Annotated in this window: 48 protein-coding genes (2 of these 48 only partly in view); 36 read left to right on the top strand and 12 right to left on the bottom strand. The window is 46.0% G+C overall.

What is annotated here, in order from left to right:
- Window positions 1–473, top strand: partial view of a bifunctional cytochrome P450/NADPH--P450 reductase gene (locus J2X75_RS04915; RefSeq protein ID WP_310334653.1) — the 3' portion only. Its footprint begins 2,701 nt before the window's first position; only the last 473 of its 3,174 coding nucleotides appear in the window; its start codon lies beyond the left edge, outside the window; its stop codon occupies window positions 471–473.
- A gap of 199 nt (window positions 474–672) precedes the next feature.
- On the opposite strand, the gene J2X75_RS04920 is transcribed toward J2X75_RS04915, so the two are convergent.
- Window positions 673–1,095 (bottom strand): hypothetical protein, encoded by a 423-nt coding sequence (locus J2X75_RS04920; protein WP_310334654.1) that lies wholly within the window; start codon window positions 1,093–1,095, stop codon window positions 673–675.
- A gap of 124 nt (window positions 1,096–1,219) precedes the next feature.
- On the opposite strand from J2X75_RS04920, the gene J2X75_RS04925 reads away from it, so the two are divergent.
- Window positions 1,220–1,564, top strand: a complete 345-nt coding sequence (locus J2X75_RS04925) for a hypothetical protein (protein WP_310334655.1) — start codon at window positions 1,220–1,222, stop codon at window positions 1,562–1,564.
- 173 nt (window positions 1,565–1,737) lie between these two features.
- On the opposite strand, the gene J2X75_RS04930 is transcribed toward J2X75_RS04925, so the two are convergent.
- The 7 genes from J2X75_RS04930 to J2X75_RS04960 form a co-directional block, all read right to left on the bottom strand.
- Window positions 1,738–3,393, bottom strand: a complete 1,656-nt coding sequence (locus J2X75_RS04930) for an MGH1-like glycoside hydrolase domain-containing protein (protein WP_310334656.1) — start codon at window positions 3,391–3,393, stop codon at window positions 1,738–1,740.
- A 29-nt stretch (window positions 3,394–3,422) separates the two neighbouring features.
- The gene (locus J2X75_RS04935; protein WP_310334657.1) at window positions 3,423–4,751 is read right to left on the bottom strand and encodes an ABC transporter substrate-binding protein; all 1,329 of its coding nucleotides are present in this window, start codon (window positions 4,749–4,751) and stop codon (window positions 3,423–3,425) included.
- A 38-nt stretch (window positions 4,752–4,789) separates the two neighbouring features.
- Window positions 4,790–5,629, bottom strand: coding sequence for a carbohydrate ABC transporter permease (locus tag J2X75_RS04940; protein WP_091017729.1), 840 nt, complete (start codon window positions 5,627–5,629; stop codon window positions 4,790–4,792).
- Between the two features lie 5 nt (window positions 5,630–5,634).
- Complete coding sequence (locus J2X75_RS04945) at window positions 5,635–6,549, bottom strand: carbohydrate ABC transporter permease (protein WP_310336651.1); 915 nt, start codon at window positions 6,547–6,549, stop codon at window positions 5,635–5,637.
- Window positions 6,550–6,665: 116 nt separating this feature from the next.
- Window positions 6,666–8,222 (bottom strand): response regulator, encoded by a 1,557-nt coding sequence (locus J2X75_RS04950; protein ID WP_310334658.1) that lies wholly within the window; start codon window positions 8,220–8,222, stop codon window positions 6,666–6,668.
- Complete coding sequence (locus J2X75_RS04955) at window positions 8,197–10,014, bottom strand: sensor histidine kinase (RefSeq protein ID WP_310334659.1); 1,818 nt, start codon at window positions 10,012–10,014, stop codon at window positions 8,197–8,199. The genes J2X75_RS04950 and J2X75_RS04955 overlap by 26 nt, the downstream gene beginning before the upstream one ends.
- 119 nt (window positions 10,015–10,133) lie before the next feature.
- Entirely contained in the window at window positions 10,134–11,423 is a 1,290-nt protein-coding gene (locus tag J2X75_RS04960; protein ID WP_310334661.1) for a Gfo/Idh/MocA family oxidoreductase, read from the bottom strand.
- A 127-nt stretch (window positions 11,424–11,550) separates the two neighbouring features.
- Here J2X75_RS04960 and J2X75_RS04965 point away from each other — a divergent pair, with 127 nt between their 5' ends.
- From J2X75_RS04965 to infC, 18 genes are all read left to right on the top strand, one after another.
- Window positions 11,551–12,453 carry an AraC family transcriptional regulator gene (locus J2X75_RS04965; protein ID WP_310334663.1) on the top strand — a complete coding sequence of 301 codons (903 nt, stop codon included), beginning with the start codon at window positions 11,551–11,553 and terminating at the stop codon, window positions 12,451–12,453.
- Complete coding sequence (locus J2X75_RS04970; RefSeq protein ID WP_310334664.1) at window positions 12,450–12,896, top strand: RidA family protein; 447 nt, start codon at window positions 12,450–12,452, stop codon at window positions 12,894–12,896. The genes J2X75_RS04965 and J2X75_RS04970 overlap by 4 nt, the downstream gene beginning before the upstream one ends.
- 8 nt (window positions 12,897–12,904) lie before the next feature.
- Window positions 12,905–13,312 (top strand): GNAT family N-acetyltransferase, encoded by a 408-nt coding sequence (locus tag J2X75_RS04975; RefSeq protein WP_310334665.1) that lies wholly within the window; start codon window positions 12,905–12,907, stop codon window positions 13,310–13,312.
- A gap of 159 nt (window positions 13,313–13,471) precedes the next feature.
- Window positions 13,472–13,702 carry an aminoglycoside phosphotransferase family protein gene (locus J2X75_RS30290; protein WP_366345285.1) on the top strand — a complete coding sequence of 77 codons (231 nt, stop codon included), beginning with the start codon at window positions 13,472–13,474 and terminating at the stop codon, window positions 13,700–13,702.
- A gap of 42 nt (window positions 13,703–13,744) precedes the next feature.
- A complete protein-coding gene (locus J2X75_RS04980; protein WP_310334666.1) occupies window positions 13,745–15,967 on the top strand; it encodes a class I SAM-dependent methyltransferase in 2,223 nt (740 codons plus the stop codon).
- Window positions 15,964–16,542: a histidine phosphatase family protein gene (locus J2X75_RS04985; protein ID WP_310334667.1), complete on the top strand. Its 579-nt coding sequence runs from the start codon at window positions 15,964–15,966 to the stop codon at window positions 16,540–16,542. The genes J2X75_RS04980 and J2X75_RS04985 overlap by 4 nt, the downstream gene beginning before the upstream one ends.
- Window positions 16,543–16,602: 60 nt before the next feature.
- Window positions 16,603–17,265: a 3'-5' exonuclease gene (locus J2X75_RS04990; protein ID WP_310334669.1), complete on the top strand. Its 663-nt coding sequence runs from the start codon at window positions 16,603–16,605 to the stop codon at window positions 17,263–17,265.
- A gap of 22 nt (window positions 17,266–17,287) precedes the next feature.
- The gene (locus J2X75_RS04995) at window positions 17,288–17,662 is read left to right on the top strand and encodes a hypothetical protein (protein ID WP_310334670.1); all 375 of its coding nucleotides are present in this window, start codon (window positions 17,288–17,290) and stop codon (window positions 17,660–17,662) included.
- Between the two features lie 179 nt (window positions 17,663–17,841).
- The gene (locus J2X75_RS05000; protein ID WP_310334672.1) at window positions 17,842–18,846 is read left to right on the top strand and encodes an ABC transporter substrate-binding protein; all 1,005 of its coding nucleotides are present in this window, start codon (window positions 17,842–17,844) and stop codon (window positions 18,844–18,846) included.
- 162 nt (window positions 18,847–19,008) lie between these two features.
- Complete coding sequence (locus J2X75_RS05005; RefSeq protein ID WP_310336653.1) at window positions 19,009–20,616, top strand: helix-turn-helix domain-containing protein; 1,608 nt, start codon at window positions 19,009–19,011, stop codon at window positions 20,614–20,616.
- Between the two features lie 131 nt (window positions 20,617–20,747).
- A complete protein-coding gene (locus tag J2X75_RS05010) occupies window positions 20,748–21,065 on the top strand; it encodes a hypothetical protein (RefSeq protein WP_310334674.1) in 318 nt (105 codons plus the stop codon).
- Between the two features lie 189 nt (window positions 21,066–21,254).
- The gene (locus J2X75_RS05015) at window positions 21,255–22,322 is read left to right on the top strand and encodes a fibronectin type III domain-containing protein (RefSeq protein ID WP_310334676.1); all 1,068 of its coding nucleotides are present in this window, start codon (window positions 21,255–21,257) and stop codon (window positions 22,320–22,322) included.
- Window positions 22,323–22,589: 267 nt separating this feature from the next.
- On the top strand, window positions 22,590–24,962 hold the full coding sequence (locus J2X75_RS05020) for a putative PEP-binding protein (RefSeq protein WP_310334677.1): 2,373 nt from the start codon (window positions 22,590–22,592) through the stop codon (window positions 24,960–24,962).
- A 115-nt stretch (window positions 24,963–25,077) separates the two neighbouring features.
- Complete coding sequence (locus tag J2X75_RS05025; protein ID WP_310334679.1) at window positions 25,078–27,015, top strand: LTA synthase family protein; 1,938 nt, start codon at window positions 25,078–25,080, stop codon at window positions 27,013–27,015.
- A 234-nt stretch (window positions 27,016–27,249) separates the two neighbouring features.
- Window positions 27,250–28,257 carry an LLM class flavin-dependent oxidoreductase gene (locus J2X75_RS05030; protein WP_036670607.1) on the top strand — a complete coding sequence of 336 codons (1,008 nt, stop codon included), beginning with the start codon at window positions 27,250–27,252 and terminating at the stop codon, window positions 28,255–28,257.
- 99 nt (window positions 28,258–28,356) lie between these two features.
- On the top strand, window positions 28,357–29,109 hold the full coding sequence (locus J2X75_RS05035; protein WP_310334681.1) for a metallophosphoesterase family protein: 753 nt from the start codon (window positions 28,357–28,359) through the stop codon (window positions 29,107–29,109).
- Between the two features lie 445 nt (window positions 29,110–29,554).
- On the top strand, window positions 29,555–30,487 hold the full coding sequence (locus tag J2X75_RS05040) for a manganese-dependent inorganic pyrophosphatase (protein WP_076330830.1): 933 nt from the start codon (window positions 29,555–29,557) through the stop codon (window positions 30,485–30,487).
- A 120-nt stretch (window positions 30,488–30,607) separates the two neighbouring features.
- A complete protein-coding gene (gene infC / locus J2X75_RS05045) occupies window positions 30,608–31,099 on the top strand; it encodes a translation initiation factor IF-3 (protein WP_091031425.1) in 492 nt (163 codons plus the stop codon).
- A gap of 183 nt (window positions 31,100–31,282) precedes the next feature.
- Here the strand turns inward: infC and J2X75_RS05050 are convergent, their stop codons facing one another.
- Window positions 31,283–32,107 (bottom strand): protein-glutamine gamma-glutamyltransferase, encoded by an 825-nt coding sequence (locus J2X75_RS05050; RefSeq protein WP_091016920.1) that lies wholly within the window; start codon window positions 32,105–32,107, stop codon window positions 31,283–31,285.
- 272 nt (window positions 32,108–32,379) lie between these two features.
- Here J2X75_RS05050 and J2X75_RS05055 point away from each other — a divergent pair, with 272 nt between their 5' ends.
- Complete coding sequence (locus J2X75_RS05055) at window positions 32,380–35,127, top strand: PAS domain-containing hybrid sensor histidine kinase/response regulator (RefSeq protein WP_310334687.1); 2,748 nt, start codon at window positions 32,380–32,382, stop codon at window positions 35,125–35,127.
- A gap of 48 nt (window positions 35,128–35,175) precedes the next feature.
- On the opposite strand, the gene J2X75_RS05060 is transcribed toward J2X75_RS05055, so the two are convergent.
- Window positions 35,176–35,388 (bottom strand): cation:proton antiporter regulatory subunit, encoded by a 213-nt coding sequence (locus tag J2X75_RS05060; RefSeq protein WP_017688899.1) that lies wholly within the window; start codon window positions 35,386–35,388, stop codon window positions 35,176–35,178.
- 118 nt (window positions 35,389–35,506) lie between these two features.
- Window positions 35,507–36,262, bottom strand: coding sequence for a hypothetical protein (locus J2X75_RS05065; protein ID WP_310334691.1), 756 nt, complete (start codon window positions 36,260–36,262; stop codon window positions 35,507–35,509).
- 606 nt (window positions 36,263–36,868) lie between these two features.
- On the opposite strand from J2X75_RS05065, the gene J2X75_RS05070 reads away from it, so the two are divergent.
- The 15 genes from J2X75_RS05070 (at window position 36,869) to J2X75_RS05140 (ending at window position 57,345) form a co-directional block, all read left to right on the top strand.
- Window positions 36,869–38,563 carry a M3 family oligoendopeptidase gene (locus J2X75_RS05070; protein WP_310334693.1) on the top strand — a complete coding sequence of 565 codons (1,695 nt, stop codon included), beginning with the start codon at window positions 36,869–36,871 and terminating at the stop codon, window positions 38,561–38,563.
- 246 nt (window positions 38,564–38,809) lie between these two features.
- The gene (locus J2X75_RS05075; protein WP_310334695.1) at window positions 38,810–39,961 is read left to right on the top strand and encodes an iron-containing alcohol dehydrogenase; all 1,152 of its coding nucleotides are present in this window, start codon (window positions 38,810–38,812) and stop codon (window positions 39,959–39,961) included.
- 567 nt (window positions 39,962–40,528) lie between these two features.
- Complete coding sequence (locus J2X75_RS05080; protein WP_274599260.1) at window positions 40,529–41,698, top strand: glucose-1-phosphate adenylyltransferase; 1,170 nt, start codon at window positions 40,529–40,531, stop codon at window positions 41,696–41,698.
- 26 nt (window positions 41,699–41,724) lie between these two features.
- Window positions 41,725–42,828 (top strand): glucose-1-phosphate adenylyltransferase subunit GlgD, encoded by a 1,104-nt coding sequence (gene glgD / locus J2X75_RS05085; RefSeq protein WP_091031408.1) that lies wholly within the window; start codon window positions 41,725–41,727, stop codon window positions 42,826–42,828.
- A gap of 363 nt (window positions 42,829–43,191) precedes the next feature.
- A complete protein-coding gene (locus J2X75_RS05090; protein ID WP_310334698.1) occupies window positions 43,192–45,624 on the top strand; it encodes a glycogen/starch/alpha-glucan phosphorylase in 2,433 nt (810 codons plus the stop codon).
- Between the two features lie 264 nt (window positions 45,625–45,888).
- Window positions 45,889–46,758: an effector binding domain-containing protein gene (locus tag J2X75_RS05095; protein ID WP_310334699.1), complete on the top strand. Its 870-nt coding sequence runs from the start codon at window positions 45,889–45,891 to the stop codon at window positions 46,756–46,758.
- A gap of 42 nt (window positions 46,759–46,800) precedes the next feature.
- On the top strand, window positions 46,801–47,259 hold the full coding sequence (locus tag J2X75_RS05100; protein WP_310334702.1) for a VanZ family protein: 459 nt from the start codon (window positions 46,801–46,803) through the stop codon (window positions 47,257–47,259).
- Between the two features lie 143 nt (window positions 47,260–47,402).
- The gene (locus J2X75_RS05105) at window positions 47,403–49,094 is read left to right on the top strand and encodes a glycoside hydrolase family 13 protein (protein WP_310334704.1); all 1,692 of its coding nucleotides are present in this window, start codon (window positions 47,403–47,405) and stop codon (window positions 49,092–49,094) included.
- A 97-nt stretch (window positions 49,095–49,191) separates the two neighbouring features.
- Window positions 49,192–49,884: a metal-dependent hydrolase gene (locus J2X75_RS05110; RefSeq protein ID WP_124114258.1), complete on the top strand. Its 693-nt coding sequence runs from the start codon at window positions 49,192–49,194 to the stop codon at window positions 49,882–49,884.
- A gap of 238 nt (window positions 49,885–50,122) precedes the next feature.
- A complete protein-coding gene (gene dctA / locus J2X75_RS05115; RefSeq protein ID WP_124114259.1) occupies window positions 50,123–51,478 on the top strand; it encodes a C4-dicarboxylate transporter DctA in 1,356 nt (451 codons plus the stop codon).
- Window positions 51,479–51,854: 376 nt separating this feature from the next.
- Window positions 51,855–53,576 (top strand): alpha,alpha-phosphotrehalase, encoded by a 1,722-nt coding sequence (gene treC, locus J2X75_RS05120; RefSeq protein ID WP_310334707.1) that lies wholly within the window; start codon window positions 51,855–51,857, stop codon window positions 53,574–53,576.
- A 28-nt stretch (window positions 53,577–53,604) separates the two neighbouring features.
- Window positions 53,605–55,623: a PTS system trehalose-specific EIIBC component gene (gene treP, locus J2X75_RS05125; RefSeq protein WP_310334709.1), complete on the top strand. Its 2,019-nt coding sequence runs from the start codon at window positions 53,605–53,607 to the stop codon at window positions 55,621–55,623.
- Between the two features lie 226 nt (window positions 55,624–55,849).
- On the top strand, window positions 55,850–56,698 hold the full coding sequence (locus J2X75_RS05130) for a chemotaxis protein (protein ID WP_310334712.1): 849 nt from the start codon (window positions 55,850–55,852) through the stop codon (window positions 56,696–56,698).
- A gap of 102 nt (window positions 56,699–56,800) precedes the next feature.
- Window positions 56,801–57,064 (top strand): YkgJ family cysteine cluster protein, encoded by a 264-nt coding sequence (locus J2X75_RS05135; protein ID WP_310334713.1) that lies wholly within the window; start codon window positions 56,801–56,803, stop codon window positions 57,062–57,064.
- Between the two features lie 77 nt (window positions 57,065–57,141).
- Complete coding sequence (locus tag J2X75_RS05140; protein ID WP_017688872.1) at window positions 57,142–57,345, top strand: hypothetical protein; 204 nt, start codon at window positions 57,142–57,144, stop codon at window positions 57,343–57,345.
- Here the strand turns inward: J2X75_RS05140 and J2X75_RS30295 are convergent.
- On the bottom strand, window positions 57,336–57,671 hold the 3' portion of the coding sequence (locus J2X75_RS30295) for an AbrB family transcriptional regulator (protein WP_397383489.1). The gene runs 54 nt beyond the window's last position; only the last 336 of its 390 coding nucleotides appear in the window; the start codon falls outside the window, past its right edge; it ends in the stop codon at window positions 57,336–57,338. The genes J2X75_RS05140 and J2X75_RS30295 overlap by 10 nt on opposite strands.

Here is a 57,671-nt window from a genome sequence, read left to right on the forward strand (position 1 = left end):
ATACACAGGTTCCCGTCATCATGGTAGGCCCGGGTACAGGTGTTGCTCCATTCCGAGGTTTCTTGCAGGCAAGGCATGTATTGAAGGAACAAGGTCAAGAGGTTGGCGAAGCCCACCTGTACTTTGGGTGCCGGAATCCCGAGCATGATTATCTGTACAAAAATGAATTGGAAGCAGCCCAGCAAGAAGGTCTTGTGAAGCTTCATACGGCCTTCTCCCGTGTAGACGGGGAGGAGAAATGTTATGTACAGCATCTGATGAGAGACGATGCTCAGCATCTGATTCCTTTGTTTGAAGAGGGTGCGCATCTGTATATCTGCGGTGATGGCAGCAAGATGGCACCAGATGTGGAAGCTACACTCCAGCAGGCATACGCTGATATTCATGGCAAGTCCGCGAAGGAAGCAGAAGATTGGCTCAATCAGCTTCAGCAGGAAGGTCGTTATGCCAAGGATGTATGGACAGGCATCTGATATACACATGTAAAGGGGCAGCTTGATCCGTAACTGGCTGAGCGGTGAGATACAGAAGCAGTTCTGTTCTCACCGCTTTTTGACATAAAATGATTCTTCAGCAGATGAGTGGTTGCATGGGTTATAATTATATATTGGAAGGGAGCACCCGTATGCAGACATTTGGGAACCATTGTATGGCTTGCGAAAAGAACCAGCTTTACTTCCGGGTACACGGCCGTTTCAGTTTTTTTCTTCCGGCGGTTGGCCGATAGATCGACTCGATGCTGGAAAGAGGAAATAAAATACGGGAAGGGACTCTGCCTTTTCCCTGAAGTTCAAGATAATCCAGTCCCACGCCCACAAGTCTGATATTGTTAAATGCATTCCTGGAAGGGAAAGTCGTGCGGATTCCCACTCTGACGCCTCGCCGCGTTCGAGGAATATCAAATACCCGAATGGAGTTCAGACTGAGAGGAATGAATAACTGACGGTTTACTTTGATAAACTGCCTTGGATAGACACGACGAATACGTCCCGGTTCCAACCCGGAGAGTGGAGTATTCAGTTCTGCAAGGTGCCCCTGGAGTTCTGCCAGGCGATGCTGAAGTGTTTTTCCAGTATGGAGATGCTGCCAGCTCATAAGTATTCCTCCGTTCGCCATTTGTACCTAGTATATGAAGGAACGGGGTAGGAAGGTGTACGTTTGATAGCCCATGTTCGTTACGGCTAACGGGGTTTCATTTTATAATAGAGGAGTGATTCAAATGATCGTAGAGATGTATAAAGACCTCATTCAGGATGAGCGTGGCAATTATTATCTGGCAGTACAGATGGATGGCAATGAGCTTACGCTCGTTAATGCATTCGTTGAAGCGGCATTCACACCTGAACTGATCTACAATGAAGAGTTCCGTGCCAAGCATAAGGAGATGGAGGGCGGGTTTGTAGGCAAAATAGCGATGGACCTGCTTCGCCATGATGTGGTTATGGGTATGAAGCTAATCGACCGCAAACTGTTGAACCTGTCAGATGTTGAGCAGCAGTTCACGGTAAATTATATTGATACGATTGAATTTTATCGTCACCCGGCGTGGAACCGGAAGGTGTAAGGCGAAACTCATCTCCTCTGTAACCAGAGAGAGAATGATTTCCGCAGTGGCAGTCAATTTCTATCTTGTGTCCTTATGAATAAGAAATAAAGAGATGTAAACGCGCAAAAGGGAAAAGCGCAAGTGCAGGGGAAGTAAACCTCTGCAACTTGCGCTTTTTTGCATACAAACAATTAACGATAGGTAGGATGGATGATGCCAATATCGCGTTCAGTTTTCAAACTTCCATCAGCGTAACGCTGCATTTCATTTCCTTTGATTCGAATTGGGATGCACTCTCCTTGATAGAAGATCTCCCCCTCGACAGTGCGAACGGTCATTCCGATGACTGCCTCCAGATGTCCACTATGATCCGTTACAAGCCGAATCCCTGATGGGCCGTCCAGATGAACATTGCCCTCCATATATACCGTCATTCGATCCGGGGTGTTCACCAATTCATATCCTATTCCGTTGACTTTTCGGCTATAAGCCGTGTTGCCAGATACGACCTCGCCATGATCCATATCGATAGGGAGCAGACCGGTAAACCAGAGCTGATTCGATCCAACAGGCATAATTCCACATAATCGCTCCACATAATCGAGCAGACAAAGGATAGTAGGGGAGTAAGTCTCGGTAAAACCTTGTTCTCCGGTCCATGGGCTTAGTACCTGACCAAATCGCTTATCTTTGGATAGAGCGGACAAGATTGGCTGCATTACCCAGGTTAGCTCCACATATCGATGATGATACTCGAATGCGTGTGGTGCCCGGATTAGACTCAGGAAATTGGATGCCCCTCCCCAGCTGTTATAGGAGGAAAAGGGATCAAATCTGGGATCATCCATTGAAATCGATGTAAACGGGTATTTAGCGAAAAACTTACTTGTATTCAACAGGTACCGCCGTAGTAGGTTATCGAACAATTCACGGTCGCCCACCTCGCAGGCCATTACGCGGAGCAACACATCAGATTGGACTCTGACCAATTCGTCATTGCGATCCCGATCATAGAAGAACATATCCTGTTCGTTGTAACAATAACGAAATAGACTTTCCAGGCTGGACTCGGCTTTGCCTTTCCAATCCGTTCCCGACTCCCCCAACTCCTCAGCCATGCGGGACAGATACATGCGCTGACAATAGATATTGGCAGTCAGATCCGGTGCCAGAAAAGGCAGAATCGGAGAATCCGGGTGGTAGGCAGAAGCATCATTCATATAAGGTGTATCCGGAACATGCCAGAATCGGGGGGATAAGTCATGTCCAGTGTCAAACGTACTGAAAGCTTCTACACAGCCGGTCCCTCGGGTATTACGGTTTCGTGCAATCCATTCATCGTAACGAACCATAGCCTTGTACATGGTGCTCAGGAAAGGTGACTGCTTGCCATGATTGTCATGAAGCTGATAGTGGTTCCATACACTGCGTGCCAGTGGAGTGACCAACTGGATTTGCCGGAAAGAGGGTCCGTTTGCCGTGAGTTTATACGGGAGCAATCCATCTTCTCTTTGCTGCTTGGCAAATGCGAGGTACGTTGTTTCGGACACGGAAGGAAGCAGGCGAGACAGCAGCTCCGCATTGATGGTCCCTGTACTCTCTAACCAACATCCCAGATAGATGCCACCTTCTTGTAAAATAGGATCGCTGTCTCCCATGGGCAGGATGCAAGCAAGCAATTTTTCCACTGCCGCACAATACGTAGCTTCCATTCGTCCGCCCGATGCTGCAAACCGGACACCCGACGCATGCCATTCCTGTAATAACTGCTGATCTTCCAGTTTAACTGGCTGAACTTGATCCATAATCGAAATGTTGCGCAGCCGATTTAATATCTCTTCTGTCATATGTTCCTCCTCACAGTGTTTGTTTCTGGTTATTGATTCGATTCAAAAATACGAACGGTCCCGTTATAGAAGTCGGAGACAGCTTGCTCTACACTTTTTCGTCCAAATCCGATCTCTTGATTTGTCGTCTGAGCTAACTTGGAGAACTCTGCAAATCCCGGAGGATTGTAACTCACCTCAAAAGGTTCAGTCTTCGTAGCTTCAGAGACAAGATTTGTATAGTTATAGACAATCTCCTCCACAGGACCAGCGCCTTCCTGAAGAAGATTTCGGTTGGCTTCCGTAACGGGCACGCCACGGTCATTACCGAGGATTTTGGCTGCTTCAGGATCATGAATCCAGAAATTCATTAATGTTGCCACTTCCTTCGGATGTTTGGTATTTGCGTAACCTGATAATCCCTGACTGGATTCAAATACAACACCCGTTCCTTTAGGCCCCCGTGGTACAGGGAGTAACACCAGAGGATCTTCCGTCAAGCTCTGGAATGCAGCAAGTTGGTTGGATGGTAGTAGAGTCATGGCTGCTTTGCCTGTGATCAACAGGGATTTACTGGTATCATCATGCGGGTTGGATACCTGCAATTCCGGTGTGACTACACCGCCGGATGCCGAAGTCTTTTCCCAATACTGGAACCATTCCAGAATGTCTTCCTTGGCGAATCCGAGTGTGCCATTTTTCATGTCATACAGTTGTTTACCCCGTTGTTTTAAATAAATATCCATCCCATCGACGGTGAAATTGTACGTCCCATAGAAGCCGTCTCCGAGCTTGTCGGACAACTCTTTGCTGATGGCGGCATAGTCCGCCCAGTCCCAATTGGAAGCTGGCAAAGGCACGCCGGCTTTCTCAAAGAGTGCCTTGTTAACAATAATTCCTCGTGCGTTTGCACCGGCAGAAATATGTTGCAGCTTCCCGTCGAGACGTCCGTATTCGATCATGGTTTCATCCATACCATCCAGATTCAGTTCGTTTCCGACATACGGGTCCAGGTTAAGGAGGACATCTTTTTTGGCATAATCAACGACATTTCCACCGAGGAAAAAGATATCCGGTGCTGTACCTGATGCCAGCTGGGTATTCAGCTTGTCGAAATATCCGGAGGAAGGTGCAAATTCTCCTGAAATTTTAATATCCGGATGTTTCGCCTGAAAGATCTTCAGGGCTTCATTCGTAATATCTGCCCGTTTCTGGTCACCCCACCACATGATGCGAAGTTCGACCTGTCCGCCCTCGGTAGTTCCATTATCATTACCATTGCCTGCATTATCATTAGCCCCTGTATGGTCTGTTCCAGAGCAAGCTGTTACGAATAACAAAAGTGTAGTGATCATACCAATCATGAAACGTTTGAACATGATAAATCCCCCTGTCTAATGATATGAGAAGTGTGTTGTTACTTCAGACCTGTTGTTGCAATGCCCTCAAGGAAATATCGTTGAAACAGTAAAAAGATGATGGTCACGGGAAGCAGTGACAGGGTGGACATGGCGAGTAATGCGCCCCAATCGGATTGTCCTGACGGATCGAAGAGAGAGCGAATGCCCAGCTGCACGGTGAACAGATCAATTTTGCTCAGATAGATCATCTGGCTGAAAAAGTCATCCCAGCTCCACAGGAAGGTGAAGATCGCTGTTGTAATCAGTGCTGGAACGAGCAGAGGCACTACGATTCGGAAAAAGATCTGTGATTGCCCGCAACCGTCAATGGTTGCACTCTCGTCCAGTTCCCGCGGTATACCGCGTATGAATTGAACCATGAGCAAAATGAAGAAGGAATCCTGCGCGAGCCACTTGGGCAGAATCAGCGGGAAATACGTATTAATCCATTGAAGCTCATTATAGAGAATGTACTGGGGCACCAGAGTAACATGGTAAGGCAACATAATCGTGATCAACATCATGCTGAACCACAGGCCTTTGAATCTGAACTTCAATCTGGAGAAGGCAAAGGCTGCAAGGGAACAGGAGATCACATTACCCAGCACACTCATGACCGAGATCAGAACGGAGTTGCCGAAGAAACGGCCAAAGGAGATGCCCTGCAGACCTTTCCAGCCATTAATATAGTGCTCCAGCGTGAAACTGGTTGGAAATAGACTACCGCTGGTGAAAATGAGATGGTTCGGTTTAAACGAACTGAGAATCAACCATAGTACTGGATATAACATCAGCAGACCGAAGAGTATAATGGCGGCATGCCTCCCGGCCTGAACCAGTTGTCGTTTGATTGGCATATGCATTACCTCCCCTCCTGATTGTCCCCGTAGAACACCCAAAATCGGGATGTAACAAAGACGATTGCGGTGAATACCCCGATAATGACCAACATGATCCAAGCCAGAGCCGAAGCATAACCCATATCAAAGAACGAGAAACCTTTCAGATACAGATACAAGGTATAGAACATTGTTGCGTCGAGTGGACCCCCGCGGCCATCTCCGATCACGTAAGCGGGTGTAAACGCCTGGAATGAATTGATCATGCTCATGATCAGGTTAAAAAAGATAACGGGGGAGAGCATGGGCAGTGTAATTCCGAAAAATTGACGTATCTTTCCCGCTCCATCGACATCGGACGCTTCATATAAGTCTGCCGGGATCTGTTTCAGGCCCGCAAGAAAGATGACCATGGCAGACCCGAATTGCCACACGGATAGTGTGATGATGGTATAGACCACATAATCCGGATGCGCAATCCAGGATGGACCTGAGATACCAAACCAGCTTAAAAACTGGTTGACCAGTCCATTCCCCTCAAAAAGTTGCCGCCAGACGATTGCAATCGCGACGCTGCCGCCCAAGAGGGAAGGGATGTAATATACAGTCCGGTAGATGCCAAGGGCTCGAACTCCTTTGTTCAGCGCCATTGCCACCAGTAGAGCAAAGGCAAGCCTTAGAGGAACGGATAAAAAGACATAATAAAATGTCAGCCCCAGGGACCTGCGAAAGGTATCGTCCTCGGTAAAGATGTGAACATAGTTGCTAAGTCCGGTCCAAGTCGGTGATGACAGCAGATTGAATTTGGTCATGGATAAGTATAGGGACGCAATCATCGGTCCCAGTGTCAGACAGAAGAGTCCGATCAGCCAGGGCAGAAGAAACAAGTAGGCTGTGGTATTCTGCTGACCGTATAAGGGTTTGGTCTGTTTTTTCATCATGTGCCTCCCTTCTGAATCGATAAAATTCATGGTTACCAACTGTGAATCCGCTTACAACATGCGGCGTTCTCTTGGTAACCACATCATACCGGGGAAGGGGAGAAGCTTGAATCTTATTTCTTCGGATAATGGCTATTGATTTTTTCGGAATGCTGCAAGCGATAGTCTGAAGGACTCATGTTGAACATTCTTTTGAATTTCGAACTGAAATAACTTGGCGAACTGAAACCGGTCAGCTCAGTAATATCCCATACGGTTAATTGAGTATCCTTCAGCAGTTGCAAGGCATGATTCATCCGAACGCCCGTCACATATTGAACAAAAGAGGTACCTGCCCCTTCCTTAAACAATTCGGAGAAATAGGTAGGGTAATAGTTGAATCGTTCAGCGAGTAACGTCAACGTTAGCTCCTGCATATAGTTCTCCTCGATATATCGCTTGGCTAAGTCTATAACCGTCCCATCCCCATCTTCTGAAGGAAGTTGTCGACTCAGGAAGTCTTGAGCCCATCGCATTAATAAGCGTTCTGCTTGATCTGGCGTCTTAAGCCACAGTGTCCATTCCGGGGCCATAGGAAAATCCATCAACAATGAAATTTGAAAAATGCTTTGTGTCATTCTGGAAGGAGAAAGCTGGAATGCCTCGTGAAGTTCCTTGCGGATGATGCTGCGGAAGGAGTCCAGTTCCCCTCGAATGAGGCAACGATGCAGCGTGCGTGTCGTTTCTTCAGGCAGTAATGGACTATAGTCTGTTCCTGCCTGAGGGTTCAGCCCGCTGACAGCCCGTTCAGCTGAATTCCATGCCAAAAGGGAATGGATATAACCTTCTTTCCAGTGCTCAAGTCCGGATACAGAAAGTCCCACCCCAATCTTGAGTTCCATGGAAAAAACGGATGCCGTATGTTCCGTGAGCTGTTGGATGAATTCATGCTGCATACCATCTTGTACTATGAAATGCATGATCCCTGCGTGTGCCGAATCATGAAAAACCTGGACAATGTCTGAATCAGACTGGGCGATTTCATAACATACCATCTCGAAAGGAAGATGCATCTGCTCGGGTAATCGATCTTTTCGAATATCCGGCTTGTCCGAGTGACTTATACCGGCGGTGATGAAACAGACCTTCTGATCCTGCCATGATTCGAGATGGAACAATCGGAGTCGTTCTGGCATGGAGGAAGGCGGTAGGCGATTGCCTTTGACGAGATCAAGAAGGAAACGTTCCTTCATTTCCCGGTAATACTGAGAGAGTCGCCATTGCAGCAATTCGGAGTCGCCTCGAACTTTACGTTGTTCATCCAGATCCGCTTTGATTTTGCCTAATGTGGCTTTCAATTCATCCCGGGTTACAGGTTTCAGTAAATAATCCATCACCTGGCTGCGGACCCCCGCTCTGGCATATTGAAAATCCTCATAACCCGTGATAATGATAATCTGAATGGAAGGGTTATAACTGCGGCAGACATCCAATAGTCTGATGCCATCCATGACAGGCATATTCATATCGGTAATCAGCAAGTCAAAATGTTCAGATTTCAAAAGTTCATCCGCTTCGATCCCGTTAGAGGCTTCCCCTGTTATGACAAAGCCCATGCCGTGCCAATCGACTTTCAATTTTAATCCTTCGCGAACTTCGATCTCGTCATCTGCGATTAATACGTTGTACATCATATTCCTCCTGTACGGGTAGAATCAGTTCAATACATGCGCCTCCGTTTTCAACGTTCTCCATGTGGACCGTGAACAAGCCACCATAATGCAGACGGCAACGAGCAATAACATTGCCCAGTCCAATATGCCAGCCTTCATTATGCAATATGGATTCCAATGAGGAGGGAGCAACCGGATGTTGCAACTTTTGGATGATTTCTGCTGGAATACCCGGTCCGTTGTCTGAAACGCTGATGTGCAGACGATCATAGATCCGGTTGATCCGTATTTGTACCTGAGCTGTCGTCTGATGCTGGAAGCTGTATTTCACTGCATTTTCAATAAGTGGTTGAAGAATAAACTTGATGATGACCATGGACTTCAGTGTGCCTTCTAACGTTACCGAAATGTCGAGCTTATGACCGAAACGAGTCTGCAAAATGGAGATATAACGCTGCACATAATCCAGCTCTTCGGTTAGGGGAACACGGTCGTCATTGGTGTTGATAGAAAAGCGCATCATTTTACCCAAATCCTCAATGACCTGAACCGTATCATCCGTTCGGCGCTGAATGGCAAGACTGCTTACCAGCTCCAGAGTATTAAACATAAAATGTGGATTAATCTGTATGAGAAGTGCCTTGTACTCTGCTTGCTGGCGAAGCAGTTTCAGTTCAAATTCATTCTGGATATGCTGCCGCAGCTGACTGATCATATAACGGAAAGTGAAGATTACATAACTGATCTCACTCTTTACATTTTTATCTGGAGGCAGAAGTGAATCCGCTTGGTCAAAAGCCCCTCGTTGAACCTGTCTCATCGCCAGTACCAGTCTGGTCAAAGGTTTGGTTACGCCGTGGGATAACCATGCAGCAGCCAAGAGGGAGACCAGAATCAGGGCAATCGTTACCACCACAATTGTGCTTTGGAGCTTATGGAGAGAGAGGTACATTTCCTTTTCCGGTGCCAGACCCGCCAACATCCAGCCGGTACGTCCCAGTTTCTTGAATACAAGGATGTCTCGCTGTCCTTCATGGTTTGTGAGATATGTGACTCCGGCTTTGAGCGGGCTATTACGAATACGATCGATCTCTGCGGTAGCTACAGCACCCAACGTGTCTACCTGCTGTGAGAGAATAGGATTTCCTTGCTCTCCCAGCAGAAAAATAGTGCTATTCTCCGCAAGATGTATGCGACGGAGCGGTTCTAGAAAATAGGATTCACTGACATTCACCTTCATGACACTCTGTGCTGTAGCATGATGAAAGGTGCCAATGGGCATCAGCAGACTGACCACCGGGTTACCATGATCTCTGACACGTTCATGTTGATCGGTGTGTGCAGGTAACCAGCGTTCCCCCAACGTGTAGAAATTTGTATACCAGGATTCTTGTACAAAGGCAGGTTCATATGTTACCTGATTCTCGCTGCCAATTCGCAGTCCATTCCGTCGATAGATGGATACATCCGAGATACTGGTGTAACTGTTGGTTGCCTGAGTGAGGAAACGACTCATCGCAAGGTTGGCCAGCATCTTTTCTCCTTCGGGAAGATTCGGATCACCGATCGCGTTATCCCAGTTTTTGCCCATATCACTATTGAAAACAAGAGAGGCGGCATCATAGATCTGCATCTGCACCATATCTACGTATGAACCGTACTCCTCCATTTTCTCAAGAGCAGAGGGTTCGATGTAAGAGCGAATGACCGTGCGTGATTCCTTGAAGAGCAGGTAGGAGAGTGTGCCAAAAGCGAGGACAAACAGGACAACGATAAAGGCAATCAGGCGGTTTTTTAAAGAGAAGAACATGGATTTCCTCCTTCTACCGAGTCAACTTGCGTGCAGAGTAATTATAAAAATATAAAAAAGACTGCGTGATATGCGCAGCCTTGAAATGAAATTAATAATGTAGTGCAGATCTGGGAGACTTAGAAACGAACCAAATTATTGACGTTGACTGGCAAACCCGTGGCCATGGCGCGATTGGCCGCAATGCCCGTCAGAATGGATCTTGCACCGTCCACGTGATTAGCTGCGCGATGGAACGGATCTTCTACAGGCTCTCCGAACAGATCATTCAGCAGCACCGGGTCACCACCGCCGTGTCCACCTGCTTTCTCCTCCACTTCAACTTCATATGGCGCACCGAACATCGGAAGGACCCGCAACGTTTTACCGATCAGAGCACCTTCCTTACTTTTGTCACCCAATGAATTGACATAGGATTGCTCCACAATGTTCATCTCAATCCGGCCTTTGGTGCCGTTAATGGCAATACGGTAACCTTCCCATGGCTGATAGGCAACGAGGGAGTACGTCAGAATGGCTTTGCTCCGATACTTCACAAGCACACCCATCGTATCCTCAATGTTGATACCATCCCCAAATACGCTCTGATCCCGCTGATAACCATCTTCTGATTCGGCATCCAGATACATGGACTTCATATGAGCATCCGAATCCAAATGCAGTGCAAAAGGATCTTCCTTCGCGATCGGGTTACCGGTTGCTCGATTGTAGAACTGCGTTACACCGCGTTCTTCTGCGTTTTCTCTGCCGTAATACATCAGATCACCAAATGCAAACACGGTATCCGGTTGCGAACCAATCCAGAAATTCACCAAATCGAAGTGATGGGTGGATTTGTGAACGAGCAGTCCGCCGCTATTACGCTTGTCCCGATGCCAACGGCGGAAATAATCTGCCCCGTGGCGGGTATTCAGCAGCCATTCAAAGTGAACGGAAGTGACTTTCCCGATGGTATCATTCAGAATAAGTTCCCGAATCTTAGTATGGTGCGGTGCATAACGGTAGTTAAAGGTGACCCTTACATTCTGGCCAGTTCGCTTGACAGCATCCAGAATCTCCTGACATTTCTCCTCATCGATGGTCATCGGTTTTTCGGTGACAACGTCACAACCCAGTTCCATCGCACGAATGATATACTTGTGATGGGTACGGTCAACGCTCGTTACGATGACATAGTCAGGCTTCTCCTTCTCAATCATCTGATCAAACTGATCTGCAGGATAAGTAGGTACCTCGGGATAATTGTACTTTTCTTTCAACAGTTGATTTGCGTAATTCATACGGACTTGATTTATATCACAAAAGCCGACAAGCTCGGATGTATCCCTGTAATCCCGGGTTAAAGCACCATAAAAAAATTCGGCGCGGCCGCCGGTTCCGACTAATACATAACGTTTCTTGTTACTCATGTCTATCGCCTCCTTGAATATAGCTCTAGACTATAACAAGGGAGTACTTCTTTCGCCGCATTTTATGCGTAACCGCTTTCAAATGCCGCATATTTTGCTATAATTTATGGAAAGGAGAGAGGGCGCCATGACAGAACCTTTCAGTGCGGATTTTCATGATCCCACGGATTTACTGCACATCGAATATGATCGTCGCATTGGATATTTCTCGATGACGGATGACCATCTGCATGATCATTATGAGTTGTATTACCTGTTGTCTGGCGAGCGTATCTATTTTATCAAGGACCGGACTTATCGGGTAAAGGCTGGCGATCTGGTGTTTGTTGATCGAAATACGGTTCATAAAACATTGGAGAGTGGCATGCCTGACCATGAACGAATGGTGCTGTATTTGAAGCCTGAGCTTTTTGCAGCCATAGCTATTTCCGCGGAGTTAGTTGAAGGCTTAAAGGAACCCTTCTGCTGGGACATTCCTATTGTAAGGTTTCCATCTCAAGTCACGGAGGTTTTGGGGCGGATGGTTAGCGAAATGGTGGATGAAATGCTTTGTCCTCAACCTGGAAGCAACCTGTTGCTCCGTCACCGGGCTATTGAATTGTTGCTGCATGCCTATCGTAATCAACACCTGGGCAGGTTAAGCTCCGATGATCGTGAGCCGGTTCTTCATCCCAAGACACAGGCAGTTGTACGTTACCTGAATGAGAACTATCAGAAACCACTGACATTACCGGAGGTGGCGGGCATGTTTCGCATTAGTCCGCATTATCTGAGTAGATTGTTCAAACAAACGACGGGGTTTACTTTCAGTGATTATCTGAATCTATTACGGGTGAAGGAAGCACAGCGTTTGCTGCGGGAAAGTGAAGAATCCATTACGGACATCGCTTGGCTTGCGGGGTTCAGTAACTTCTCTCATTTTGGCAAGATGTTCAAACGTACCGTTCAGGTATCACCAAGAGTCTATAGGCAGGAATATAAGGAATCAGGTTCCGTGAGGACCATAAAAGAGGGAGAGAATATACGATGATTGAAGCGAGATTAAATGAACTGGGGATCATTTTACCACAGGCCAGTGCGCCCGCAGCGAAGTATGCTAATGCCGTTATTGTGAATGGAATCATGTATGTATCCGGGAAAGGACCGGATACCTCTGAACGCGGCAAACTGGGATCAGACTTCACAACAGAACAGGGATATGATTTTGCCCGGAATGCCGGACTGGAGGTGCTCGCTGTCGTTCGAGATGTGCTGGGTTCACTGGATCGGGTGAAGAGAGTGGTTAAAGTGCAAGGCTTCATCAATGCGTCCGCTTCGTATCAGGAACATCATAAAGTGCTAAATGGATTCTCGGATCTGATGATAGAGGTATTTGGGGATCAGGGGGCACATGCTCGTTCAGTATTCGGTGCAGTGTCCGTGAGAGATAATTTGCCGCTGATCATTGATTCTATATTTCAGGTAGAGGAGTAGGTATAACGATGACAGAATCGTCTTCATTTAATCCGATCATGTTAATGATACCCGAGAGCTTCCATACGGAACGCCTCACAATTCGAGCACCGCAGTGGGGGGATGGCGCAACCGTTAATGAAGCCGTCCGTGAGAGTGCGGAGCAGCTGCGGTTGTGGTTACCTTTTGCTGAGAAAATCCCTTCATTGGAAGAGTCTGAAATGACTGTTCGCAAAGCAAGACTGCAATATCTGGAGCGTACCGACATGATGTTACATTTGCGTGATAGACACACCGATGAATTCGTAGGCAGCAGCGGGTTACATCGTATTGACTGGAATGCACGCTGTTTTGAGATCGGTTACTGGATTCGAACATCACGAGCTGGCGAGGGTCTGATGCAAGATGCGGCGGGACAGTACAGGTACGCTGGTTGATTGTATGGTTTTCTCCAAAGTCAGAGGCAGTGAGTTCGAGTAAAGGGAGGGTAGATATGGAGCGAATCGGTCAGGGAAGAACTGCGGAGATCTATACGTATTCGAACGAGCACATTATGAAGTTATATCGAATGGATTTTCCTCTCGTAGCAGTCTAGAATGAATACAACATTGCCTGATCAACAGCAGATCTGTCATGGCGATTTTCACCCCGATAATGTTATGCTCAGTGAGGCCGGCGACCAATACTGGGTCATCGATTGGATGACTGGTATGTCGGGGGATCCTGCGGGTGATGTGGCTCGAAGCTGGGTAATATTAATGAGCGACACATTGTCGGAAGATACAGAGTCAGTTATAAAATCGTTCAACTTCTATAGACGAATCTAATGATTTTATATAAAAAGGAAGAGAAAGAGAGGGGACTAATTCATGCTGCATTCATTAAAGGCCATACAATCATACAAGTCAGGTAACACGCCGGAAGCCCAGCAGCTATGGCTGCAACTGCTGGCAGCAGCGGAGAAGCCCCATATTAACCTCGAGCGCATTCATTCCATTGCCGAACTTGAGGGAACAAATCCAGTACTGGACTACACCGAGCGTACACTTCACGTACTGGAAAAGCTTCAGGTTTCTTTTTGGGTGCGAGAAATTCTGGAGGACGTATTAATCTGGTCAGAGACGGCGAAGGCCGGATCATTAGAGCAGCGGCGGGTATGGCAAAAGAAGGGCGTTAACCTGTTTGTGCACAATGTGGGGTCGGCTCAGTTATATGATCTATACGCAGGCGCAGAGCACCTGGATAATGACATCGGTAAGACCAAGGAGACGAGTATAAATCAACCTGGTTCTCCGGGCGATTCCTTAAGTAAGAATGCGGATATAAGCGAGCATGATACGCTGAATACACACACTCCAAGGCATGAGATTATACGCACTCTAATTGCTACGCATGGACTTATTGGTCAATACATACGCGGCGAGATTCCATTTGCCGAGAATGCTCCGCTTCACGCCTTGATCGTCAAAGGATGGCTTACTACAGATGAACTGAACACTATACTGATGGCATTAAATGAGTGCATTATTGCAGGTGTTGATCCAGCGTTATGGAATCAGGTTCAGGCTGAGGTGCAGCGCATTATAGGCTGGATTATCGTTGGACCGGATCATGAAGACTGGAGCGTGAAGGAACGGTTATCCCGCTTAAGAAGTTCATCCATTCGGCAGGGAGAAGCTATGGATACGGCTTACGCCAAGCTCCAAACGGAACTGGATGTAGAACAGGCGCTGGCTCCGCTGGCTCATCGCACATTATGGTATGTGGAGTCGGCCATGCAGGATTTTTCGTTGCAGGAGATGGTGAAAGTGTTCCTGTTGACACTTCACAGCGAGAGTATGACTCCAACATTCATCGAGAAACAATCTGATATAGTCCGGCATACTAGTTTTGAGCCTTTAATGAATACGATGTATTACGACTACAAGGGCGTCAAGAAGCTCAATATTTACAAGAAACGAATGATTGAAAAATATTTGGAACAGTATTCGTGGGAACAGATTACGGCAGGGGAGCAGATCGTCTATCCCCATCTAACACATCGCATTGAGCGTCATGCGGATCTGCCGGATACACTGTTCGTGACCTTTGAATTTTCTCCAGCGGCGGAGAAGCTGATTGCATTCTGTATTGAAGCGGAAAAGTCACCGTTATACGAGAAGGCTGTACTGCTGTTATTTGACCTGTTCGGATTGCGCCGGGATGCCTATGACCGCTTCCACAACGAAGAGACGTATTTGTCCGATATGAACAGCTCCGGTGATTACAAAAAAGTACTGCTTGACTATATCGTTGGTAAACGGGTACTTGATATCGGTCCAGGTGGTGGAATTCTGCTGGATCTGATTGAGCAGGAAAAACCGGAAATGGAGCCGATTGGTATCGATATCTCAGCCAATGTCATTGAAGCGCTGGAGCGCAAAAAGCAGCGCGAGGGACATCGCTGGCAAGTCATGAAGGGCGATGCCCTGCAACTGGAGCAATATGTGCAGCGAGGCACCGTGGATACAGTTATTTTCTCATCCATTCTGCATGAATTATATTCATATATTGAACTGGACGGTCGAAGATTTAATTCCGATACAGTTGTGGCAGCGCTGAGAAGTTCGTTCCGTGTACTGTCACCTGGAGGAAGAATTCTGATTCGGGATGGCATCATGAGTGAACCGGAGGCACAAAAGCGCCGGATTCGTTTCCTGGAAGCGGATGGGATGCGCTGGCTGGAGCGGTATGCAGAGGATTTTCAGGGACGTGCAATTCAATATGAACGGATCTCAGACAACGAAGTAGAGATGCCGATCAACGATGCGATGGAATTTCTCTATACCTATACGTGGGGGGAAGAGGCATACGTGCATGAAATTCAGGAGCAGTTCGGTATATTCACACCGACAGCCTATGAGAACTGTATTCGAGAAGCGTTGGGTGAACAAGCTGAGATTATTACTTTCCGACATTTTCTCCAGGAGGGTTATACGGAAGCACTTGGAGAACGAATTATCTTTATGAAGGAAAATGGTGAATCTGCGCCTTTGCCTGACAGTACCTGCCTGATTGTCATTGAGAAGAAAAAAGGGTTGGCGGATGGATGATGAGTGAGGCGAGTACGTTTTTGTATTTTGTCAGACATGCGGAGTCTCGATATGTTGAAGGACAGGAACGCGAGCGTGGACTGACAGAGCAAGGTCATCAAGATGCAGGAAAGGTTGCCAGTCTGCTCCATGGGGAGCAGATTCAGCTGTTCTATTCTAGCCCTTACAGGCGAGCGGTAGATACGATTCAGATTCTGGCAGATCGGTCAGGTGGAATTGTGGTGACAGAGGAAGATCTGCGTGAACGCCAGTTATCGAGTTCGGATGTGAAGCATGATAATTTTCGTGAAGCCAAGCAGCAGTTGTACCGTGATTCTACGTATGCGTATTCAGGTGGGGAGTCTGGTGAACAGGCTCGCTCAAGGGCAGTAGCGGTAATCGAGAAAATTTTGGATAAACATGTGGGTCACAAGGTAGTCATCGGAACCCATGGAGATGTAATGACGCTTATTTTACAACATTATGATTCTTCCTACGGTTATGATTTCTGGGAGAAGACTACGATGCCGGATATCTATAAGTTGCAGTTTGATGGAACGCGCAAGTTGGCCCAGGTCACCCGATTATGGGAGTGACAGAGTTATATATGAGAAATGCATTAGCAGAATGATAGTGGAGAGGAGTGAGTTGGACGGATGAGAATTACGCTTTTGCCTGATACATACTTTATTGAAAATCTAAGCGTATCTTCATTACAGGATAGAATGTACTGCATATTTGATCTCGAAGGGACGGGCATTAATCCTGTGGTGGAGAGTGTGACACAATTTGGTGCGATGCATTACCAAAGAGGTCAACAAAGCAATACAACATTTTCTTCACTTACACGTGCGAACAAACCTATACCAGAACCTGTGGCGAAATTAACAGGCATTTCGAATGAGGATATGGTAGAGGCTCCGTCGTTCGTAGAAGCATTTCAGGAATTTCAGAAATTTATTGGTGATAACGTTCTTGTGACACAAGCCGGATATGAATATGACCTGCCCATCTTGAAGCGGCATTGTGATGAGTATGGTCTCCCGATGTTGACTAACCCGGTATTGGATACAAAAGCGATGTTCACTTACATTCATCCTGAGATTACCGAGGTCGTCTCTACGGATTTTCTGATTCGGTATTACGATCTGAATACAGATGGAATTCACAGGCACAATGCTTTGGCAGATTGTGGTGTGATTGCTCGTATCTTTGAAAGTATCCTTAGCGAATATGAGGAACTTCAATTGGATCATTTTACAGCCGATCCTAATCGAATGATGAAGCGTTTTGTTATACCTGAGATGTATCTGACATGATGATGAACTGGAGGGGAGATCAATGAGCAGAACGGATGTGGAGAGGCTACTGTTGGATCTTAACGAGGGACGGATTCTGACCCAACAGACATTCGAAGGATTGGATGTGGAAGTTTACCTGGATGAAAGGGATGCCTCTGCATTTGCTGACGAGTGGATGCAAGCTTTTGAACGGTGGGCTCAAGATACTGCGGTGGCTGAAGAAGAGGTGCTGCGCGCATGCAGGGAACAGGCGTTCAAACAGACCTTGGCTCTCACCGGCGAACCTGAGTTAGCGGGGTATGTGAGTGATGATATTGGTTTAATTGGTGCTGCACTGTTACAGGGTACGGCGAATGATTCCTTTGTGGATCAACAGTTGGAAAGTTATCGACAAGGTAGGTTGCCCCTGCGATAAGCGGGGGGAGGACCAACAAGGGTGTTTTCGTTTGTATAAAAAAACAGCATCAAATGTACATTGTGGGTCGGCTGAGGCATAAGGTACAATTCACCTAAGCAATCGATGAGAATGATAATCATTATATGTGAAATATTCTCACGGTTACATCAACAGATCACATAGGGGTGAAGGGTAACATGGTAGGTTTAGTTAAGGGTTTCAAAGGGTGGACGATTACATTACTGCTCATGGGTCTGGTTATTTCAGGATGTAGTACAAATACCGCTACGAATGCTGAACAGACTCCTGCAACTGAAACTGAAAGTGCAGCTTCTGGAGAAAATACTTCTGGAAACGAGACAGAGCCTGCGACACGGGTTGTACAGGATGAATTTGGAGATGTGACGATTCCGGTTCAACCACAGCGGATTGCTGGAATATATGTGGAAGATTATCTGAAGGCGCTCGATATTACACCTGTAGTGCAGTGGTATAACCCGATGTGGGGTGTACAGGATTATTTAGGACTGGATGTTCCGAAATTTGATACTACGGGAAGTATTGAAGCTTTGTTGGAGTATGATCCGGATCTCATCATTGTAGATGGTGGGGTAGATATGGAGAAATATGAGATGTATTCCAAGGTGGCACCGACGTATCGCTTGCCTGAGAGCGTATTGCAGGATTCCAATCAAATTTTGAAAACCATTGCCGATGTTGTAGGTAAACCGGACAAGGGTGAAGAAGTTGCTGCGACATTTGAGGCCAAGATTGCAGATGCTAAGGCGAAGTTGCAGGAAGCGGTTGGAGACGAGACTGTCGCAGTTGTCCGGCTGAATGTTAACGATGACACACTGGCGTTGTTCGGTGTGAAGAATCGATTTACCGGATTTATTTATTCCGAGCTTGGTCTAACACCTCATCCTCTGGTTAACAAGATGGAAGAATATCAGGAAATTCTGTCTGAAGAGGCCGTGCCGCAACTTGATGCAGATCATCTTATTGTGTTCCCTTCCAATGGTGAATGGTCTTCTCCCGAGAACAAGGAAGCCTTGAAGGTACTTGACAGCAAATTGTGGAAATCTCTTCCGGCCGTTAAGAACAATCAGGTGTACATCATGGAAAGATCACATTGGCAATCAGGTGCGATTACAGCAAATTCCATGAAAATTGATGATCTCTTGGAAAAAATGACTCCATAAGAATAATCCCATAAGAAAGAAAGTTCTTCAGTCAGGGTTGAAGAGCTTTCTTTTTTCGTATACACTATTTTAAATGATAATAATTCTCACTTAAGGACGATGAACATGTGCCACACCATAATACAACTGATCCCCAAGCCCTGGCTATGCTCACTTCAGCATATGGAATACGTAGATCACCATCAATCTCATATCGATAAACGTTTGATATACAGAATGTCGTCTTCACACTCCATATTTGTTGTAACGTCTGGGAAAGGTTCAATAGTTTGCTCAGATCGGGAATCTCATCTGGAGAAAGGAATGATTATGTTTGTTCCGGCTGGAACATCCGTTAAAATAGAAGGTTCGCCTTGGACAGAAAGTGAATTGCAATACTATAAGCTTGATCTGATGGTGGCTGAGTTAAGCGAAGATACTTCAAACGTTTTGTCTAGAAGAAACACGGAGGAGCAGCAGGAACTTTCCCAAAGTCCAGATTTTCCGACATTATTACCTCTTATGCAACTCAGTTACAGTCCGTGGAGTTCCTGTCTGGAAGCCTTGGAACAAATACTGCGTCAACAGGTCACTGGCGATTGGCTGGAGCAATGGGAGGTACAGCTTCGTTTCCAGGAGTGGTTCCGTGCCTTGCTTCGCCAGAGTGCCCCCGAAACAGAAGTACCCGATGACCGTGCTCGTCTTCAAAGTTCAATTCGTTATATTGGCGATCACTATGATCAGACCATAACCGTGGATGAGCTCGCAGCAGATATTGGTCTAACAAGAGCCAGCTATACTCGGCAATTCAAAAAAATTACGGGTAAGCTCCCGCTTGAATATGTAAATGCGGTTCGGCTTGAACGCTCGAAGCAACTATTGCAGCTGACGGATGATCGCATCCATGAAATTGCACAGAATGTGGGATTTAGCAGCGAGTATTATTTTGGCCGCCGATTTAAGCAATATGCTGGTATTTCACCTGGGTTATACCGCCGTCATCACCGTCAAGAGGTTCGTGTCTTTGCTCCGTATCTGGAGGACTTTGTGTTGGCTCTTGGCGTAAAACCTGTACTGCAATGCTCCCATCATTCTTGGGGGAGACAGCATTATTTGGGATTGGATGATGTACCCGAATTCGATGTAAGCGAACAGGATGCTCAATTTAATGTGGGCAATATACCGGACTTTATCATGCTGAACAAGGGATATGATCGATGGAATCTGGACCGTTTCGAGCAGGTAGCACCTACATTTTACGTAGATCATCTGGGAGAGGACTGGCGCTCCATTTTAAGATCGACAGCCGATGTGTTAGGGAAGGTGAATCGGGTTCAAGATGTAATTGGTGCGTATGAGGACAAGGCAATGGAAGCTAAGAGTCGGTTAGCACGTCATATGCGTGGTCAAACAGTAGCTTTTTTGCGTATATCTGCTTCTGATATTACTCTCTATGGGGACCAGCAGGGTTACGTTGGCCCTGTAATTTATCAGGATCTTGGATTGATTCCGCATTCCCGTGTGCAGCAATGGACAAGACACGAGCGGAGGATTTCCATTGTATTGGAGCAGTTAAGTCAACTTAATGCGGATCACTTGTTGATTACATTTGACACTGGAAATTCTGCCAAACCTGGAGATGAGCGCGAACTGCTTGACAGGGACGAATGGAAACGCCTGCCTGCGGTGAAGAGTGGCAATGTGTACGAAGTGGATTTCATGTCGTGGATGAATTACGGTGTGATCTCTCATGGGAAGAAGATTGAGGATGTACTGCGATTTATGGCTTGAGGGATGGGAGCTAAAACTACAAACAAGCTGGTTTCAATAATTAAATTAAACTCGAAGCAAAATCAAAAAATGTTCCACTAATCTGATTTACTGTATGATATAGGAAAAATGAACTGGAGAATAGACATCCTATGAAGAAAAAAATCTGGGCCTCACTTTTAGTAATAGCTGTTATTGGGATGGCCCCTGTTAGAGCAATATCAACGACTACGGTCGCCGAATCGCATGAAATTTCAGGTGAAGATCTTCCTGAAAGCTTACGATATGATTCTAACCATCCAGATATAATTTATGTGAAGGATTGTGGGGGCTTCGAGAAAGTTGATTCGAGTTTAATAGATTACGGTGGAGAAGAAGTTGTGGTCGATGATATACAAAAGGTAACAGATAAAACGAATGTAATTGTTGCTTATGATGCAACTTACATCAAAACAGTTGAATGGGAATAGCTAATTGATTAGATTTACAATATGGAGCGCAAGGAGAAAATTTATTCTTCTTGGGCTTTTTCAATATCCAATAAAAAATAAAATTTCAAGGATTTAGATGAATTTTATAGATGAGCAAGTTTATGTTTAGACAAATTTTTAAGTACATATTACATTAGTATCTTATTAGATTAATAGGGGGATACTAGAGTGATTTCTAAGATTAAGAAAACAGTATTTACAGTAGTGTTATTATGTTTAATGAGTATGAATGTAGCTATGGCAGCAAATGAAGAAGTAGTTACAGTAGAAGGGATGCAAGGAATTTCACCTCCAAAAGAAACAGTTGTAACAGTAAATGGTACATATAGTGCGAATTATGGTAAAAATTCTATTGACGGTAAGTTGGATACTCTTTGGAATTCGGGTGCAACAAAAGGAACAATTCAATATGTTTTCCCAGATGAACTAAGTCTTAACTTTATTCAAATCGCTGCGTATTCTAATCCTAAATCCAATAACTATTACACAGTGTACGGTTTGAAAGATGGAAAATGGATTTTGGTGAGTCCTAAAGTGGGCAGGTATGTAAATGCAACTGTTACGATAACCGACCCAGTAGCAATTACTCCGGGGGTCTACAAAGGTATCAAGGTAGAAGTAGATGGAGCGGCGTCATGGGCTCATATTAATGAACTTACGATAGGTGTAGTAGAGATGATGAATCCAAATATAATTGATCTGAAAGCAACTCCTGGAAATACTCAGGTCAACCTGAATTGGGAAGCCATAGATGGTGCAGAAAATTATATTGTGAGGTATGGGACGGAATCAGGAAAATATACTGAAACTATTATTGCTACAAAAGATGAAAATGGAAACTTTGTTATTCCTGCTCTTACAAACGGAACTACGTATTATTTTGTTGTAACGACAACAATTAATGGTGTGGAAACTGAGTATTCCAATGAAGCATTTGCTACTCCGTATGGAGAAGAGCTTCCTGACCCAGAACCCGAAGAACCTACAATTCCGGAACAACCATCCACTAACCGTGCTATCTTTGTCGTTACCATGACAACGGGTTTGGAGAAAGAATTCGACCTAAGCATGAAAGAAGTAAATGATTTCATCAACTGGTATGAAGCTAAGCAAGCCGGAAGCGGAAAAGCATCGTATGCGATCGATAAACACGACAACAACAAAGGGCCATTTAAGAGTCGAAAGGATTATATCCTGTTTGATCGAGTACTGACGTTTGAAGTAAGTGAATACTAAATAAACAATGGGAAGCTCCTTCAGCTCAAGCTGGAGGGGGTTCTTTTTGGTTACCATGATAAATGAGCGAATGCAATTGCCAGAATCAGCTTAGATTCATCTTATTTTAGTGTAGCGTTTACAAAAAAACAGGATAACGAGCACAAAATGCAAAAGCGGATGTCCTTGACTGAACGATTGTGACATACCATTAGAATGAAGGCTGATCTGTAACGCAGGGATTGAAGTCTTCAAGCATAGCCATGAATGGCGGATGGGAGAGCTGTAATGACAAAACGGGTAATTCTGTTGGAAGAAGGTACGGCAGAGATGAAAGGGCTAATGGGCAGTAAAGGAACTGATCTTGCAGAACTAATCCTTGCAGGGTGGTCTGTCCCAGCCGGATTTGTAGTCACAACGGAATGCTGTCGCGAGTTCTGTACCCGTCTTGGACATCTTTCCGGTGAAGGAGAGGAAGAGATTATTAACGCGATCCGGCATCTGGAACAGCAAACCGGTAAGTTCTTCGGACATTCGGAGAACCCGCTACTACTCGCGGTACGTACGGACCAGGATCGAGCATCAGCAACTGCGACACGATCACTGCTCAATGTTGGTCTGAATGATGTTACTGTGGAAGGACTCGCACGTCAAACCGGTGATCGGGTGTATGCACTCCAATGTTATTTAGATTACTTAGAGGAATATGGACAGCTGGTATATGCAATTCCGTCTGAATTTTTCACAGAAATATCGAGTCATGTCAAGGGTCGGGATGAAACGGAACTTGAATTAACCATTACACAATTTAAATATTTAATTGAAGGGGAGGGGCGTAACCCTTTTCCTCAAGATGTTCAAATTCAATTCAAAGAAGCAGTACGTGCTGTATATCATCCACAGTGTGTTAAAGCATCCAGATCTCAGAACGAGATCGTGCGTAAATCATATTACATCTCTTCGGAGCAAAGCGCTCCTGTTCTTATACAGACGATGATACATGGAAAATGTGGAGAATCAAGCGGGACCGGAACAATATATACGTGTAACCCACTTACAGGAGAAAAGGGAATCACTGGACAATACGTCCCAACCGGGAACGCGAGCCAAACAGATCATGGTCTGGAGCGTTTGCGGAATGACGAACCTGAGCTGTACACAAGTTTGCTGGAGATAGGTAGCCAGTTGGAGACGCATAAGGGAGAAGTGCAGGAAATCACCTTTGTGATTGTTGCCGGCGCGTTGTATGTTGTGCAGACCCAGCCCGCCCGATTATCCTCCACAGCCACACTGAGGAGTACCGTGGATTTTGTCCATGAAGGATTCATCACCAAAGAGGATGCATTGTTACGCATTGAAACTGGGCATATCACAGAAGTGTTGAAGCAATACTACACAGATTCTAACAGAGAAGTGAGCAATGGACATCTGCCCATACAGATCCAGCCAGTAACTAATGATGAATGTCCAGCTTATAACAACTCAGATTCACTTTTATCAGCAGATCTGCAACTACTGCTCAATTGGGCTGATGAAGTGAAAGAGTTGAAGGTACTGGCCAATGTAGATCATCCACAGGATGCCATGACATCAAGGCTACTAGGGGCTGAGGGAATAGGTCTGTGCCGGACGGAGAACATGCTGTTATCACCTGCGCGGTTACCATTTGTACAAAAAATGATCTTGGCAGACAGTGAATCTGAACGCAGGCGTGGTTTGGAGCGTTTGTTGCCGATGCAGCAGTCTGATTTTGAACAAATATTCGAAGCGATGGATGGATACCCGGTAACGATACGTTTGCTCGATTCGCCGTTGCATGAACTGTTACCGGATCTGGGAGTGTTGGAGAAACGGCGCGAGTGGTTACAAGCAGAGGAGTGGCAGGAGCAAAAAGACCATCAGGTTGAACTGGAGGAACTGGAGCGCGTAATTCGCAGAGTCAGTGAATTGCATGAACATAATCCGACATTGGGGCAACAGGCTTGTCGGCTGAGTACGGTGTTCCCGGAGATTGTTGATATGCAGCTGGAAGCGATTTTCCGAGCAGCGGTGATAGGCATCCGACAAGGATGGTGGGTACGTCCCGAGATTATGATCCCGCAGATCGGTCATGTGCATGAACTTCAGGTGATGAGAGATCTGGTGGATCATGTGGCGGACCAGGTGCTTGGTGAGGAGAAGCGGCATTGTCACTATAGAGTGGGGGCGATGATCGAAGCTCCGAGAGCGGCGCTGACGGCGACTCACATTGCTCGCCAGGCTGACTTTTTCTCGTTTGGCACGGATGAGCTGACAGAGATGACATTTGGATATAGTCGCCATGAAGCTGAGAAGCGGCTCCTTCTCCTTCAGCGAGATACGGACTCTCGTATGGTAACGAATAACCCATTTCATGTGCTGGACATTGAGGGAGTCGGACAACTGATCGAGATGGCGGTAGTCCAAGGTCGAATTCGAAAACCTCATCTGAAGACAGGGATCTGTGGAGAAAATGTTATAGATCTGGAGTCGATTACGTTCTGCCACCGCATTGGTCTGGATTACGTAAGCTGTTTGCCTGAACAGATCCCTTATGCACGAATTGCTGCTGCACAAGCAGCCATTAAGGCACAGAGAGAGGGAGCAGACACGCAGAACACGGATATATCTACAATTGCGTAACGCTCACCCTGTCCTACACGGAACTTCCATGGAATAGCAACCAGAAAACTGTTATACTGAAATATGCGTTTTGTAAAATGAACGTAAAATTTCAGGGTAAGGGTTGAAAGCGACCATGTATAATTCCAAAAATGAACGAACTTCATCACGGACCTTATTTGCCGTGTTATTCATTCTTATGCTGCTGAAGCTGTCACTGCTGCGGTATTTCTTTTTCCAGGGTCTGTCCGGCATCGGTCTGTTAACTGACGCATTAGGCGCACTAACTGTGGTATGCCTGCTGGATCTGATCGTGCCCAAAGGCTGGAAGCGAGCAGTATACGGAGGACTTAATGTTCTGTTTTCTCTGGTGCTGTTCGCGGCTACGTTGTATAACGTTCATTTTAGTTCGGTACCCACCTATACCGCGCTAAGTGAGCTGGGGCAAGTTGCCCAAGTACGGGGAAGTATCGGACCACTGGTACGACCGGAGCACTTTCTGTTTTTTGCAGACATTGTACTGGCATTGCCAATATGGTTGATTATGCGTAGACGTGCTGGCGGGCGTAACCACAGCAGTTACCGCGATAGCGGTTTGACGTTTGGTAAAATTCGCAAACGTTACTGGGGCAAACTCGGCGTTGCGCTTACCGCTGCATTCTGCATCGTGCTGTCTGGCAGTTTTATTGTCAAAGGTGAAACGATTGATAACGAACTGGTTCGGGCGGAGAATCTCGGTTTCCTGAACTATCAGGTATCGTCTGCCATTCTGACGAGCAAAGAGAATGAGGCCATTGCGAATGGTAACATTAACGAAACAATTGCCAAGATCAATGAGCTGGTTAGCAAGTATCCGTATCAGGATAAACCAAGTGATGGTACAGCCGTGAAAGCCAAATATTTTGGTCAGGCCAAGGGTAGTAATCTGATTGTGTTGCAACTGGAGTCCTTTCAGAATTTCCCGATTAATGCTTCATTAGAAGGTCAGGAGTTAACACCGGTACTGAATGATTTGGCCAAAGAAAGCTATTATTTCTCTCATTTTTTCCAACAGATCGGACAGGGAAACACATCAGACGCAGAGTTCATGTCGAACACATCTATCTATCCAACCGGAGTTGTTCCCATGTCAGCAGGGTATAGTGACCGCGAACTGCCGAGTCTTCCCAAGTTATTAGGAAAAGAGGGATATGAGTCCGAGACATACCACGTCAATGACGTCACCTTCTGGAACCGGAACAAGATGTATCCGGCACTTGGATTCACTCGTTACTTCGACAAGCCCAGCTTCGAGAACGACAGATTCAATGACTTTGGACCATCGGATGAAGAGTTGTACCGTGTAGGTATGGAAAAAATGACTGCGCATCAGGCTGCGAATCAGCCGTTCTATGCTCAGTTCATAACGGCATCGAGCCACTCGCCGTTTACGGTTCCCGCTGATCGTGCACGGATAACGATTCCAGCGACCATCACGAACAAACTGCTTCACGATTATCTGCAAGCAATCAACTATACGGACTATGCCATCGGTCAACTCATTAATGAGTTGAAGGCGAACGGATTATGGGATAACACTACTTTAGTGCTCTACGGAGACCACTTTGGTCTGCCAGCTGACGAAGAGATTACACAGCAGATTCAGGCCAATCTGGGCGTCCCTTATGACGGTAAAGTAAGTCGATTCAACATTCCGTTAATGATTCATACGCCGAAACAGACCAAAGGGCAAGTGATTGAGCAGCCAGGCGGTCAGTTGGATATGTTGCCAACAATCATGAATCTGATGGGAGTTTCTCTCCATGATGAGAAGTTCACTGCCTTCGGGCATGATCTGCTCAACATGGATCATAATGCCTTCGGTATCCGGTATTACTTGCCGACAGGTTCATTTGTCAACGATGACATTATGTTTATCCCGGGTGCGGGCTTTGACGATGGAACGGCTTACTCCCTAAAAACATATGAACCGGTAACGGATTTGGAACCGTATCGTGCCGATTATGAACATGTGCTCAGCCTGATGAAACTGTCTGATGAGTATGTGAAGTTGTTACCGAAACGTGCGCCATAAATCAATTTCTCTGCAATAGGGTAGTTCAAAACGTCACCAGTTCAAAAGCTGGTGGCGTTTTTTTGCATGTTTCTTGCACAAGTGTGGTAATAAAGAGGATAACTAAAGTTTAAAACTGTAATAATTAATGTTACAATGGAAAGAGCAAGAATGAAGTGAGCAAAAGCGCGTAAAATACGCAGAACTCATATTCACAGTACTTATGAACCTAACAGACGAGAGGATTGAATATATATGAAACTGAGTGTACTCGAACATGGACATATCAATGAAGGACGAAGTGTACAGGATACGTTACAGGAAACGGTGAAACTCGCACAACATGCGGATCAATTGGGGTACTCCCGTTTCTGGATGTCGGAGCATCACGGTAGTGGTGCGCTGTCTTTCTCCAGTCCTGAAGTTATGATTGCACATGTAGCTGCACATACGGATCGAATTCGCGTAGGTTCCGGTGGCGTTATGTTACCTCATTATAGTGCTTATAAGGTTGCAGAGAATTTCCGTCTGTTGGAAGCTCTGCATCCGGGGCGGATTGACCTGGGGATTGGCAGAGCACCAGGCGGCATGCCGATTGCCAGCAGAGCTCTGAATGAAGGGAAATCATCGAATGTACAATTTTTTCCGCAACAGATCGCGGATCTGGGCGGATACTTCCACGAGCAGTTGCCTGAGGATCATCGTTTTGCATCTCTGGTAGCCGGACCATCGGTTCCAACGGTACCAGAAGTGTGGTTGCTGGGTTCCAGCTCAGAAGGTGCAAGAATTGCTGCGGCGCAAGGGACATCGTATGCGTTTGCCCAATTCTTCGGAACACCAGGCGGCGAAGAAGCGATGAAACATTACCGCAGACATTTTAAGCCGTCCATCCTGAATGACAAACCACATTCAATGATTGCTGTCTCGGCATTCTGCGCGGAGACAGAGGAAGAAGCGGCTGAACTGGCGCGCAGCAATGAACTTTTCTTCTTACGCCTTGGACGAGGTCTTGAACAAAGTTCCTTCCCATCTCTGGAGACGGTGAACAACTATCCATATACAGCGATGGAGATGGAACAGATCCGTCAACGTCGTTCTTTTTCCATCGTGGGAACACCAGATCAGGTGAAAGACAAAATTACCGCAATGGCAGAACGCCATGAAGCAGATGAAGTCATTATTGCATCAGCGGTTCATTCGTTTGAAGCACGTCTGCGCTCATTTGGCTTGATTGCAGAAGCCTTTGGACTCAAGCAGGACTAATGGTGAGCAAGCGGGAATAACTACTCTGAACAGACTGGAATCTTGCTCTTGCAAGGTTCCGGTTATACTCTTGCGTGATCAGGGAGAGGAGAGATTCACATGCGCAGATGTGTCATTAGTGATATTCATGGCTGTTACGATGAATTTAATGCACTGCTTAAGCTTGCAGATTATAATCCGCAGCAGGATGAATTGATTTTACTCGGTGATTATGTGGATCGCGGTCCAAGCAGCAAACAGGTCATCGAACAGATCATGCAGCTTCAGCAACAGCACCATATTATGGTGATCAAAGGCAATCACGATGCCATGATGGTCAAGGCGTTAACCCAGGATGTTGAGCAATATGATCAACACTGGATTCGTAATGGCGGACTACAGACGATGGCAAGTTATCTGGATCTGGAGCTTACTTATGATGAGCAACAGATGGATTGGGAAGCTTATGCTGAAGCCAAAAATTGGATACGTACACACTATGAACACCATCTTCGTTTTCTGGAACAGCTTCCGCTGGTGTACGAAATTCCGGGTTATATTTTTGTGCATGCCGGGATCAACCCGGATATCGAGGATTGGAGAAGCCAGTCCGAGCGGGACTTTATTTGGATTCGTGAATCATTCTATTCCAGACCAACGACGATTAGAGAGACGGTCGTATTTGGACACACCCCCGTGAAGCATTTGCATGATGAGACAGGCATTTGGTTTGACCCGAGCGGAGACAAAATTGGCATTGATGGTGGTTGTGCCTACGGAGCACAATTGAACCTGCTGGAGATTAGCGAAGACGGCAGTCTACAGACCTTTTTTGTACGGCAAGGGCAGAGCGCGGAAGAGCCTGAGATTTAATGTTTTCGTTGCGCATCAGATTTCCTATGCTAATTTATAAGGTTGTACGATGGAATAAATAGGATACATAACATATCGTCTTGAGGGGAATGAACCAAGTTTAGCTATTTTTCCAAAATGACTTGCCTGAGAATAATTTGCAATTAATTCGCTGTAAAGGGATTGGAATTTAGCCTTATTAGCGCTATAATCAGTAGGGTATGATTAAAATATGACATATATTTTCTATATAAGTTCAACTAAACTTTTTACACGAGAACGGAGAGGACAGAAAAAAGCTGGAGAAGCGGAGCGTTCGCCTTTATCACTGGATTTTCCCTTTAACAAGGGAATCAAAAAATCTGGGGATAACAGCGATCGGAAGGTTATTCTGTCATCGGAGTGGCAAGTGTAAACATTCTTTGGTTAAACTTATATAAATCAGAATTGACGGAGGGCTATGAATATGGAAAAAGCGTTAATCTTCGGTCACAAAAATCCCGACACGGATACGATCTGTTCGGCAATCGCCTATGCGGATCTCAAAACAAAATTGGGTCAGGACGTTGAAGCTGTTCGTCTCGGCGAAGTCAATGGTGAAACCCAGTTTGCACTGGATCAATTCAAAATTGCAGCACCACGTCTGATTAAAACCGCTGCAAATGAAGTAAACAAGGTTATTCTGGTTGACCACAACGAGCGTCAGCAAAGTGTAAGCGATATTGAGGAAGTAACTGTTGTTGAAGTTATCGATCATCACCGTATTGCTAACTTTGAGACAAGCGGACCTCTGTATTTCCGTGCAGAGCCTGTAGGTTGTACAGCAACCATTTTGAATAAAATGTACAAAGAAAATGGCATCGAAGTGAGTGCGCCGATTGCTGGCCTGATGTTGTCTGCCATTATCTCCGATTCACTGTTGTTCAAATCCCCGACTTGCACAGAGCAGGACGTAGCCGCTGCACGTGAACTGGCTGCCATTGCTGGTGTAGATGCAGACAGCTATGGTCTGGACATGCTGAAAGCCGGAGCCGATCTGAGCCAAAAAACAATTGCTGAACTAATTTCCCTGGATGCCAAAGAATTCGTAATGGGTCAATCCAAAGTGGAAATTGCACAGGTTAATGCCGTTGACGTGAATGATGTTCTCGTGAAGCAACCTGAGCTTGAAGCAGCCATTGAAGCAATCATTTCCAGCAAAGGTCTCGACCTGTTTGTATTTGTCGTAACAGACATTCTGAACAACGATTCCGTAGCTCTGGCATATGGTACATCCACTAAAGCTGTGGAGAAAGCCTACAATGTGACGCTGTCTGATAGCAGAGCGCTCTTGAAAGGCGTAGTATCACGCAAATCACAAATTGTACCGGTTCTGACGGAAGCATTCAACACGCTGTAAATCAAATCGATTGGCGTATTTGTTCGCTGATAAGTATTACAAATAACCAGCAACACCATCCTAGCCTGCTCTGATCCGTAAATGGTCAGGACAGGCTTTTGATGTAGAGGAGGAAGAACCATGATCAAAAATGAAAAGATCAAAGCAGCCGAAGTGCAGCTGACCGGCCTGAATGGTGAAGATCTGGGTGTCATGTCCACGCAGGAAGCACTTCTACTTGCGAAGCAGCATAAAGTAGATCTGGTGTGCTTGTCCTTGATGACAAGTCCACCACCATGCAAGCTGATTGGAGCTGGAGCGGCCAAAGCGGAAGCGCAGCAGGCGAAGAAAAAAGCGAGTAAATCCCCCGATAAACGTAAAGTAAAGGAAATTCGCTTGAACCTTGCGATGGAGGATCATGACCGGGATACGAAGCAGTCTCAAGCGGAGCGCATTCTGAAGAAGGGTGATTCGGTAAAACTCGTCATCCAGGTGCATGGAGCCAAAGAAGGAGTTGCAGGCAAGGAGTGGGCTGAGCAACTGAGCAAATCGCTAGCTGAATTCGGTAGCAAAACGACAGGTGTTCAGGTAAGTGGTAAACAGGTTGTTGTGCAACTGGACCCTAATGCGTAAACCACCAGGAGCGATCCTCGATGTAGCACAAAGGTAAGGAATGTCGATACAGTAATGATCTTTTGGATGTAAAGAAAGCCCAATGAGGTGGCAGGCTAACTGCTGCTGTATTGGGCTTGTTTGTCATCACTTGGATTGAGGTGTCGTGCAATTTAATGCAAAAGCCGTTTCTGTTCCAGTAGTTCAGCTGCGTAAATAACGGCTGCCACCAAGACGTACATATAACTGCCCAGGTAATACAGGCGTGGAACCAGCGGCCATATTATTCTGGCTGTTTTTGGCGAATCGGGATAAATAAAAGAAGTCCGGATAGATCACCATATCCATTAAGTAGGCGGAGACCCGGCTACCTGGAACGCGGAACTGATTCAGGGTACGTATAATTTCTTCGCCGCGTGCAATACCAATGCCATGACCATAATACCAGTTCTCACGCAGCATGAACGTATTCTCTCCCTGCCACTCGGGGGTTTCCGGAGAAACATCCGGATTTTTGAAATACAGCACATCTCCTGGCAGGGCGGTTTCGCTACCGTTTTTTTCGGTTAATCGCAGGTCACTGTCATAATGCCAGTCAAAGAGTAACAGATTTCGAAACAGGGAATTAAAGGCGTCTTCGCGAATGCTTCCCAGCACGCCACCATACAGCACAATGACAGTGGCTGTTGCACATTCAAAGGCATATAAGTGTCCATTCCTCCAGATATCCCGGATACCGTCGGCGGGGGTCACGTTTGATCTTAGCTCGAACCCACCTTCCGCATTACGATTCCAGTAGGCAGGATTACATCTGGATTTTTCAAAGGATGCAAAACTCACCCCGCTTCGATCCAATCCTTCCGCTGCATCCACGAGAGAGCCCCTCAAGTCCCATTCAAATCGAAGATGATCCATGGATTGGTACACATACCTTGTAGGACGATCCTGTAGTTGCTGTAACCAATACCATTCAAAATCAGACCATTCCGAGCGGTTCAGCAGGGCGGGTTGATTTGCGACAATGATCATGATCCATAACCTCCGTTCCTATTCGAATATTCAACATTGTATAATCGGGAGAGCACGGGTATTGTGTAGTATATGACGTGATGTGTTCGAATTGGTATGTACATAATGAAAGTTGTCAGCATCCAAAATTAAAAATGTCGATTCATGCAGCAATTTTATCCGATCTCGTTTATCAATCATGGCATTTGGGGTAGTACTCTATAGATGAAGTTATGTTCAGGTCGATCTATTCATACGGAATACATTCAGATTCTTATAAAGGAGGACATGTAATGTCGAAATCCATTACAGAGAGCCGATCTCTGTTCGAACAATTGTATACGCACGCACCAATCGGCATTGCTGTCGCATCGCATGTAAATGGACGGTGGTTGCAGCTTAATCCTGCATTTTGCGAGATGCTTGCATACAGTGAAGATGAACTGATCGATACTTCGGTCATACATATGATCTACGAAGAAGATCTGCATATGGAGGAATTCCGCAGCAAGTTCTGGGAAATGACTCATGAAACAAGTCCGATGTACGAGACGGAGGTTCGTCTGAAACGAAAGGACGGTTCGTTATTATGGGCAACCATTAGAGCATGCATTGTTAGGGATGAAACGAATGGTGAGCCCTTGTATTTGCTGGTACAAGCTGCTGATATTACGAAACAAAAAGATGCAGAGCAAATACTCATCGTGCAACGTAAGCAATTGGAAGAGAGCAGTCGCATCTCTCGCCTGCTGGCGGAGTCTTCACTAGACCTGATTGCAATACATGATGCCGATTCTAGTCGTACATTTAAATATGTATCGAATGCATGTAAAAGCATGTTGGGCTATGAGCCAGAAGAAATTATAGGTAAGCCAGGAACATTCGTTATTTATCCGGAGGATGTGACTTTGGTTGAAGCGTACGTAGAAGAGCAGAGAAAGGGTCTGGCTCCCAAACGGATCAATTATCGCCTGTTACATAAGGATGGATCTACGGTATGGGCAGATACGATTACGCACTATGTATATGACGATTCAGGTGAATTAATGGAGATGGTCGCTGTAACCCGGGATATCACAGCCAGCCAGCAACAACAGTTAAGCATGCAGGAGTACAGATCGTTATTTGACTGTAATCCCCTAGGTGTGGCTTCTCTTGATCTGGAAGGCAATCTGCTGAAAGCCAATATGGGTCAGGAACAGTTGACAGGACACACGAAGGAGGAGCTGCTGAGTCGGCCTTTTGATCACCTCATTGATCCTGTGGATCTGGAGAAGACTCGCTATCATTTTGAGGAAACGGTGAAGGGCAATGCACAGAGCTACGAGATAGGTTTAATTCACAAAAATGGGCAGCGAATTGAAACCAATGTGATTAATGTTCCTATTATACTTGAGGACAAAGTTGTTGGGGTCTACGGGATTACGAGTGACATTACAGAGTCCAAACGTTACGTCGAGGAAATCGAGAATCTTAGTTATGAACGGGCATTGATTTTAAATGGCATGTCTGAGGGTGTTATTGGACTGGACCTGGAAGGGAATCTGAACTTTGCCAATCCGGCCGCTGCGGAGATTATGAACTTCTGTCCAAGTGAATTGAATGGCAAACCATTAGAGCAGATGATGATCCAAATGCAGAGCGAAGGCATTCCCTATCCATCCAAGGATACACCAATTCTACAGGCTGTTCGTGAGGGGCGAGGTCTGCCGCGTGCCGAATCGGTATTCTGGAGACAGGATGGATCTAGTTTCCTGGCGGAGTTCCAATTGAAGCCGATTATGGATCAGGGTAGAACCCGCGGAGCAGTGTTGGTTTTCCGTGATATGACATCTGTTAAGGACATCATACGTGCCAAGGAAGCAGCAGAGCATGCAGACCGAGCAAAGTCCGAGTTTCTCGCCATCATGAGTCATGAGCTTCGTACGCCATTAAACGGCATCATGGGCATGGCCCATCTGTTAATGGAAACCGAGCTGGATGATGAACAGAAAGGTTTTGCGGAAATCATGATTGATAGCGGCGAATCCCTTTTGTACATTTTGAACGAAATTTTGGATTTCAGCAAAATCGAAGCAGGCAAAATGGATCTTGAGCGCGCACCTGTAGATATTAAGGCGATGTTGGGTGGGGTGATCGAGCTGTTTGCACTGAAGGCATCAGAGAAAAATATTGAACTCTATTGTGAAATGTCGGATCACATTCCTGAACGCATTCGAGGGGATGAGACACGAATCCGGCAGATTTTGATTAATTTGGTGGGTAATGCCGTTAAATTCACAGAGCAGGGCCGTATTATGGTAAGCGTAGGTGCTGATTTCTCAGATGAGCATGGTCAGGATAACCTGATGTTGACCTTTAAGGTGAGAGATACAGGGATCGGCATTCCAATAGAAAAGCAGCATCAATTGTTCCAATCCTTCTCACAGCTTGATCCGGCCATCAATCGTAAGTTTGGCGGGACAGGTCTGGGCCTTGCGATCAGCAAAAAACTGGTGGAATTAATGGGCGGAGCGATTGGCGTACAGAGTGAGATCGGTGAGGGGGCAGAATTCCAGTTCACCCTCGTAGTGGAGCGGTGGTTAGAGGAAAGTAATGACCCGATTGAAATCACCACGAATGAGGAATTGCAATTGGATCGAGCTAGTCTTGCCCATGACATCAAAATTTTGATTGCTGAGGATCAAGCGGTCAACAGTCATCTGTTGGAGGAGATGCTGCGCAAGTTTGGCGGAGTCTGTGATATCGTTGAGAATGGTGCACAGGCCGTCGATTCATTGAACAAGGTTCAATATGACCTGGTGTTTATGGATATTCAAATGCCAGTTATGGATGGGATTGAAGCGACCTGTCACATCAGACAGAGCCACCCAGACATACCGGTTATTGCAGCGATTACAGCTTTTGCAGGCGCCGGTGACCGTGAGGAGTGTCTGAAATGCGGGATGCAGGACTTTATCAGCAAACCGTTTCATTCCACGGAGATTAGCCGCGTATTAAATACATGGGTTCCGTATATTCGCTCTCAAAGGGTAACGTAACGAAAAATAACCTGTGCCTTGAATTCAAGGTACAGGTTATTCTGTAATTTACGACCAGCCTCCGATTAACCCGGAGAGGGTTACGCATTCGTCATCTTCCAAATCTGCAATCAGAGTGAGTTCTTCGTTGTCTTGTGGATCAACGGAGAATAATTCACGGCGTCCGTCCTCATGCACAATAATGACTAACTGATGGCCGCCCTTTGTATCAAACTGGTACTTAACTCCGATACCAGGTAGTGGGCATTCGCGGATATTCATGAAACCTGTCACCTCTTTAGCTTTGCTTAATAAAAAATTAACCGTTCACACAGTACGGATGTATTCTACTATCCATAACACTGTTTGGCAAGTCACAAATAAAATGGGTGTGAAGGAATTAATTTTTTCCGTGATGTGATCTTGCACTATGGCGCTGTCTGGCCCGTCTGCGACGAACAAAAAACCAAATGAGCAGAGCAACGATTAATAATAGGCCAATGACTGCAATTATGATGATGTTCCGGATATTGGGAACCTGTACAGTCAGATCCAGTTTATTCATCTGGAGGGGTGAAACGTGCCAAATAAGCGTTTTTCCGCCATCCTCCACCTGATCTGCATTGGAATCGGCTGCCTTGATGGGCAAAGACAACTTAAAGTCAAAGTTAACATCTTTTAACAAGAGGTTTTTAAGAAAGCTAGGCACCTTGTTAATTTGATTTTTGATCTCACCATCGGGCATGGACTCCATGAGATCGGCTTCTGCTGTAATGTGCATCTTGGAAGTGAAGAAGCCGGGTGAAGTTGATTGTTCAACCTTGATCCCTTGTGGTAACTTGGACGTATCAAAGCTGGTTTTATTGCTTTTTTCATAATGGGTGGTCGCTGTGAGCTTCTTCTGATCTCCCTGTTCCGAAACCTCTGCCTGGAAGTTATTTCGATTCAATGCATCTGCGATCAGAGGCATGAGATTGTCTTGTCCAATTTTTCCAAGAGCGGAGTTCTTTACGTTCAGATTGAGATCCAGATCCGTTGATCCATCCATATTCACCGTAAGATGGGCTTCTCCATCAGCACAGGCGGATAAAATCGATAACATAAGGGCTAATAAAACAGTAAGAAATAGCTGACGTAAGGGGATGCGAGTTGACATGTCTTTCAACCTTTCTGCGTAAAAATCCAAATTCCATTTCATAGAAGTATAGTATACACCGTAAGCATGGCGGATGAAACTTTGAACCGTGCAGTGAGGTACGTATGATTTAGTGTGATCGGGGAAATAATCCATTTATTAAAATTAAAGATTTCGTATTTTTGTCAATGTTCGGTCAATTCAAACGGCGCTTCACCGTGTACACTAGTAGTAGTGTGATGAATATACGGAAGCAGGGAGGTTACATTCATGACATATATCATTATTATGGCTGTTATTATGGTCGTGGGCATGGTCGGAATGGGCTGGTTCTATCAGATTATGGATAAAGACCAAAGCTAGTATTGTTTAAATGTGAAAAGAAGAGAGACAACCTATAAGCTGGCTTCGCTAACGCGAGGCGGGCTTATTTGTGTGGGGAAAAATTTTGAGGCACTGACCTTACATTAGCACGTAATATATGTAACCATTCATGTTGTACAATTTGACCGATGGACAAATATTTTTCGTAAAGATGGGATTTTTTAGCTGCTCTTTTGTATAATAGGGGGTAGTTTAACTCGGGATACTCCCGAGATTCTGCCAAACAGGAAAGGGTGTACATAAATGAAATTTAGTGAGTATACGTATACACGTCCGAATCTGGAACACATCAAGACATCTTTCCGTGAGCTGTTGAGCGGTTTTGAAGCTGCGGCAACGGTTGAAGAACAGAGTGGGTTCATGGATCAGATTAACGCGCTGCGCAGTGATTTTGAGACACAAGCCCAATTGGTCTACATCCGTCATTCCATTGATACCAATGATGAGTTTTACAAGGCGGAGAACGAATTTCTGGACGAGAATGCACCCATTGTGCAGGAATATATCACGGATTTTTACCGTGCATTGGTTAACTCCAAATTCCGCAATGAGTTGGAACAAAAATGGGGTTCACAGCTGTTCCAACTGGCGGATCTTTCACTGAAAACATTCAGCCCGGAAATTATTGAAGAACTCCAGAAGGAGAACAAACTTTCCACAGAATACAATCAGTTGATCGCTTCGGCCAAGATTCCGTTCGAAGGTGAAGAGCGCACGTTGCCACAACTTCATCCATTTGAACTGTCCACGGATCGCTCCATGCGGGAGCGTGCTTCGGAAGCCAGATACACTTTCATGGCTGAACATGAAGCTGAATTCGATCGCATTTACGATGAACTGGTTAAAGTGCGTACACAGATCGCGAAGAAACTGGGTTACCCAAGCTATGTGGAACTCGGCTATGATCGCATGAACCGCACGGATTACAACGCAGAGATGGTTGCCAACTTCCGGGCACAAGTTCGTGATTATATTGTACCTGTGGCGACCAAGCTCAGAGAGCGCCAGCGTAATCGGATTGATGTGGATACGCTGTATTATTACGATCAGGGCTTCAGCTTCAAGACGGGTAACCCGACACCTAAAGGTGACGCGGACTGGATTATCAATAATGGTAAAAAAATGTATGCTGAATTATCACCAGAGACAGATGCATTTTTCCAGATGATGACCGAAAACGAGCTTATGGATCTGGTTAGCAAAAAAGGTAAACAGGGCGGCGGATATTGTACGTTCCTGAACGATTACAAAGTGCCGTTTATCTTCTCCAACTTCAACGGTACATCCGGTGATATCGATGTATTGACGCATGAAGCAGGTCATGCTTTCCAAGTGTATGAGAGCCGTGATTTTGCAGTGCCTGAATACAACTGGCCGACATATGAATCGGCTGAGATTCATTCCATGAGTATGGAGTTCTTCACATGGCCGTGGATGCAGTTGTTCTTCAAGGAAGATACAGACAAGTACAAGTTTGATCACCTGTCTTCCGGTCTGTTGTTTATTCCGTATGGCGTAGCCGTGGATGAATTCCAGCATTTTGTGTATGCGAACCCGGATGCAACACCAACTGAGCGTAAGCAGGCTTGGCGCAACATTGAGAAGACCTATCTGCCACACATCAATTACAAAGATAATGCGTATCTGGAGCAGGGTGGTTTCTGGCATAAGCAGGGTCACATTTTCTCATCGCCGTTCTACTACATTGACTACACGTTGGCACAAATCTGTGCATTCCAGTTCTGGAAACGCAGCAATGAGGACATGAAGTCCGCATGGGCCGACTATCTGACATTGTGTAAAGCGGGAGGAAGCCTGTCCTTCACCGGATTGGTTGAACTGGCTGGATTGAACTCTCCATTCGAGGATGGCTGTGTATCCTCCGTAATTGGCGATATTGAGGCATGGCTTGACGGCGTGAACGATAAGGCGCTGTAAGCCTTCGTAAGGATGCTTTTAGTGTAAGTACCTGCGGTAAGGTATAAGTAGTGGATAAAGCTTTAAGATAGATAAGTAAGACGGCTTGGAGACCTTGGGGTGTCTGGGTCGTCTTTTTCATTACGGGTAAAAATCAACCTCCAGTGTAACATTTATCGGATTCATTGTGATTTATTTCACTATATCTGAAAACGGATTCAGTTACAATGGAGATAGTAAATCAGGGGTTACAGGAGGCTGGTTCAAATGGCAACACATGCATATTATGTTCCGCCCGTGAACTTGATGGGTAGAGGATGTTTACAGGAAGCAGGTCAGATGATTGAACAGATGGGTATCCGCAAGGCGCTGGTTGTAAGTGATCGTCAATTGATTACTTCAGGTGTTGCTGAACAGGTACTGTCTATACTAAGAAAATCAGGGTTAGACTATGTAGTATATGATGAGGTTCAGCCTAATCCAACATGTCAGAATGTACATGATGGACTACGATTATTTCAGGACCATGGCTGTGACGCCATTATATCGATAGGCGGAGGTTCACCGCAGGATGCTGCCAAAGGCATTGGCATTGTAGCTACCAACGGTGGGCAAATCCGTGATTATGAAGGATTTCATCAATCGAAACATAAGTCCGTGCCACTTGTGGCTGTAAACACAACGGCTGGCACATCGAGCGAGGTGACAATAAACTACGTGATTACAGATGAGGAACGTAAAGTGAAGATGGTAATGGTGGACCGCAATAGTCTGGTCTCCCTGTCGGTTAATGATCCGGAGCTGATGCTCAGCAAACCTGCAAGTCTCACAGCGGCCACAGGAATGGATGCGTTGACACATGCCGTAGAAGCGATGGTTACACCGGGTGGATTTACAGTGACAAGTGCGACAGCTGCAGCAGCTGTTGAACTGATCTTTGAATATTTGCCAAGAGCCGTGAGAGACGGCAGTGATCTGGAAGCGCGGGAACATATGACGTATGCGTGTTTCCTTGGCGGGATTGCTTTTAATAATGCGGGTCTGGGTTATGTTCATGCGATGGCGCATCAACTGGGTGGCGTATATGATCTGCCGCACGGTGTGTGTAACGCAATGTTACTCCCCTATGTGGAAGAGTTGAACGCCAAGCATGTACCCGGCAAATTCCGTCATATTGCTAAGGCAATTGGTATGGATGTGAAGGGCAGAAGTGATGAGGAGTGTGCAGATTACGTCATTGAGGCCATACGTCAGCTATCAAAGGAAGTCGGGATCCCTGAGAAACTGTCTGAACTGGGTGTAAAAGATCCCGATGTGGAACTGCTTGCCGATAACGCGATGAAAGATGCCTGTGCACCAGGCAATCCCTATCAACCGTCCAAGGATGAAGTGATGGAGCTGTTCCGCAAAATTATATAAACTGTTTCAGAAACGGATTCACCAGAGTACGATCCTGTTGAACATGGAGGATCACGGACCAAGCAGGGTTAGAAAATAACAGACAAAATGAGCCGGGATCGAAAGTCGGCTTTTTTGTCATGTGAACTCATGTTTTTTACTTATTTTTCCACTTAATGATTGCACAAAAACTAAAGGATTTTGCTTCCCTTTTATCGAATACAATATGAATAACAGCGGCACGAGAAAGGGTAATCTTACCCGCAACTTGATGTCGATGTTTTCCAGCAAGATTCCCCAGTCCGTTTCGTGTTTAATGTTAAATAGGAGTAGTCTATTACATTGTTCACGAGCTACACCTTAAGTTCTGCATCTAACATTCACCTCTGTAAGACAGTCAAGCAATTCTACACCGGCATCATCTCTTTTTCAGGCTTTACAATCCAAGAAGTTCAACTGCAACAAGATTCACCGGTTACACATCTGTACAGCATGCTCCTAATCAAGACAACAGTGTCCACACAACAGAATATCGATTATGGGCTCTGAAATGAATCAGAACGAATGCACGTGGAGGAGGCTGTAATGATGGCGAAAAAAGAAGTTGTAGCGATGCTACTTGCCGGAGGGCAAGGTAAGAGGTTAAAAGGATTAACGAAATCACTGGCTAAGCCAGCAGTATATTTTGGCGGTACGTACCGGATTATTGATTTTCCGCTAAGTAACTGCTCTAACTCGGGTATTGATACAGTGGGCGTATTAACTCAATATGAACCACTTGTCCTGCACTCCTATATTGGTATCGGCAGTGACTGGGATCTGGACCGTAAAAATGGCGGAGTATACGTACTTCCTCCCCATGAACGTGAAGACGGAAGCAGTTGGTACCGTGGAACAGCAGATGCCATCTTCCGTAACCTGAACTTTATTGAACAATTCGATCCTGAGCATGTGCTCATTCTGTCAGGGGATCATATCTATAAGATGGACTACGAAAAAATGCTCCAGTATCACAAAGATAAAGATGCGGATTGCACCATATCGGTCATTGATGTCTCATTGGAAGAAGCCAGCCGATTCGGGGTGCTGAACACCAACGATGACTATAGCATCTATGAATTTGAAGAAAAACCTCCTGAGCCCAAGAGCACACTGGCTTCCATGGGTATCTATCTCTTCAAGTGGGATGTACTGAAACGTTTCCTGATCCAGGATGAACAACAGGCATCCACCTCCTATGATTTTGGTAAAGATATTATTCCTTTGTTGCTTGAAAACGAAAAATCCTTATATGCATATCCATTTGAAGGTTATTGGAAAGACGTTGGTACCATTCGCAGTCTGTGGGAATCCAATATGGACCTGTTGGACGAAGACACACCATTTAATTTGAATGATCCGGACTGGCGTATTTTCACACGTAATCCGAACCAACCTGCACAATATATCTCACCTTCGGGCAAGGTACGGAATTGTATTATTAGTGAAGGCACAGTAGTGCATGGTGAGGTCAACCATTCTGTTCTGTTCTACGGAATTGAAGTTGGTGAGAACAGTGCTGTCATCGATTCGGTGATCATGCCAAGAGTGAAAATCGGGCAAAATGTACGCATTTACCGAGCTATTATCGCAGAAGGATTGGTTATTCCCGATGGAACACAGATATCGCCTGCACCGGAAGATGAGAGTGATATATTGCTCGTGGATCAGGAAGAACTGGAACGTCAGCTTCGCCAAGGAATAACCAGCAAGGCCTAATTGAAGTCAAAAGGACGGTGCATGCGATGAAACCATTGATCGGAGTTATTAACCTTGACCATGAACTTGAAGAATTGAAGGAATTGACATATTTTCGCTGCGGAGCCGCGGTGCCATATGCCGGGCGTTACCGTCTGATCGATTTTGTTCTATCCAATATGATGAATGCCGGAATTGAGAGTATAGGTGTGTTTGTCCGTCGCAAGTATCGCTCTCTGATGGACCATCTTGGTGACGGTAAGCCTTGGGATTTGGATCGCAAGCATGGGGGCATGTTTATTTTGCCACCAGACTGGAACGATCCAACAGATACATCACAAGGGGATTTGCAGCATTTCCATAACAATTTGGACTTTTTCCACAGAGGAGCAGGGCAATATGTTGTGCATGCGGGCAGTCGCCATGTGACCAAAGCAGACCTCCAGGATGTCTACAGGTATCACATCAGTAAAGGAGCTGACGTTACACTGGTCTGCAAAAAGGTAGATCAGCTGCTGCCTGAGCATGACGCCTGTGTCAAAGTTGATCATGACGGGGACGGTAACGTGGTGGACATTCACCAAAGCGCTAATCACCCGAATATATATACAGAAATTTTCATTATGGAAAAGGAATTGTTCCTGCGCCAGGTGCAACGCTGCATTGATCATGGCGAGAGCCATTTCTTCCGGGATGTGATTCAAAAAAATCCGGATGGATTGAATATCGCTGCGTATGCATATGATGGCTATCACGCAGTCATCAATTCCATTGACAGTTATTATCGCAACAGTATGGATCTGCTGAACACAGGGCAATATGAACAACTGTTCAAGGAAGATCCGATCCAGACCAAAATTAAATACGAAGCGCCTGCCAAATACCTGGATACCGCCGATGTTAAACATTCACTTCTCGCGAATGGCTGCATTGTGGGTGGAGAGGTGGAGGACAGCATTCTGTTCCGTGGTGTACAGGTGGCCAAGGGTGCCAAAATAAAAGGTTCCATCATCATGCAGAAATGTTACATTGGTGAGGGGACGGTCCTTGAGAATGTCATTCTCGATAAAGACGTGAGGCTGACCGGAGGACAGACGCTGATCGGCGACCCGTCGAATCCATACATTTTAGCGAAAAGTACTATTATCTAATGCCCACACGTAACCGATATCTTCTATAAATATATATAAAATAAAAATCCTGTAGGATGGATTTAAGGTTCATACATTTTTTAAGCATCGGGGTGCCACTGAAAAAGCTACTTCATACGTGCAAACGTAGTGGAGGGGACGAAATCGATTCTGAAGAAGCGTAGCGTTCGCCTTTATCACTGTATTTTCACATCTAAATAATATAATCAAAAAATTACGGGGATAACAGCGATCATAAGAACGATTCGTCACCGGAACGGGCTTTCAGCCGAAAGTGTAGCACTTTATAGTGTTGCAGTCTTGCTTATCAAATGTCTATGAACCGCCACCATCCTACAGGATTTCCCCGGGAGGAACCTACTTTTGTTTGACAACAAGGAAACGTTCAAGAGTATCTTTACACGGAATCTGGTCAGCAAATTGGGCAAACCGATTGAAGAAGCAACACAGGAAGACGTGTACCACGTACTGGGAAGCATGATTCGTGAATATGCAGGCCAGGATTGGGCAGCGTCGAATCAGGGGTTCAAGCAGCGCCAGGATAAACAGGTCTATTACTTCTCGCTGGAATTCCTGATTGGACGTCTGCTCGGCAATAATCTGCTGAATGTAAATGAATTAGAATTGGTCCGCGACAGTCTGGCTGATCTGGGTTTTTCCTTGGAAGAGGTGGAAGAACAGGAGGCGGATGCAGGACTCGGTAACGGAGGTCTGGGAAGACTCGCTGCCTGTTTCCTGGATTCACTCGCATCTCTCCGATATGCAGGACATGGTTGTGGGATTCGATATAAATACGGTTTGTTTGAACAAAAAATCATCAATGGTAATCAGGTAGAGTTACCCGACAATTGGCTGGATAAGGGCAATGAATGGGAAGTCCGCCGTCCAGACAAAAAGGTGGAAGTACAGTTCTGGGGCCGGGTAGAAGCTCATGAGCAGGATGGAGAATATCAGTTTGTTACAAAAGATGCCGAATCGGTTGTCGCCATTCCCTATGACGTGCCTGTCATCGGTTATGGTCAAACCCATGTGAACACATTGCGTCTCTGGAGTGCCGAGCCAAAGCGCGAGACTTCACTCGACACCCCTTCGAACTATTACGGTTATCTGGATTATAGCCGATCGGTTGAATCGATCTCTGAGTTTCTATATCCGGACGACTCCCAGTACGAAGGAAAGCTGCTGCGATTGAAGCAGCAATACTTCATGTGCTCGGCAGGTGTACAGAGCGCCTTGCGTACGTTCAACAAGCTGGAGCTACCATATGATCGTTTACCTGATAAAGTGGCCTTCCACATTAATGACACACATCCAACCTTGGTTATACCGGAACTGATGCGCATCCTGATTGATGTGAAGGGGTACGGCTGGGATGAAGCATGGGATATCACAACCCGTACTGTATCGTATACCAATCATACAACGCTTAGTGAGGCGCTTGAGAAGTGGCCTGTATCCATGATCAGCAGGCTGCTGCCTCGAATCTACATGATCATTGAAGAGATCAACAAACGCTTCTGTGGCATGCTGTTGGAGCGGTATCCGGGAGATCAGGATCGCATAGGGCATCTGGCGATTGTTGCAAACGACCAGGTACGGATGGCGCATTTGGCGATTGTAGGCAGTCATAGCGTGAATGGTGTTGCTGCTTTGCATACAGAGATTTTGAAAGAGCGCGAGATGGCCCTGTTCTATGCACTGTATCCAGAGCGTTTCAATAACAAAACGAATGGTATCACCCATCGCCGCTGGTTGATGCATGCCAATCCGAAACTGTCGGATCTGATTACGGATACAATCGGTAACGATTGGATAACAGAGCCGGGCAAGCTGGACCAGTTGGCTGGCTTTGCGGATAATACATCATTTCAGGAGCAGTTCCGTTTGATTAAGCGGGATAACAAAGAGCGGCTTGCTGCGTATATTCTGGACCATACCGGGACAGCAGTGAATCCGGATTCCATCTTTGATGTACAGGTGAAGAGGCTGCACGGGTACAAACGTCAACTGTTGAACATTCTGCATGTTATGCATCTGTATAACCGGCTTAAGAATGATGCTTCGTTTGATATGGTGCCACGTACGTTCATCTTTGGTGCCAAGGCAGCGCCGAGTTATTATTTTGCCAAGAAAATTATTAAGCTGATCAACACCGTGGCTGACACAGTGAATCGGGATGCGGCCGTAAATGACCGCTTGAAGGTATTTTTCCTCGAAAATTATTCCGTCTCTCTCGCAGAGAAGATCATTCCCGCTGCGGATGTTAGTGAACAGATCTCAACCGCAGGTAAGGAAGCTTCCGGTACGGGCAACATGAAGTTTATGATGAACGGTGCTTTAACGATTGGCACGATGGATGGAGCCAACGTGGAGATGGCGGAGCAGGTTGGGGAAGAAAATATGTTCATCTATGGTCTGCGTGCAGACGAAGTGCTTGAGTATTATCGTTCGGGAAGCTATCGTCCGAATGAGATTGTGCATCACGATGAACGCATTCGCGAGGTTGTGGAGCAACTGGTGCATCCAGGTGCATTCTGTTATCGTGACGGGGAGTTCTGGGATATTTATGACTCCTTGCTGGCCCATGGTGACGAATACTTTGTATTGCGTGATTTTGCTGCTTATGCTGACGCGCATGCTGCGATTGACCAGGCGTATCGGGATATTCCGGGCTGGACCCGGAAAGCGATATTAAACACGGCTCATTCCGGCATATTCTCCAGTGATCGTACCATTAGTGAGTATGCGACAGATATCTGGGGTATTCACCCCGTGTCCGGGAACTGGAAAGGTTAAGAATAGATTGTTAAACAAACAAGTCCCCTTGTTCACAAGAGCCATCTCTACTGGTAAATTAACCAGCGTAGAGAGTATTTCCTTGTAGAACAAGGGGATTTTGGCATAGAGTGTATCATAGTGTCATTCAGCATGAAGAGAACCGCAACTCGCGTATCTTTCATCATACAAGTTCGCACACAAAATCAAAAAAAAGATCGGGATCTCAGTCATACTACATAAGAAATCGTTTGATATTTTGAATTAGATAGGGGAGCCGTCACTATGGATCATTACACACGAATTCAACTTGCTATTGAGTATTTGGAGCAGCATTTGCAAGATGATTTTAATATCAGAGAGACGTCCGCTGCTGCGAGCTTTTCGGCGTTTCATTTTCAGCGTTTATTCCAGGCGATCACCGGATTTACGGTACTTGAATATGTGCGCAGACGCAGATTAACGGAAGCTGCTGGGATGCTGCGGGGCACATCGGAAGGCATATTGGACATTGCGATGAGCTTTGGCTATCAATCCCAGGAGGCCTTCACCCGTGCATTTTCAACCTACTTTGGAATGACACCCGCAAAGCTTCGTAAGTTGGAAACAGATCGGTTGTCTCTTTTGAAGATGCAACAGAGCATTGATTTTAATGATTATCGAACCCAGCTTGGTGGAACGTTCCACATGAACACACCCCGTCTAGTCACATTGGCACCGAACTGGATTGTCGGCTATGAATATAAGACCAACCTGAATGACAATCAGCATTATGCTGAAATACCCGGATTTTATCACGATTTTGGCATGGAACAAAAATTCATGGCGATCCCGGAGAGGACACGCCCTGATATGGCTTACGGTGTGGCCTGTCATTTTGAAGAGGATGGAGCATTTTCTTTTATTGTGGGTGAAGAAAGCAGTGGAGCATCCCAGGTACTTGAACCCGGTTTTACTTCGATTGAAATTCCGGGCGGCTTGTATGCAGAGTTCACCGTGGAAGGCTCCGGGCAGGATATTCGTAAAATGATCTATGGCAGCTGGCTGCCGCAGTCCAACTATGAACGGAGGGAAGGACCAGACTTTGAAGTGACGGATGTCTGGAAATCGACCCCTGAACAACTGGACATGAAGATCTATATCCCTTTAAAATAGACCTTACCGCATCGTGGAAATCAAGGTCGGAGGACGGGATGAATGAGCGAAAAGTCGTGGCTCCACTCCAAGTGGATGCTGACCATTGTTGCTTGCATGGCAGTGCTGTACCTACTGATTATGGGCATTTTACTGTTTGTCAGTGGACGAACACCTAGCATGTATTATCAATATAATCTCGTACCCTTCGAGACGATTCGTCCACTTCTTATGGAGAGGGAGAGGTACAATACAGATAACTGGGTCAAAAACCTGTTTGGCAATATCGTATTGTTCATTCCGCTGGGTATCTGGATTCCATGGTTGTTTCGGAGGTGTCGTTCGTTCCTGACATTTACATCTACAGTAGTTTTGCTTCTGCTGGGTGTTGAGGTCACACAATTGATTACACGTGTAGGTTCGTTTGATGTGGATGACATTATTCTGAACACGATCGGTGCCTGGATCGGATACGCCGGATTTAAGTTAGTCTTATATTCACAAAAAAGGACTCGGAATTGAACCGCAGATCGCGGTCCATGACCGGGTCTTTTTGCATAAGATACCTTTCAAATGTTTACAAGGGAATCATTTCGGATAAAACATATTAACGGCTTAATTATATTGTGAGCAGAGAATATATAGTACACAAAGATGAGAGCGAGGTGGGCGATATCGTTTGGTGGAAAGAGAGTGTGGTATACCAGATTTACCCGAGCAGCTTTAAAGATTCGGACGGGGATGGATATGGCGACTTGCAGGGAATCTATGAGAAGCTCGATTATTTGGAGAATTTGGGCGTAGATGTGATCTGGCTCTGTCCCATTTATGATTCACCAGGACATGATAACGGATATGATATCCGGGATTACTACGGCATTTTACGCAAGTATGGCACGATGGAGGATTTTGATCGATTATTGGCAGAGGCCCACAAGCGTGGTCTCAAGATCATGATGGACCTGGTGCTGAATCATACGTCGGATGAACATGCTTGGTTTGCTGAATCACGTTCATCAAAGATGAATCCGAAAAGGGATTATTATATTTGGCGTTCAGGCAAAAATGGGCAGGTGCCGAATAATTGGGAGTCCTATTTTGGGGGTTCGGTGTGGAAGCATGATCCCGAGACAAATGAATATTATCTGCATCTGTATTCGGAACAGCAACCGGATCTCAACTGGAACAATGCACAGATGGCAGAAGAGATGTATGAAATGGTGCATTGGTGGCTGGAAAAAGGGGTCGACGGATTCCGTTTCGATGCAGTAGCGCATATCGCCAAGGCAGAGGGTCTGCCAAGTGCCCACAATCCGGATAATCTGCCGGTAGTTCCAGCGTATCAGCTCTTTTCCAACTTGGAACAGGTACATTCCATCCTGAAGAAACTGAATAACATGATCCTGAAACCTTACGGCCCCATGACAGTTGGCGAGACTTCGGGACTTGGGCCTGAGCAGGCCTTGGCTTATGTCGGGACGGATCGTGACGAACTTAATATGGTATTCCAGTTTGAGCATATGTTTATCGATGCCAAATCTTCCGGAATTGGTAAATGGAACTATAAGGAATGGAAATTGACAGATCTCAAAGAAATCATGAGCCGGTGGCAAACGGTTTTGCATGGTAGAGGCTGGAACGCCAATTATATGGGCAACCATGATCAGCCACGTCCGGTTTCCCGTTTTGGTGATGATGGTAAATATCGGGTGCGTTCTGCTCAGATGCTGGCGACATGGATGCTTACACTCGAAGGGACCACCTACATCTATCAGGGAGAAGAGATCGGCATGACCAATGTCGCTTTCCCGGATATCGAACAATACCGGGACATCGAGACGAAAAATTATTACAATCATTACATTGGTCAAGGTAAGTCGAAGCATGAAGTCATGCAGGCGATCTGGCTGAAGAGTCGCGATAATGCCCGCACGCCGATGCAATGGGATGAGACGGAACACGCAGGGTTTACCCAGGGGCAGCCGTGGATTCAGGTGAATGATAATTATCCTGAGATTAATGTGGCTGATGCCGAGAGTGATCCGCAATCCATTTTGCATTATTACCGTAAGCTAATTGCGCTTCGCAAACAGCATAAAGTGCTCATCTATGGTGCGTATGAACTGCTGCTGCCGAATGATCCGGAGATCTATGCCTATACACGAACGCTGGAAGATGAACAGATGCTGGTCATTCTGAATTTCCGTGGGCATGAACCTGAGATGCACTGGCCGGAAGGCTGGACTTCCGAGCATGCCAAGCTGATCATCAGCAATGTAAGCAGACGTTATTCTACCAATGAAGGTGCGATTCAGCTTCAGCCGTATGAAGCAAGGGTATATCGTAAACAGCGGTGACACGGAGGCTAGCGTAATTTTGCGTTGGTGAAGAGCTATGATTTATAATAAATAGTGGTTTCAAAATAATCAAAACATATGTCGGGAGGAATCCAAGTTGTTGAATATTACGTTCCACGGTCACTCCAGTGTACAGCTGGGCACAGAAGAAAAGTCTCTGATCATTGATCCCTTCCTGCGTGGCAACGAGCTTGCCGTCACGAAGCCTGAAGATATCAAGACCGATGTTGTGTTGCTGACACATGCACATATGGATCACATCCTCGATGCTGAGCCTATTGCCAAAGCGAATAACGCCAAAGTTGTGGCTATTGTGGAATTGGCTACATATATGTCCTGGAAAGGTCTGGATACACTCGGCATGAACATGGGCGGAACGGTAGATCTTGATTTTGCTCAAGCCAAAATGATTCAGGCGTTCCATACTTCCGGGATTGTGCTCGAAGAAGAACAACGGATCATGTATGCAGGGTTGCCTGCTGGATATATCATTAATATTGGTGGTAAAACGATTTTGCATGCCGGAGACACAAGTCTCTTCGGGGATATGAAAATGATCGGTGATCGTCATGATATCGATGTTGCCTTCTTGCCGATTGGTGGACATTTCACGATGGGACCTGAGGATGCGCTGCAAGCGGCCGAATGGTTTAATGCCAAACTGACGATTCCGGTTCATTATGATACATTCCCGGTGATTCGTCAGGATGCGGAACACTTCGTGCAACAACTGGCTGCAAGAGGGTTGGAAGGACGTGTGCTGGCCCCGGGAGAATCTATTACCCTGTGATGCACATTTAACCCCTGTTCAATAAAAAATGGATTTATGGATAAAGACGAATATCACGTCAAGATAACTGACGTGGTATTCGTCTTTTTTCGGTTCCAGGTTCAATTTTCACCGATAGAGTTGGTACAAATGACAAAAACATTGAAATTCCATTGTTGAACTCCCTTTTAGAATGATATAAAAAGTTACACGGAAACCAAACGGAAATCCGAATTGACCGCAAACAGGGGGAGCGTTCATGTCATTTATGAAATCATTATTTTTTCAAATTATTGTAGCGGTAATCATCGGGATTGGCGTTGGCATTCTGTGGCCGGATCTGGGTAGCTTGCTGCAACCGCTCGGAACAGGTTTCATCAAATTGATCAAGATGATCATCGCACCACTGATTTTCATGGTGATTGTAACAGGCATTGCCAAAATCGGTGATCTGAAGTCGGTAGGTCGCATCGGGCTGAAAGCCATCGTGTGGTTCGAGATTGCAACTACAGTGGCGCTGGTACTTGGATTGGGAACAGCCAATCTGCTTCGCCCCGGTGCCGGAATGAACGTGGACCCTTCAACCATAGACGCAAGCGGCATTGAAGCGAAAACCAATGGTTCCGAGTTACCGCATACGGTAGACTTTATCATGAATATTATTCCGACAAGTGTTGTAGATGCCTTTGCACAAAATGCACTTCTGCAAGTATTGCTCGTGGCATGCCTGTTCGGGGTTGCACTGGCAGCAACCGAGAGTAAGGCAAAAGAGAATGTACTGACGCTGATTGAGAACTTGCTCGGCATTGTGTTCCGTATCATCGGTTATATCATGAAACTCGCGCCGATTGGTGCATTTGGGGCCATGGCCTACACAGTAGGTGCCTATGGGGCTTCCACATTGTCGTCCTTTGGTCTGTTGATTCTGGCCTGTTACGGCGCAGCACTGTTGTTTCTCATCATGTTGGCACTCGCTGCCTGGTGGATCACCGGGCTGAATTTCCTGCAATTTGTGAAGTATACCCGTGCTGAAGTTATGTTGGCGATTGGAACAGGATCATCGGAAGTGGTGATGCCACGCATGATGGACAAACTAACCAAGGCGGGATGCGATCGTGCGGTTGTGGGTCTTGTGGTGCCGACGGGGTACTCGTTCAATCTGGATGGCGCTTCAATCTATTTATCATTGGCAACGGTATTTGTTGCTCAAGCCGTAGGGATTGAATTGACCTTGATGCAGCAGATTACGATTCTGCTGGTGCTAATGCTAAGTTCCAAAGGCATGGCAGGAGTACCTGGTTCCGCATTTCTGGCCCTGTCCGCGACGGCAGTAGCCGTCAATGCTTTTCCGGTAGCAGCGGTTGCTCTGCTGCTTGGTGCAGACCGTTTCATGGATACAATGCGTGTATTCACCAACCTGATGGGCAACTGTGTTGCAGCATTTGTGGTTGCAAAATGGGAAGGCTTGTTGGATCAAAAGCGAATGCGTGCCGTACTCTCTGGTGAGATCAGTGTTGCTGAACTGGAAAGGGAAGAGCAAGCTGAACTATCTCTATTGAAGTTGAATATGCAGGAAAAACAAGGGAAAGCCGTAGTTTCACCGGAGATGTCGTAAGAGGCGTGTCTCCGCTGTGGTGATTAAGTCAAATGACAGCAACTTTATAATAACAATCCATTACAACAGTAAAAAACAGTAGAATACATTTAAAAAGTTCAACCAAGTTCAACCAAATTAGACCGTCTGTTGCCCGCACCAATGGTGGGAAGAACAGACGGTTTCTTGTTGTCTCAATACAGATATCATTGGGTTCACGAACGCAGGTTCCAAAATAAATGTTACAGAGGAAAGATTTATGGGGAATGTGTAGAAGAGGCGAAGAATATACATATTATAGATTCAACTTGTATATACATGTTTACCTATGTAATATAGATATGAAGTTAGCCGAGAACATCACATAAGAGCATTACAATTTATTGGAGGCGTTAACATGAGTTCTAACAATACAACTCCGTCATCTTGGTGGAAGACATCAACGGTGTATCAGGTATATCCGAAGAGTTTTAATGACACAACCGGATCGGGTACCGGAGATATTCGTGGATTAACCGAGAAGCTTGATTATTTGCAGCATCTGGGTATCGATATTGTGTGGTTGCAGCCGGTATATGTATCCCCGCAGCATGATAATGGATATGACGTAGCGGACTATTACCGGATTAATCCGGATTATGGGACGATGGAGGATTTTGACGAACTGTTGAAAGGTCTGAAGGCTCGTGATATGAAACTGATGATTGATATCGTGGTGAATCACTCCTCGACCGATCATGAGTGGTTCCAGCAATCCCGCTCTTCCAAGGATAATCCGTATCGAGATTATTATATTTGGAAAGATCCTGCCCCGGATGGCGGTGTGCCGAACAACTGGCAATCCAAGTTCGGCGGACCTGCTTGGCAGTTCGATGAACAGACGGGACAATATTTCCTGACTTTATTTGATAAAACGCAGGCAGATCTGAATTGGGAGAATGAGGAAGTACGCAAAGCTGTACGGGATATGATTAAGTTTTGGGCCGAAAAGGGTGTAGACGGTTTCCGTATGGACGTGATCAACCTAATCTCCAAAGATCAGCGTTTCCCGGATGATGATGGCAGCGTATCGCCTGGTGATGGACGCAAGTACTACACGGATGGACCGCGTGTACATGAATATATCACCGAGATGTACGACGAAGTATTCGGACCGTACAACATGGTAACCGTAGGAGAAATGTCCTCCACAACACTGGAACATTGTATCCAATATTCGAACCCGGCTTCCCGGGAGTTTTCAATGACATTCAACTTCCATCACCTGAAAGTGGATTATCCGAATGGTCAGAAGTGGGAACTGATGCCGTATGATTTTGAAGCGATGAAACAGCTCTTCAGTGAGTGGCAGACAGGCATGCAGGCCGGTGGAGGCTGGAACGCGCTGTTCCTTAATAACCATGATCAGCCGCGGGCACTGTCCCGATTTGCTGATGATGGTGACTATCGTGCCGAGAGTGCCAAGATGCTCGCGACAACGATACACGGAATGCAAGGTACGCCTTATGTGTACCAGGGTGAAGAGATCGGAATGCCGAATCCAGTCTGGAATGACGTTAGCGAGTTCCGTGATATCGAATCGACGAACATGTACCGCTTGCTTCAGGAAGAACGAGGGAAATCAGCGGAGGAAGCGTTCGAAATCGTGAAGGAGCGTTCCCGGGATAACTCCCGCACACCGATGCAGTGGAATGGAAGTCAGAACGCCGGCTTCACTACGGGAACACCTTGGCTGAAGGTGGATGAGCGGTATCCTTCGATTCACGTGGAACAGCAGCTGGCTGACCCGGATTCGATCTACTACCACTACCGCAAATTGATTGCCCTGCGTAAACAGGTAAACGTGCTGATCGACGGTCTGTATGAACGATTGGACGATGCACACCCGGATGTATTCGCGTATGCACGGACCAATGGAAGTGAAACCCTGATTGTTGTATCCAACTTCAGTAAACGGGACGTCACGTTCTCGCTTCCGGAAGCGGTCTGGAATGATCACATTGCAGGCAAATCAGCAGAGTTACTCATAGGAAATACGGAGGCAACCCATGCGCTGACGCAGGAAATCTCTCTCAGTCCGTATGCATCCTATATGTGGCTTGTGCCACAACAGGACTAATCACATTTTATAAATAGGAAGTGACACTATGGCAATTGATAAAAAACAGGTTGAGGAGATCGTCCGGGCAGTCGGTGGCAAAGAGAATATTGAAGCTGCTACGCACTGTGTTACACGACTCCGGTTTGCCTTGTACGATGAGAGTAAAGTGGATACTGAAAGTCTGGATCAGAATGATCTGGTTAAAGGTCAGTTCTCTTCCCAAGGACAATTCCAGGTCGTTATTGGGCCTGGTCTGGTGGATAAAGTCTATGATGAGATGATTCAGATTACCGGGGGAGAACGTTCTTCCAAAGATGATGTGAAGGCGGTTGCTGGTAAAAAGCAAAATCCAATCCAGCGAGCGATCAAAACACTCTCGGATATTTTCATTCCGATCTTGCCTGCAATCATTACGGCAGGTCTTTTGCTCGGGATTAACAATATTCTGACAGGTCCAGGCATTTTCTTTGATGGAAAATCACTGGTGGATGTTTATCCAGCCTGGAAGGATCTTGCGTCCATTATTAATACGATTGCAAGTACAGCCTTCACGTTCCTGCCCGCTCTAATTGGTTGGGCAGCTGTAAAAAGGTTCGGCGGCAGTCCGCTGCTCGGGATCGTGCTTGGTCTCATTCTGGTACATCCCGATCTGCTGAGTGCATATGGTTATGCTGATGCCGTAAATGAAGGTACAGTGCCAACATGGAATTTGTTTGGTTGGGAGATTGAGAAGATCGGTTATCAAGGGCAGGTTCTGCCGGTACTGGTATCGGCCTATCTGCTTGCGAAGATGGAAATTTTCCTGAATAAAAGGGTACATGATTCGATCAAACTGCTGGTCGTTGCACCAGTTACATTGCTGATTACCGGATTCCTTGCATTTACGATTATTGGACCGGTCACATTTGCTATTGCAAATGCAATCACATCCGGCTTGATCTATGTATACGATTCATACGCGGCGCTGGGTGGTCTGATCTACGGTGGTCTGTACGCTTTGCTCGTTATCACCGGTATGCATCACACGTTCCTAGCGGTGGATGTTCAGCTCATTGGTAGTCAGGGCGGTACATTCCTGTGGCCGATGCTGGCATTGTCCAATATCGCACAGGGTTCGGCGGCACTTGCGATGATGCTTGTCCTGCGTGAGAAGAAAATGAGAGGACTTGCAGCGACGTCCTCGGTGTCGGCCTTCCTCGGGGTAACTGAGCCGGCGATCTTCGGAGTGAATATCCGTTACCGTTATCCGTTTATCTTTGGTATGGTCGGTTCCGCGATTGGTGGTGTGTTGCTGACGATGAATAATGTTCAGGCAACCTCCATCGGTGTAGGTGGCGTACCGGGATTCCTGTCGATTTTCCCTAACAAATGGGGCGTCTTCTTCATCGGCATGGCGATTGTTCTGGTTGTACCATTTGTACTGACCGTCCTTTTTGGCAGAGCCAAACTGAGAAAAGAAGATCGTAGTGCAAGCAATGAAACCGTTGCTGAGCCTAAAGCGGCTACATCGCAGTCTGCTTCGGGTGTTACCTCTTCAACTGCAAAAACAGATCCAAACCAGCGCACACGTAGTGCAGCTCAAGTAGGGGACGAAGCAGTGAATACACTGGAAATCATGGCGCCATTAACCGGCCAGGCCGTGTCACTGGAGCAAGTACCAGATCCGGCTTTTGCCGAGAAACAGATGGGTGAAGGTGTAGCGATTGAACCTTCCGGCAACCTGGTTGTTGCCCCGTTTGATGCTCAGGTAGCTCATGTGATCAAAAGTAAACATGCGGTGATTCTTGAACACGCAAGTGGATTACAAGTTCTGATTCATGTCGGGATTAATACAGTATCCCTCAAGGGTGAAGGCTTCAACATGCATGTGGAAGCTGGCGAGCATGTAAAGGCTGGACAAAAACTGTTGGAGTTTGATCGTAAGGTCATTGAAGATGCGGGTTACCCGCTGATTACACCGATTATCATTCCAGATGGTCAAGATATGGTTGAACGGGTGGAAGTCACCACAGGTGATGTTACATCTAATCAAAATGGTGTGTTGAAGGTTCATCTGAAAGGTTAATTGAATACAACAACAAGAAGGGGCTGCATGATACGCAGCTCCTTTTTTGCTGTATGATCGTTATTTTCATGACGATCATGGTAAACTGTATATAAAATGGAAGAATCACATTTTTAAAATAATGGTCACTGGAAGGTATCGTTTGACAAAGCAAGCTTCAGGCATGTTCCAGTCGTGGCGTTCATATGGTGGAGAAAGAGATCCTAGATCGATGAGGAGGAGAGCCATGACACGTATTGCGGTGATGGTCATTCATGGGCTGGGTATGCGGAAGGATGGGTACGCGGACAAGCTGATTGCTTGTTTGCATAAGGAATTGGACAAGGTGATGGTCTTGCCTGGAGCCTCCGAACAGATGGTGGATATCGAACCTGTATATTGGGCGGATGTATTTGAGGAGCGGGAAGAGGCACTCTTTCAACAGCTCGTCAGCTCTCCGGGATTGAACTTTCAGGCGTTGCGCCGATTTGTCATCCATTACCTGGCTGATGCGGTTGCTTATCAACCTGTGGAAAATCAAGGCCATAATTATGATGCCGTACATCGAACGTTGAATCAGGCGATGCATACCCTTGCACAGCGTAATGGACCGGAAGCTCCGCTCTGCGTGGTTGCCCATAGTTTGGGTGCCGTAATCGCCAGTAACTTCTTCTACGATCTACAATATCCGTCCAGTCGTGTTCCTGAAGTTGTGGATGTGAACTCGGCTTTGGAGCGGGGTGACACCCTGACCAATTTTTACTCGTTTGGTACAACCCTGCCCTTATGGAGTTTGCGTTACCATGACTTTAGTTGCCCAATTCAGGTGCCCTCTTCCCATGTGAATAACTATTATGCCGGGCTGGAAGGGGAATGGGTGAACTTCTACGATCGGGATGATATTCTGGGTTATCCATTACGCCCCATTGATCCCGCTTATGAGAAAGCGGTCAAAGAAGATATTGAAGTGAACTCTGGCGGCGTGGCGATGAGTTGGAATCCGCTAAGTCATGGGGGGTATTTTTCCAATCGAAGTATGAATCGGAGAATTGCTCAGGGGCTAGCTCGAACCTGGACCTGGATAAATCGTTCATAATATAAGAGGTTCTAGCTTCATCCCATCTTCTTGGTACTGAAAACCGGTCTTTTGAACATGTATTGTAAGTACTATAAGTATTAAAATTAGGAGGGAATATGTATGGAATGCAGGACAGGCTGTGCCGCATGTTGTATCGCGATTTCCATATCATCACCGATACCGGGCATGGCTCATGGCAAGCCAGCAGGTGTACGTTGTGTGCAGCTTACGGATGATAATCGCTGCGGAATTTTTGGCCAAAAGGATCGTCCTGCGGTATGCAGTGGATTGCAAGCTGAGGAAGAGATGTGTGGTAGCACCAATCAGGAAGCATTTGATATTCTAACCTGGTTGGAGCAAGAAACTGCACCGAAGGTAATATGAGTAGGTTGTTTTTATGAATTGGGATAATTATACTTAATATGGAAGAAGGTTGATCAGAGAGAGGAGACGCGAATACAATGGGGCTTGTTAAACGTTTTGTATTGGTTGTTGTGAATATGATCGGAGAGTTATGGATGGGATTTTATCGACGTAACTCGGATTATTATGACCATCAGACTTCGGAGTCCAAAAGTAAGATTGGCTATTATGCATTTATTATTGGGGCAACAGTGGTTACGGTGGGCATTGTAGGCTGGATGTACAACCGAATTTATTCATAAGTATGCTTAAAATTGAATGAGGCCAAATGCTGAAGATGAGTGTGTACAAATAAAAGAGAGTATCCGCAGGATGTGACATCAAATGGATACTCTCTTTGGCATGGGATCAGACTGAATATGATCATACTCATCACGTTTAAAAGGGAGGTTGGCAGATTGGGCGTGTGCATTGCTGTACTTAATTGAACAACACACATGACAATCATGGGACCCAGCATAAAGGCCGTCGGAAATCGGAGTTTGCGTCTAACCCATGTACCCGTTACACAGAGCGGAGCATAGAGAAGAATCTTGGGGAAAAGGGCACCCCACGTTGCTACGTCAAG

Source organism: Paenibacillus sp. 2003, assembly GCF_031455635.1.
GTDB classification, from domain to species: domain Bacteria; phylum Bacillota; class Bacilli; order Paenibacillales; family Paenibacillaceae; genus Paenibacillus; species Paenibacillus amylolyticus_B.

Excerpts from the sequence above, each read along its gene's own strand:
- J2X75_RS04920 (WP_310334654.1), bottom strand. The coding sequence starts at position 1,095 with ATGAGCTGGCAGCATCTCCATACTGGAAAAACACTTCAGCATCGCCTG.
- J2X75_RS04925 (WP_310334655.1), top strand. The coding sequence starts at position 1,220 with ATGATCGTAGAGATGTATAAAGACCTCATTCAGGATGAGCGTGGCAAT.
- J2X75_RS04930 (WP_310334656.1), bottom strand. The coding sequence starts at position 3,393 with ATGACAGAAGAGATATTAAATCGGCTGCGCAACATTTCGATTATGGAT.
- J2X75_RS04935 (WP_310334657.1), bottom strand. The coding sequence starts at position 4,751 with ATGTTCAAACGTTTCATGATTGGTATGATCACTACACTTTTGTTATTC.
- J2X75_RS04940 (WP_091017729.1), bottom strand. The coding sequence starts at position 5,629 with ATGCCAATCAAACGACAACTGGTTCAGGCCGGGAGGCATGCCGCCATT.
- J2X75_RS04945 (WP_310336651.1), bottom strand. The coding sequence starts at position 6,549 with ATGAAAAAACAGACCAAACCCTTATACGGTCAGCAGAATACCACAGCC.
- J2X75_RS04950 (WP_310334658.1), bottom strand. The coding sequence starts at position 8,222 with ATGTACAACGTATTAATCGCAGATGACGAGATCGAAGTTCGCGAAGGA.
- J2X75_RS04955 (WP_310334659.1), bottom strand. The coding sequence starts at position 10,014 with ATGTTCTTCTCTTTAAAAAACCGCCTGATTGCCTTTATCGTTGTCCTG.
- J2X75_RS04960 (WP_310334661.1), bottom strand. The coding sequence starts at position 11,423 with ATGAGTAACAAGAAACGTTATGTATTAGTCGGAACCGGCGGCCGCGCC.
- J2X75_RS04965 (WP_310334663.1), top strand. The coding sequence starts at position 11,551 with ATGACAGAACCTTTCAGTGCGGATTTTCATGATCCCACGGATTTACTG.
- J2X75_RS04970 (WP_310334664.1), top strand. The coding sequence starts at position 12,450 with ATGATTGAAGCGAGATTAAATGAACTGGGGATCATTTTACCACAGGCC.
- J2X75_RS04975 (WP_310334665.1), top strand. The coding sequence starts at position 12,905 with ATGACAGAATCGTCTTCATTTAATCCGATCATGTTAATGATACCCGAG.
- J2X75_RS30290 (WP_366345285.1), top strand. The coding sequence starts at position 13,472 with ATGAATACAACATTGCCTGATCAACAGCAGATCTGTCATGGCGATTTT.
- J2X75_RS04980 (WP_310334666.1), top strand. The coding sequence starts at position 13,745 with ATGCTGCATTCATTAAAGGCCATACAATCATACAAGTCAGGTAACACG.
- J2X75_RS04985 (WP_310334667.1), top strand. The coding sequence starts at position 15,964 with ATGATGAGTGAGGCGAGTACGTTTTTGTATTTTGTCAGACATGCGGAG.
- J2X75_RS04990 (WP_310334669.1), top strand. The coding sequence starts at position 16,603 with ATGAGAATTACGCTTTTGCCTGATACATACTTTATTGAAAATCTAAGC.
- J2X75_RS04995 (WP_310334670.1), top strand. The coding sequence starts at position 17,288 with ATGAGCAGAACGGATGTGGAGAGGCTACTGTTGGATCTTAACGAGGGA.
- J2X75_RS05000 (WP_310334672.1), top strand. The coding sequence starts at position 17,842 with ATGGTAGGTTTAGTTAAGGGTTTCAAAGGGTGGACGATTACATTACTG.
- J2X75_RS05005 (WP_310336653.1), top strand. The coding sequence starts at position 19,009 with ATGGAATACGTAGATCACCATCAATCTCATATCGATAAACGTTTGATA.
- J2X75_RS05010 (WP_310334674.1), top strand. The coding sequence starts at position 20,748 with ATGAAGAAAAAAATCTGGGCCTCACTTTTAGTAATAGCTGTTATTGGG.
- J2X75_RS05020 (WP_310334677.1), top strand. The coding sequence starts at position 22,590 with ATGACAAAACGGGTAATTCTGTTGGAAGAAGGTACGGCAGAGATGAAA.
- J2X75_RS05025 (WP_310334679.1), top strand. The coding sequence starts at position 25,078 with ATGTATAATTCCAAAAATGAACGAACTTCATCACGGACCTTATTTGCC.
- J2X75_RS05030 (WP_036670607.1), top strand. The coding sequence starts at position 27,250 with ATGAAACTGAGTGTACTCGAACATGGACATATCAATGAAGGACGAAGT.
- J2X75_RS05035 (WP_310334681.1), top strand. The coding sequence starts at position 28,357 with ATGCGCAGATGTGTCATTAGTGATATTCATGGCTGTTACGATGAATTT.
- J2X75_RS05040 (WP_076330830.1), top strand. The coding sequence starts at position 29,555 with ATGGAAAAAGCGTTAATCTTCGGTCACAAAAATCCCGACACGGATACG.
- infC (WP_091031425.1), top strand. The coding sequence starts at position 30,608 with ATGATCAAAAATGAAAAGATCAAAGCAGCCGAAGTGCAGCTGACCGGC.
- J2X75_RS05050 (WP_091016920.1), bottom strand. The coding sequence starts at position 32,107 with ATGATCATTGTCGCAAATCAACCCGCCCTGCTGAACCGCTCGGAATGG.
- J2X75_RS05055 (WP_310334687.1), top strand. The coding sequence starts at position 32,380 with ATGTCGAAATCCATTACAGAGAGCCGATCTCTGTTCGAACAATTGTAT.
- J2X75_RS05060 (WP_017688899.1), bottom strand. The coding sequence starts at position 35,388 with ATGAATATCCGCGAATGCCCACTACCTGGTATCGGAGTTAAGTACCAG.
- J2X75_RS05065 (WP_310334691.1), bottom strand. The coding sequence starts at position 36,262 with ATGTCAACTCGCATCCCCTTACGTCAGCTATTTCTTACTGTTTTATTA.
- J2X75_RS05070 (WP_310334693.1), top strand. The coding sequence starts at position 36,869 with ATGAAATTTAGTGAGTATACGTATACACGTCCGAATCTGGAACACATC.
- J2X75_RS05075 (WP_310334695.1), top strand. The coding sequence starts at position 38,810 with ATGGCAACACATGCATATTATGTTCCGCCCGTGAACTTGATGGGTAGA.
- J2X75_RS05080 (WP_274599260.1), top strand. The coding sequence starts at position 40,529 with ATGGCGAAAAAAGAAGTTGTAGCGATGCTACTTGCCGGAGGGCAAGGT.
- glgD (WP_091031408.1), top strand. The coding sequence starts at position 41,725 with ATGAAACCATTGATCGGAGTTATTAACCTTGACCATGAACTTGAAGAA.
- J2X75_RS05095 (WP_310334699.1), top strand. The coding sequence starts at position 45,889 with ATGGATCATTACACACGAATTCAACTTGCTATTGAGTATTTGGAGCAG.
- J2X75_RS05100 (WP_310334702.1), top strand. The coding sequence starts at position 46,801 with ATGAGCGAAAAGTCGTGGCTCCACTCCAAGTGGATGCTGACCATTGTT.
- dctA (WP_124114259.1), top strand. The coding sequence starts at position 50,123 with ATGTCATTTATGAAATCATTATTTTTTCAAATTATTGTAGCGGTAATC.
- treC (WP_310334707.1), top strand. The coding sequence starts at position 51,855 with ATGAGTTCTAACAATACAACTCCGTCATCTTGGTGGAAGACATCAACG.
- treP (WP_310334709.1), top strand. The coding sequence starts at position 53,605 with ATGGCAATTGATAAAAAACAGGTTGAGGAGATCGTCCGGGCAGTCGGT.
- J2X75_RS05130 (WP_310334712.1), top strand. The coding sequence starts at position 55,850 with ATGACACGTATTGCGGTGATGGTCATTCATGGGCTGGGTATGCGGAAG.
- J2X75_RS05135 (WP_310334713.1), top strand. The coding sequence starts at position 56,801 with ATGGAATGCAGGACAGGCTGTGCCGCATGTTGTATCGCGATTTCCATA.
- J2X75_RS05140 (WP_017688872.1), top strand. The coding sequence starts at position 57,142 with ATGGGGCTTGTTAAACGTTTTGTATTGGTTGTTGTGAATATGATCGGA.